Genomic DNA, 44080 nt, shown 5'->3' with positions numbered 1-44080 from the left:
GGATAAAAGAGTACACTATTAAAATCAAGGGGAAGGACAGGTAAAAGGGAAGGTTAAAAAAACAAAGACGCTAAGAAGGAAAGAAAGAAAACTGAAAATTAGGTATGGGAAAAAGAGGGAGCTAAAGAGAAAAACATATCAGAAGGAAAGAAAGACAGGAAGATACTTAGACTATGTTTAAGTTTGCCTCTTAAAAGTTTTATCAGCTTCTTTTGGACAATATTTAAACTGGCTCTTAATATATAAGAGAAAGAAATTTGATGGAAAGGAAACAATAGGGATACAAAGCCGAAAGGCTTGATGCTAAAACATTTATTATTACATAAAATAAAGAGAGAAAGGAATATCAAAAAAAGAAGATGTCACACATTAGAAACACAAGAAGAAAGACTCTACGAAAAAGCATCAGAACCTCGTAGAGAAATCTATAGAATCTCGTAGAGAAACGAATCGATTCTCTACGAGGAAAAAGGGCAAAATACAGCATGTTGATATTCAGCAAATTAAGAAAGGAAACAAATGTATTCATTTTTCAGTATAAAAATGACAATTTTCTCTGAAAAAAGCGGCAGATACAACAATCAATAATAGAAAAAAAGCAAACATCTTCTTAAACATGGATGAACAATAGATAATGAGAAATACACTTTTACCAGAAACATAGACAAAAGAACAAGCATAATAAATATCAAATTATTGAATTAACAAGTAAAGATCAAAAAACTTAAAAAAGAAAAGGAGACCGAAGAATTTTACAAAGAACAAAGAGTAGGGAATAAGTATTATATATCAAACACATATTTCACCCCAAAGGGTGGCAAGCAAAAGAGTACTTTGCTTCATAAAAGCACCGATTACCAAAAACAATCAAAACAAATTTCATACAATACTTTGTCCTCATCATAGCAACGATAACGACTTCATCTTACTTAATTCAAAAAAGCATCAATAAATGCAGGCAATATTCCCCCCAAGATGTAATATCTCTCCATTTTTTTCGTATTTTTGTCCCAATATGCACGTTTTCGAACGGAAATAAAAAATTGCAAGAAATAAATGAGAGTTATAGACCTGATACATAGCAACGAGAAAACAGCTTTCTCTTTCGAAATTCTTCCCCCACTAAAGGGTACAGGAATTGAAAAACTATGCCGAGACATCGATACCCTGCGCGAGTTCGATCCCAAATATATCAACATTACCACGCATCGAAGCGAATACGTATACAAAGATTTGGGCAACGGACTGTTTCAACGCAACAGGTTAAGAAGACGACCGGGAACCGTAGCCGTAGCGGCCGCCCTTCAGAATAAATACAATATCACGGTTGTGCCGCATATCTTATGCAGCGGCTTCACCCGGGAAGAGACAGAGTATGTATTGCTCGACTTGCAGTTTCTGGGAATCACCGATTTACTGGTTCTTCGTGGAGACAAAGCTAAGCATGAGTCGATATTTACTCCCGAAGGAGACGGATATCACCACGCCATCGAGTTGCAAGAACAGATTAATAACTTCAACAAAGGAATATTCGTGGACGGCTCGGAAATGAAGGTTACCAATACCCCGTTTTCTTACGGTGTGGCCTGCTACCCCGAAAAACATGAGGAAGCCCCCAACATAGACTCGGACATCTATTGGCTAAAGAAGAAAGTAGAAGCCGGAGCGGAATATGCAGTAACCCAACTCTTTTATGACAATCAGAGATATTTCGAATTTGTGGAAAGAGTCAGAAAAGAAGGCATCGATATCCCCATCATCCCGGGCATCAAGCCTTTCAAAAAAGCTTCTCAGCTAAGCATGATACCGAAAACATTCAAAGTAGACCTACCGGATGATCTGGTGAAAGAAACACTGAAGTGCAAAAATGATGCCGAAGTACAGCAAGTAGGTGTAGAATGGTGTATCAAACAGTGCCGTGAACTGATGGCACACGGCGTACCGAGCATCCATTTCTACTCTATTGGTGCCGTAGACAGTATTAAAGAAGTGGCAAAAGAGATTTATTGATTTATAAATGATGATTTATGAGTTATAATCTATGGATGATGGTTAATGAATAATGATTGATAATTAATGGAAACCAATAAAATTAGAATATAGAATCGTGTTTTTTAAAGATGTAATCGGACAAGAAGAGACTAAGCAGCGACTTATTCAAGAAGTGAATGAAGGACGTATTCCGCATGCGCAGCTTATCTGTGGCCCTGAGGGAGTAGGAAAATTTCCTTTGGCCTTGGCCTATGCACGTTACATCAGTTGCACCAATCGCGGCACAACCGATGCTTGCGGTGTTTGTCCATCATGCGTAAAATTTAATAAGTTAGTACACCCGGATGTACATTTCGTATTTCCTGTTATAAAAACGGCACGAAGTGACGATTATATAGCCGAATGGCGCCGATTGGTACTGAATAACCCATATTTCAATCTCAATCATTGGCTGAACGAGATTCATGCAGAAAATTCACAAGCAGTAATCTACACCAAAGAAAGTGATGAAATCATGAAGAAGCTCAGCTTAAAATCAAGTGAGGGCGGATTCAAAATCACCATCATCTGGCTGCCTGAAAAAATGCAATTGCCCTGTGCCAATAAACTACTGAAGCTTCTGGAAGAACCACCCGAGAAAACTATTTTTCTACTGGTTTCCGAAGCTCCCGACATGATTCTTCCTACCATACTGAGTCGTACACAGCGTTTTAACATCCGCAAAATAGATGAAACGAGCATAGCAAACGCTCTTCAGGAAAAATATGGAGTACAACAAAGCAGTAGCATGACTATCGCCCATCTGGCCAACGGAAACTTTATCAAAGCACTTGAAACCATTCATCTCAATGAAGAGAATCAACTGTTTTTTGAGCTCTTTGTCAGTTTGATGCGGCTTTCTTATCAACGGAAAATCCGTGAAATGAAGCAGTGGAGCGAGCAAGTGGCAGGCATGGGGCGCGAACGCCAGAAAAACCTGCTCTCCTACTGTCAACGGATGATAAGGGAAAACTTTATCTACAACTTGCATCAGAAAGACCTGATTTATATGACACCGGATGAACAGAACTTTGCAACCCGATTTGCCCCGTTTGTCAATGAACGAAATGTAATGGGAATCATGGATGAACTAAGTGAAGCGCAACAGCATATCGAACAAAACGTAAATGCGAAAATGGTATTTTTCGATTTCTCATTGAAAATGATAGTGCTGCTGAAAAGCTAAAAGAAAAGGAAGAATGGAGATGGGAGAAGGAAAAGAAAAGAAAAAGAGAAATAAAGGCGGGGGAGAGGAAATTTTAATCGTTAAATTGTAAATCGTTAAATCGTAAATATATAGATGGACTTTAAATTACATAATGGGAGCGGCGGCCTTTGCTGCAAAAGTTGTTCCCGACAAGATAACAAATTAAATACTTACGATTGGCTGGCAGATATACCAGGCAATGCGGAAGAGAGTGATATGGTGGAGGTTCAATTCAAGAACACCCGCAAAGGATACTATCGTAACAGTAACAAAATAAAATTGGAAAAAGGAGATGTTGTGGCAGTTGAAGCGACACCGGGACACGATATCGGTGTGGTAACACTGACCGGACGCCTTGTTCCGCTGCAAATGCGGAAAGCGAACATCAAACCGGATGTGGAAATAAAACGTATCTACCGTAAAGCCAAACCCGTAGATATGGAGAAGTTCGACGAGGCGAAGGCCAAAGAACACGCCACAATGATACGTTCACGCCAGATTGCCGCCAATCTAAACTTGAACATGAAAATCGGAGATGTGGAATACCAGGGAGACGGTAACAAAGCTATTTTCTATTATATCGCAGACGAACGGGTGGATTTTCGCCAATTAATCAAAGTTCTGGCGGAGGCATTTCGGGTACGTATCGAGATGAAACAGATCGGTGCACGTCAGGAAGCCGGACGTATTGGCGGTATAGGCCCTTGTGGGCGGGAACTTTGTTGTGCCACTTGGATGACAAGTTTCGTATCTGTATCTACAAGTGCTGCCCGTTATCAGGATATATCGTTAAATCCTCAAAAGCTCGCCGGACAATGTGCAAAACTGAAATGTTGCTTAAACTACGAAGTAGACTGCTATGTAGAAGCACAGAAACGTCTGCCATCAAAAGAAATCGAACTGGAGACGAAGGACGGAACATTCTACTTCTTTAAAGCAGACATCCTAAGTAATCAAGTTTCCTACTCCACAGATAAAACATTTGCAGCCAATCTGGTTACCATCAGTGGCAAAAGGGCCTTTGAAGTAATCGGCTTAAACAAAAGAGGAATCAAACCGGATAGTTTATTGGAAGAAGAACATAAACAAGAACCCAAGAAACCGGTTGACCTTGTAGAGCAGGAAAGTCTGACCCGTTTTGACCGTGACCGCCGCCGAAAAGAGGGCAAAGAAGGAGGTGAAGGTGGAAACCGTAACAAGAAAAAGAAGAAAAACAACCGACCACAACAGGAAGGAGAAGGAAGAGTAAACCGACCGCAACAGGAGAATGGCAATCGCTCGCAACAAGAGAATGGAAACCGTCCACAACGGGAAGGTGGAAACCGTCCCGAACGTCCGCAACGAGAAAACGGCAATCGTCCGAATCGTCCGCAGCCCAATTCAGAAGGACAGCAATCTTCACAACCCGGTAACGGCAACGAACAACAACGTCCACGTAACGACCGTCCGAGAAACAATAACCGGCCGCCGCGGAACAACAATGACCGTCGCGGAGACAGGCCAAAAAATGAAGAAAGGTCTCAAAACAGCGAGAGACCACAAAACAATGAAAAGCCGGCTAAAGAAAGAAATGAAACCCCTGCACAGGAATAACATATGGCTTTTGTTTTTAACAGTAGTTTTTCTAACAACAGCCTGCGATAAGAAAACCGTGTATCACTCTTACCATGCCATCCCCACCGAAGGATGGAAAAAGAGTGATACACTCTTTTTCGATATCCCGATTAAAGATTCACTCACTCAGTTCAATCTCGCCGCAGAAATACGTAATAAGAGCAACTATGCTTATCGTAATCTGTATCTTGTAATCAGTCACAATTTAGAAGATAGCACAGTCTGGAAAACAGACACACTATTACTGATTCTGGCAGATAAAGAAGGGAAATGGAACGGTACAGGTTGGGGTAGTTTATTCCAATCCGAACTTCCCATCGGTACCATAGCCATACAGCATCCGGGAAACTATACCCTTAAAATTATCCATGGAATGCAGGACGAAATACTGAAAGGTATCAATGACATAGGGGTAAAAATAGATGGAAGAAGGGAGAATTGAAATGGGAGAGGTAGCTGCGCTATTATGCTGTATAGCACCTCTCCCTTCTCCATTCTCCCATTTTCCATTAAAGCCTTCTTCCGCGTCCCGCGTCAATTCTCAAGAAGATAAACAGTAGAATCGTAAAGCCCCATAAAGAAGATCCCCCATAACTAAAAAACGGTAGGGGGATACCAATGACAGGCGTCAATCCGAGCACCATACCGATATTAATAAAGACGTGGAACAGAAAGATACTAAGCACGGAATATCCATATACCCGCCCAAATGCCGACGGTTGACGTTCGGATACTACGATAAGCCGGAGAATCAATGCCAAAAACAACAACAAGACAATAGAAGAACCGACAAAGCCTTGCTCCTCACCTACCGTACAAAAAATGAAATCCGTATCCTGTTCCGGTACATATTTCAGTTTCGTCTGAGTACCATTCAAAAAGCCCTTCCCTGTAAGGCCACCAGAACCTACGGCTATTTTAGACTGATTTACATTATATCCGGCACCCGTCAAATCTTCTTCCAACCCCAATACCACTTTGATACGAATCTGTTGGTGTGGCTCGAGAATATTATCGAATACATAATCACTGGAATAAAGAAAACCGACAGAACCTATTAAAAAAAGTCCGATCAGCATATAAGACTTTTGACGCTCACTCAAAGAGAGAAATAACAAATAACCTACCACAACAACACATATCCCCCACTGTACCCACACCAAATTGAACGGGACAATAAATTCCGAGACAAGGAAAGCAATCAACATAATCAATAAGCTTCCGCCAAGAATATTCCGAACGGGTTCCCACTTTTTCCGGTATACCCATACCATTCCCCCGGCAAACAGCAGTATCATGGACAGAACCGAGAACTCTCCAATGGGAGTAGGTGTGTCGGCTATAAACACCTGATCGAAACGAATGCCGACAACAAAATAGACAACCGCACAAACACCGGAAAAAAGCACTACTCCCGGCATCCCTTCACGATAAAGCACCAGGAAGAAAGCCAGATACACCAATGCCGATCCTGTTTCTCTCTGCAAAATGATAAGCCCCATAGGGAGCAGGATAAAAGCAAGCAGAGCCAGAAAACATTTGCCTTTCTTTATATTAAAAGAATAAGAATTTATATATTTAGCCAAGACTAATGCCGTAGCAAATTTGGCGAATTCTGCCGGTTGTAAATTGACAGGCCCTAACTTTATCCACGAATTAGACCCCTTGATATCACTTCCTATAAATATAGTAGCAATCAGCAACAACATCATTCCTATATATATAATATAAGAAAACATATCGTACATCCTGTCCTCGAGCATCAACAGGATAAAACCCAGCCCAAACGAGCAGATAATCCACATAAATTGCTTACCGGCACGGGTAGAGAAATCCAGAAAATCCCGTTCCCCATAATCATAGCTGGCTCCGCAAACACTAAACCATCCGGCTATGATAAGGAGCAGGTAAATGGCAATTGTTACCCAATCCAGTGTCTTCCACAAACTATCGCTCCTCGTTACCATACATTATTATTCTATCACTAAACTCGGCTGCCTTTACTTCACTGGCAGGAGAAAGTTTCCCATTTAAATACTGTTCCATCATCAAAGCACCGATCGGTACTCCGTAAGTCGCACCGAATCCTCCATTTTCCACATAGACGGCAATCGCTATTTTGGGATTGTTCATCGGAGCAAAGCCCATAAAAACAGAGTGGTCGTGCCCACGATTTTGAGCTGTTCCGGTTTTACCACAGATTTCACCGTCCGGGAAAATATAGCCGGCCGTTCTACAAGTCCCTCCTGTCACAGCAGCACGCATTCCTTTCACAACCTCTTCATAATGAATCCGGTCGATAGTCGGTACACGTGGAGTACGATAAAGGCTGTCGATTTCATTATCCTGAATTTCTTTCACAATATGCGGAGTGATGAAATGTCCCCGATTGGCAATCGTTGCGCTCAGATTGGCAATCTGCAAAGGAGTAGCCAGAATTTCTCCTTGTCCGATAGCAATACTGATAACCGTCAATCCGTTCCATCGCCCTTTATAGGGTTTATCGTAGAAAGCAGCATTAGGGATAAGTCCCCGGCCCTCACCAGGCAGATCCACTCCCAACCTGTAACCGAAACCTTGGGAAACCATGTGGTCTTTCCACACCGTTATTGCATTCTGCGGAGAACCGTATTTACGATCACCAAACATCCGGTACAAGCCCCAACAGAAATAAGAGTTACATGAAGTAGCCAATGCCGGAACCAATGGCAATGGAGAAGCATGACCATGACATCCCACTTTTAAACTTCCATGTATAAAGCCGTGATAGCACGGAAACATCGGAGTATTTTCCTGAATAATTCCTTCTTGCAGAAAAGTCAGTGCCTGGGCAGCCTTAAAAGTAGATCCCGGAGGATAAGCACCCATCAATGCCCGATTCAGCAAAGGTTTTTGCTTATCACGTTGAAGCATCAGATGATTCTTACCGCGTTGGCGGCCAATCATCAGATGAGGATCAAAATCCGGAGAAGAGACCAGACACAATATCTCTCCTGTCGCCGGTTCAATAGCAACAATGCTACCGATTTTATTCTTTAGCAGTCGCTCCCCTAACATTTGTAAGTCGATATCCAATCCCAAAGTCAGATTTTTGCCGGGAACGGAAGGACGATCGAATTGCCCATCCATATAATGCCCCTGAATACGTCCATGCGCATCCCGAAGCAATATCTCAACACCTTTCTCACCACGGAGATACTTCTCGTAGGATTTCTCAACCCCCTGCTTTCCTATATAGTCGCCACGGATATAATAGTCATCATTTTCAATATCCCGCATCGAAACTTCTCCAATATCCCCCAAAGCATGAGCAGCCGAGTTATAAGTATACTGCCGGATCGTGCGTCTCTGAATATAAAAACCGGGGAACTTAAACAACTTTTCCTGAAATACGCCACACTCTTCTGCCGACAGTTGCGACATAAACAACTGATTGGTATATCTCGAGTATCCCGGATTCCTCCGACGGTCTTTCATATCAGCCATGATTTTCAAAAACTGCTCCCGAGTGATATTCAATGCCTGGCATAAATCGAGTGTATCCAACTCCTCCACTTCTTTAGGTACAACCGTTATGTCGTATGCCGGCTGATTAAACACAAGCAGTTTCCCATTACGGTCGTACATTGCACCACGTGAAGGGTATTGTATCTTATTCAAAAAAGCGTTACTATCGGCATTTTTTTTATAATCATCCGTAGATATCTGCAAAAAGAAAAGCCGCATCATGTAGATAAGAACAATGCAGACAGCTACTCCTCCAATGACAAATTTTCGTTTCTCTAATACATAATCTTTTGCCATGTCTATCTCCTTATTCCTTCAATAGCCATAATACAGGTTACGGTCAGCAGAGTACATGCAACTACTCTTAACAACAACAACGGTATGTTGGAAAATGAAAAGAACTCGATACCGAGCAAAACCAAATGATGCACAAAAACGCTTGTCACCGCAAATTTCAGAAAAGAGGAAATCCCCATCGTCCGGATAGAAGGGATGATACTATCCAATGTGTCACGAGGTGTAAACAAACGCAGAAAAGTGGGACGCACAAAAGCTAAAAACACAGTCGCCGCCGCATTCATCCCCGGAGTATCAGAAAATATATCGACCGTAAGTCCCAGAAAGAAAGCCCAAAGCATCAATTCGTTACGAGAAGTGCCGGAAGCGAATTTTAAGATGAAATAGACATATAGAAAGGGAGTAGCATATCCTGCTATATGAACATTATTCAGGATCAGCACTTGCAAAAGAACCAATCCCACAAACCATCCCATTCTATGTATATAGCTTGTCATCATTATTTTGTACTCATATTTTCAAGTTCCCTCTGTTCTCCCTGTCCACTTCGGGAAATCACTCTGACATTACCTAATTTACCAAAATCAGTAGCTAATTTTATTTTCAGCAAATAGGAAAGTCCATCATTAGAATCGGACATATCGTCTACCGTGCCTACCATCACCCCTGCCGGAAAAACAGTAGAATAACCGCTTGTTACCACCGTATCCCCAAGATTGAACTCCGCATGGCGGGGCAGATCCTTTAAATAAGCATACCGAGAATCACCATATTCCCACTTCAAATAACCAAAATATTCACTGCCGATAATTTTACAACTGATACTCGACTTACTGTTTAAAACCGAGATAACCAGTGAATAAGAAGGGGATGTCTTATAAACAATACCAACCACACCGTTGCCATCTACCACTCCCATTTCGGGACGGATACCGGACGAAGAGCCCTTATCCAATGTGATATAATTATCGGCTTGATTCAAACTATTCCGAATGACATGCGCCTTGAATATCTTATAATCGGCCTGTTCCAGATATCGAATACTATTCATGGTTATAGAATCTATCCGATAATCTTTCAATCTGTTTTCCAAATTAGTTATTTGCTGTTCGAGAGCCATATTACGATCCAGCAAATCCTCATTTACCGATTTTAGATGGAAATAAGAAGAAATACCGCCTGAAACCTCATAAACCTTTCCGGCAACGACATTAGCGGATGTAAAAAAAACACTCTGCTGATAATTATTAAAACGGAATAACAGCACAAAACAGATCACCTCCAATAATATGAAGAGAAGCCAGTAATTGTACTTAAGAAGAAAATTCAGTAAATTCCGCATGATTAATAATTATTCAATGTGCCAATATGCCAATGTGCCAATTATAAGCACCCATATACTAATTACTCTTCAGCATAACAGCGCAGCCAATTGGCACATTGGCACATTGACATATTGGCACATTATTTAATTGGCACATTATTTATCTCATCAAGAATGAGAAGCGATCTATGTTCTTTAATGCCACACCTGTTCCCTTTGCTACAGCGTGAAGCGGATCTTCCGCAATGTGGAAAGGTATATTAATCTTATCCGTCAGACGTTTATCGAGTCCACGAAGCAAGGCACCACCGCCCGCCAGATAAATGCCATTATGAACTATATCGGCATACAACTCAGGAGGTGTATTTTCCAATGCACTCAATACGGCCGTTTCAATCTTGGAAATTGACTTTTCCAGACAATGAGCCACTTCCTGATAACATACGGGAACTTCCATCGGAAGCGCAGTGATACGATTCGGACCGTGAACAATATAATCTTCAGGGGCATCATCGCCCAACTCGGTAAGCGCAGCACCTACATTGATCTTAATACGCTCCGCCATACGCTCGCTGACTTTCACATTGTGCTGACGACTCATATACTCCTGAATATCGGCAGTAAGATCGTCACCAGCAATACGGATAGAATTATTGGAAACAATACCACCCAATGAAATAACAGCAATTTCGGTAGAACCACCACCTATATCGACAATCATATTGCCTTCCGGCGCCTCTACATCGATACCGATGCCGATAGCAGCAGCCATAGGTTCAAATACCAAATATACATCACGACCACCGGCATGCTCGGCAGAGTCACGAACTGCACGAAGTTCAACTTCCGTACTACCCGAAGGCACTCCGATCACCATGCGAAGTGAAGGAGAGAATAAATGGCTACGGGTATTCACCTGTTTGATGAGTCCGCGCATCATCTGTTCACAAGCATAGAAATCGGCTATTACACCGTCGCGAAGCGGGCGGATGGTACGTATATTTTCGTGGGTCTTTTCGTGCATCATCTTTGCCTTCTCACCCACGGCGATCATCTTATCAGTACGACGGTCCAAAGCCACCACCGACGGTTCGTCTACCACAATCTTACCATTGGTAATGATGATGGTATTGGCGGTTCCCAAGTCCATCGCTATTTCTTGTGTAAAAGAGAATAATCCCATGTATATTTACGATTTAACTATTTACGATTTACGATTCAAATATCTTTCTCTCACGATTCAACCATTTACGATTTACAAAGAAACGAACTTTCATCATAAATCGTAAATTGTCAAATCGTAAATCTGTTTTAGTGTTTAAAATGGCGAATACCCGTCGTCACCATTGCAATGCCATGTTCATTACAATATTCGAATGTCAATTCATCCTTTACAGATCCACCCGGCTGAATAACGGCTGTTACTCCCTCGTTACCTGCAATTTCCACACAGTCGGGGAAAGGGAAGAAAGCATCCGAAGCCATCACAGCCCCATTCAAATCGAATCCGAATGTTTTCGCTTTCTCTATTGCCTGTTTCAAGGCATCTACGCGGGAGGTTTGCCCTACACCACTTGCCAGCAATTGTTTATTTTTAGCAAGTACGATTGCGTTCGATTTACTGTTCTTCACAATTTTGTTGGCGAACAACATATCCTCTACCTCTTCGGGTGTAGGAGCTTTATCGGTCACGGCCTTTAAATCAGCCACAGTTTCGATATTCAAGTCTCTTTCCTGTACCAACACACCGTTCAATAATGAACGGAATTGCTTTTTCGGCAACTTAACTTCTTTGCGGACAAGTATGATACGGTTTTTCTTTTGTCCCAGAATTTCCAATGCATCTACATCATAGTCGGGAGCAATCACCACTTCAAAGAATATCTTATTGATCTCTTCTGCTGTTTCCTTGTCAATGACAGCATTGGTTATCAACACACCACCGAATGCAGAAACCGGATCACCGGCCAACGCGTCTTTCCATGCTTCAAGTACCGTAGAACGGGAAGCCAAGCCGCAAGCATTGTTGTGTTTCAGAATAGCAAAAGTAACATCCTCGAATTCATCAATCAGTTCAACTGCCGCATTGATATCCAATAAGTTGTTATATGAAATTTCTTTTCCATGAATTTGATCGAACATTGCTTCCAAATTTCCATAGAAAAATCCTTTTTGATGGGGATTCTCACCATAGCGAAGCATTTTCTGATCATTGGCAGATTGACGGAAAGCCGAACCTTCTTCGGCATCAAAGTAGTTGAAAATAGCCGAATCATAATGTGAAGATACGGCAAAAGCTTCTTTAGCCATCCAACGGCGTTCTTCCAATGAAGAGTTGGCACCATGCTCCATCAACATATCGAGCAATGGTTTATATTGAGCCTGAGAAGCGACAATCACCACATCATTGTAATTTTTTGCAGCAGCACGAATCAACGAGATTCCACCTATATCGATTTTCTCAATGATAGCCGCCTCATCAGCACCTGATGCCACGGTTGCTTCAAATGGATAAAGATCTACAATCACGAGATCTATTTCCGGGATTTCATACTTCTCAATCTGCTGAATATCCTGTTCCAGTCCACGACGACAAAGGATACCTCCGAAGATTTTCGGATGCAATGTCTTCACACGGCCACCTAAAATAGAAGGATATGACGTCAAGTCTTCTACAGCCTTACAGGGATATCCCAATGATTCTATAAACTGACGAGTTCCACCCGTTGACAAAAACTCAACTCCTTCTTCATGCAATTTGGTGATAATTTCATCCAAACCTTCCTTATGATAAACCGACACTAAAGCGGTTTTTATTCTTTTTGACTCAGACATGGGTTTGCTTATTAAGTATTTGATGTGCAAAGTTACGAAATATTGTTTATCGCACGTAATAAATAAGGTGTGAATTAATAATAAAAAAGCGTCGACTCAAAATATTATGAGTCAACGCTTTGATATATGTACAATTGTTTATACAAAACTATTACCAGATAGACACCCGTTTGTCAACCGGCAGGAACATCGGATCGTCCTCTGTTACATCAAAAGCCTCGTACCATGCACCGATTTGCGGTAACGCACCATTGACACGCCATTTTCCCAATGAATGCACATCCAATTTAGTAAGACGAAGGATCTCTTCCGGACGGATATTGCCTGCCCACACATTCGCGTAAGCCAGGAAGAAACGTTGTTCGGGTGTAAAGCCGTTTTCGTCTTTTAGCGGAGCCTGCACCGTTGCATTTTTAAATGCCTGATAGGAAACCTGCAAACCACCGTGATCGGCAATATTCTCACCCAGAGTCAACTGTCCATTAGCATGGACACCCGGTGCCACTTCGATGCTATCGAAGAAATTAACCATCACTTGCGCACGCTCTTCAAAGTTTTTCGCATCTTCTTCCGTCCACCAGTCTTTCAAATTACCGTCTTTATCATATTGACGTCCCTGGTCGTCAAATCCGTGTGTCATTTCATGGCCGATCACCACACCGATAGCACCGTAATTGAAAGCATCGTCAGCATTCATATCGAAAAACGGATACTGAAGAATACCTGCCGGGAAACAGATTTCATTGGTAGTAGGATTGTAATATGCATTTACCGTCTGCGGAGTCATCAACCACTCATCCTTATCTACCGGTTTACCCGCTTTCGCAATCATTTCGGCATGTTCCCATTGATTGGCACGTTCTATATTTGCCCAATAGGAATCGTCCTTGATTTCAAGTGACGAATAATCTTTCCATTTATCGGGATAACCGATTTTCACATGGAAAGTGGCCAGTTTCTCAAGTGCTTTCTCTTTGGTCGCATCACTCATCCAAGCCAAATTCTTAATGCGTTCTCCCAGAGATGTCTGCAAATTCTTCACCAATCCTACCATACGTTCTTTGGCAGCAGCCGGGAAATATTTTTCCACGTACATCTGCCCTACGGCTTCTCCCAAAGAACCGTCAACCGTGCTCACAGCACGTTTCCAACGCGGCTTCATCTCCTGTTTTCCAGACATGACTTTACCATAAAATTCAAAGTCCTGCGCCACAAAATCATCACTCAGGCAACCTGCTGCGTTATTAATAAGATTCCACTGCAAATAAGCTTTCTGATCTTCAAGCGCTACATTATTTACGATATCGTTCACCTCCTTTATGGAATTCGGCTGACCTACATTTACTTCCGCCAAATCATTCAAACCGAGAGTAGAAAAGAACACATCCCATGCAAAAGGAGCATATTCCTTCTTCATCTCTTCCATTGTTTTCTTATTATAGTTGGCATGCGGATCACGCAATTCCACCATAGAACGGGCCGATGTAGCCAGACGGGTTTCAATCTTCATAACAGCCTCCATTGCTTTTCGGGCAACCGCCTCGTCATATCCGGCAAGCCGGAACATCTTCACAATATGGTTTTTATAAGCCTCACGAATTTCTTTTGTCTTATCATCATTTTCTAAATAATAATCGCGCTCACCCATTCCCAAACCGGCTTGATAAGTATGCACCGTGTTCACAGAACTGTTCATATCATCAGCAGCTACATAAACAGCAAAATAAGGATGCATTCCGTTCTTATGCATTTCTGCTATCATGGTATAAATTTCGGACTTATCTTTCAATCCGGCAATCTTCTCTAATTCTGCTTTGATAGGAGTTGCACCGTCTTTATTCAACTTCACACTATCCATCGCCATGTTATAAAGATCGCCTACTTTCTGAGCAACGCTACCGGCTTCGTGGGGAGCGGAAGCTAATTCTTCAATAAGTCCGCGAAGTTGTTCCCGATTGTTTTCGGCCAACATATCGAAAGAACCGAAACGTGAATACTCGTCTGTGAGAGGATGATTCTTCATCCAACCGCCACAGGCATACTGATAAAAATCAGCTCCCGGAAGAGCCAATGTGTCAAGGTTAGCAAGATCAATACCGGAAGTAAGGGTCTGCTGCTTGCTGCTGTTGCATCCTGTTGTCATCATGCAAATTGCAAGAATTGGTAAATACTTGATTACTTTCATATATCTAAAGTTATTAATTACTCATCATTGTTTCAGTTCTTCCAGTTCAATCGAAACCTTCTCCCACTCTTCTACGGTCCGGTCGAGCTGTTGTTTCAGTTTTTGATGCTGTTCGTAAAGCGTCATGTCCGAAGCCCCTTCCGGAGTAGCCATTTTCTCTTCCAGAATAGCAATAGCAGACTCCGTCTGCTCAATCTCCGTTTCACAATCGGCCACCTGACGTTCCAGCTTTTTCAGTTTCTTGTTAAGTTCTTTTTGAGCTTCATAAGAAAGCTTACTTTCCGATTGAGAAATCCCTTCCGTTGCTGTTTCCTTTTTAGTATCGACAGGAGATGCGGAAAGCGCAGGAGCCTTTTGCAGTTCATTCAGGCTTTCGATCTTTTTTTTCTGCAGAAAATCATAAATACCACCGATATGTTCTTTCACCTGCCCGCCACCAAACTCATAGACTTTAGTCGCAAGTCCGTCAAGAAAATCACGATCATGACTAACGATTATCACCGTACCGTCAAACTCGCGTATCGCCTCTTTCAGCACATCTTTCGAACGCATATCCAGATGGTTGGTCGGCTCGTCGAGAATAAGGAAATTCACCGGTTCGAGCAGAAGCTTTATCATTGCCAAGCGAGTACGCTCACCACCGGAAAGAACTTTTACTTTCTTATCCGAAGCCTCCCCGCCAAACATGAAAGCTCCAAGAATGTCACGGATCTTAAGACGGATATCTCCCGCCGCTACCCGATCGATTGTATCAAATACGGTAAGACTTTCGTTCAGCATCTGTGCCTGATTTTGGGCAAAATAACCGATCTGCACATTATGCCCGATTGTCAGTTTGCCTTGATAATCGGTGATTTCTCCCATGATACATTTTACCAATGTAGATTTACCCTCACCGTTTTTTCCGACAAAGGCTACCTTCTCGCCACGATTAATCGTAAGATTTACATTCTGGAAGACAACATGCGAACCGTATGCCTTTCTCACATCTTCGCAAATCACCGGATAATTCCCACTGCGGCTGGAACAGACAAATTTCAAACGCAAGGCCGAATTATCCTCTTCATCCACCTCAATGCGGTCTATCTTTTCCAACTGCTTGATACGACTCTGCACCTGCACCGCCTTTGTTGCCTTGTAACGGAAACGCTCGATGAAATCCTCCGTATCCTGTATCTGTTTCTGTTGATTTTCATAGGCACGAAGCTGCTGTTCGCGGCGCTCTTTACGAAGCACAACGAACTCATCATATTTCACTTTATAATCGTATATCTGCCCGCAAGTAATTTCAATGGTACGCGTCGTTACGTTATTGAGAAAAGCACGGTCGTGACTGACCAACACCACGGCATTGGCACGCGTGGAAAGGAAATTCTCCAACCACTGGATACTCTCGATATCCAAATGGTTCGTAGGCTCATCCAAAAGCAGTACATCGGGACGACGCAACAGCAGTTTCGCCAGTTCGATACGCATACGCCAACCACCGGAGAATTCGGAAGTAGGGCGATCAAAATCTTCCCGTCTGAAACCTAATCCAAGAAGCGTACGTTCTATTTCCGCACGGAAATTAGTCCCGCCCATCATCAAAAAACGGTCGTTCTCATGCGTAAAGCGGTCGATAAGCTTATGGTATTCTTCCGATTCATAATCGGTACGGTCCGCCAACTCCCGGTTCATCCTCTCCAAATCGGCCTGCAACTGAAAGATATGCTCGAAAGCCTGCTCGGCCTCCTCCATCACAGTATGCGCATCAGAGAGTATCATCACCTGCGGCAAATAGCCGATAGTTACCTCTTTGGGAATGGCAATTACACCCGCTGTCGGGCTCTGCAAACCGGCCAGAATTTTAAGCATGGTCGATTTACCGGCTCCGTTCTTACCCACCAGGGCAATACGGTCTTTCTTGTTAATAACGTAAGACACGTCCGAAAATAAGGGCGTGGCATTAAATTCTACGATAAGTCCTTCAACTGATATCACTTTGCTAACGAATAATTGATATTGGGTTGCAAAGATAGCAATTTATCCCTTAACCGATAAAGCTTCAAGTGGTTAATTACTTACATTTGTCAATTTTCGTTCAGTCAATGATCCATTCACCCAAATTCCGCTCTTCGGAATCGAAAGAGATGCCTATTTTAACAAGCTTACGACCGTCTGCCATATAAGGGATAAGAAACTCTGTATCCCTATCGGGAGTTTGCGAAACGGAGCAGTAGAAAGAATATTCATCACAACACGGATTTAGCAATTGATATTTGCAAGGATAACATATTCCCGACAGATAATATGCGCAAGAAGAAAAATATCAGAAAGGCACCTGCACACCGTTCGTCGCTTTCCTGTCCAGAGAGCAATAACCGGGCATTAGCTTCAAACCGGAAGAACGGGTAAACCCGGTAACAGGAGGCTTCACTCCGTTACGTATCCAATATATAGCGGCTTTCAACAGCACATCATTCTCCTTATCCCCCAGTTCCACATGATTCACTATCGGACGATAATCGCTATTCGGCTCATCCGGTTCCCAGTCTGAAGAAAAGCCGTCTTTGTATTCCGATTGATCCTGCACATTGAAAATCCGGCAGACAATGGGATGCAGTTCGTAATCGTATTTGTCATTGGTGAGTGTAATAGAACCTACATTCTTGCCTTCGGTCTGTTCGCCCAGCAAATATACATCGTAGTAGGGGCGCAATCCGTTAATCACCGCTTCCGAAGCCGAAGCCGTGCGGTTGCTGGTCAACACGAACAGACGAGGCAGATTGAGATTCTGTTCCGCCCCCTCTAATTTATAGGTAACCGTTTTAGACTGTATATCATTGTATTGCAAATAACAGAACGTGTTTCCCAAGGCAGATTCCGGCGCCAACAATTCGGCAAGTATCTGCGCAGAGGTCACAAGGCCACCGCCGTTGTAGCGAAGATCCAGCACAAACTCCTCGACCCCCTCTGCCTTAAATGCACCAAACTGTTGGCGAAGCTCGTTATTATACGTCTCATCCTTATCCCCGTCGGGGCCGGAGGTGAAGTGATTATACACCATATAACCCACCTTTTTATGTCCGGTAGACTCGTCTTGAAATGTTTTTGTCAGAAAAATAGGATCATCCTCTACCATGGCCGGAACCAACTCCACCGAATGTGTATCGTAATTGGAATAATGATCCGAAACATCCAACACAACCGTTTTCCCACTCAACAGATCAGACACGTTTCCATCACTTACATTCGCACCATTTATTTTATGAATCCAGTCACCACGCCGCAAACCTTTTTTCTCAGCAGGTGAGCCCGGCAATACATATAGAACACTGACCGCACGATATCCCGCACCGTTTATTATCCAAGTCTGAAACTCAAAACCAAGCGTTGGTTCTTCTCCCATGTTCGACCGTGTGGCTACAGATTTCTTTTTCTTAATTGTAGAATAATAATAACGGGTCTTATTTTTGGTTTTTCCGTCTTCCGACGCTAACAGTGAGTAGAAAAAATCTTCCGGATCAGCATTAAAATTCAGCTCCTTTTTATCAGGAATCTCTTCATACCATAAATAATAACTACGCATCGCACTCTCAATCCATTGGTTCGTAGTTTTATCACTCTTATCATCATCGTCATCCTTACAGGCGGAAAAAGAGAATACAAACCCTAACACAAGACACATACGGCCATATATGGAAAACTTCATCATAACTATCTTTCTTTTAGTTCGATATATGCGGACAAAGATACGAAAAAAGGGAAAGCCGATGCCTTCCCTTTCCCTTTTTATATTGTCCTTTAACGATCAGAACAATTTTGCCGGATACTCACCGGCATCCACCAATGCCTGTATCTTATCCACTACTCCCTGACGGTCGGCAGCGTATGTCACGCCAAACCACTTACTGGTAGTATCAAGCACTTTCACACGGGCAGTTCCGTCATTAATCAGTTTATTTACCATCAACGGAATGAAATATTCGGCTTTCAAGTTGTCCATATTGGCCTTAAGGAATTCTTTGAAGTATTCTTCGGAATATTCAAAATAATCGGGAGTAAAGCCCCACATATTCATTGAAACCGGAGTATTGTCGGCAATACTCTGCATCACACCGTTCTCATCTTTGAAAGATACCTTACCGTCAATACGTTCGATGGCCGTACGTTCAACCACAGTTGTCAAATAACCTTCCGCATTCGTTTCGCATACGCCACGAGCAACCGAACCGCTTTCGCTCAATGTATTACCTACACGATAACCTACCATGCAATAGTCATTCTTTTTCCCGTCCATCTCGCTCAGTGCAGCACCCAACACGGCAAAGCTGTCACGACCGTAGAAGTCGTCTGCATTGATAACGGCAAACGGCTCTTTGATAACGTCTTTACCCATCAATACGGCATGATTCGTTCCCCAAGGTTTTACACGGTCAGCAGGACAAGTAAAGCCTTCGGGCAGGTTATCCAGTGCCTGGAATACCAATTCCACCGGGATATGGTTTTCGTATTTACTCAATATTTTTTCACGGAAGTCTTTCTCGAAGTCCTTGCGGATAACGAAAACAACTTTGCCGAACCCACCGCGAATCGCATCATAGATAGAATAATCCATAATAGTTTCGCCATTCGGACCCAGTCCGTCAAGTTGTTTCAAGCCTCCATAACGGCTGCCCATACCGGCAGCAAGTACAAATAAAGTTGGTTTCATAACTGTGTAATATTAAAAGGTTAGTGATGTCAATGTTCCGACAACGGTGCAAATGTACAAAATTATATGGACGCAGAATGACACATTTCGTTCAAAGTTTACCTTTTTTAATTCAATTGTAAGCTTAGAAGGGATAACCAATGGCAAAGTGTATACCTAATTGTTTCCAAAATGCCCCCCTCACATTATAGTATCCCGACTTCCCCGTTTCATACGGATCATGCAAAGGCACTCCGCAATCGAGCCGGAAGACAAGAAAATCGAGGTCATAACGCAACCCGACACCGGTACCGAGAGCGATTTGTTTGGCAAATGTTTTCAACCGGAGTTGCGCATCAGGGCGGTCGGAGTCATAACGCATCAGCCAGACGTTTCCCGCATCCAAAAAGACCGCTCCATGAAGATCTTTATAAATGCGGAAACGATATTCGATGTTTGCTTCCAAACGAATATCACCAGTCTGATCAAGATAAGAAAATTCACTCTTTTCCGGATGATAGCCACCGGGACCGATACTACGTACCGTAAAGGCGCGGATACTATTGGCACCACCGACATAAAATTGCTCGCTATAAGGAGCAACATGTGAATTACCATAGGTCCATATCACCCCACCGGCTATCCGGGCAGCAACGGAATTATTACGATCTATCTTCCATAAATAACGATAGTCGGTATTCAATTTAAGAAATTGCGCAAACGGTGCCCCCAACAGATTTTTCTCTTTTTCACTGAACGGCTTGCCGAAAATACGGTAAATACAAGAAGTCAAATTACCGGCAGAAGTAAAAGTAGTCTGCCACCAACTGGAGTTACGCACTCCACGGACAGTCGAATTATCATAGGTATAAGTATATTCCATAGCCGGAATAAACTGGTTCTGCAAACTGAGCAACAATGCCCTGTTGTCTTTGGCGATAGAATCGAATGCACTCGTGCGGTGCTGCAACACATTAAAAGTCAAACGAAAAGGCGTCAATGAATGCCTGCTGGTACGTGTCGGTTGAAAATCATACGTCGCATTTCCACCAAAAGAGAGTAATTTATAGTATTTGGCACGATTCATTTGGTCTACATACAAACGAAAAGTGGTAGAAGCAGGAAAATCATATTCACGATCTCCGAACTGAGGAAATACCACCCGTGGAAACATAAGAGAAGTAGAAGCCCCCATCTCCCAACTGTTCAACAAAGAAGAATTCTTACCACCACCGGTCTGCCATTCATAAGAACCTTTCAACTTCACATTCCAGGTTTCGCCACCGCCAAACACGTTATTGCGGGTGACGGAGAAAGAAGCGCCGGGACCGGTCTGGTCATTACTCTTGGTGGTAACATTCAATTCGAGCTCCGCATCGAGCGGCTTGTCAAAAGTAGCCTGCAGGGTGACATCGAGCGTATCGCACGCGGCAGTCGTATCACGCGGTGTATATTGCATATCCATATAACGGAAAATTCCCAATTGAGCCAGTTTTTCCTGAACACGTTGCTGACGATACTGACTGTAAAGACGGCTACGCTGTGAATTGCGTAATGAGTCACTCTTCACATATGCCTGATAGTTTAACCAGCGATAAAGCATATTAGGGCGTACCTGCATCTTATTATAGAAATGTATGTCCATCCCTTTATAGTTCATGCTGTCATTGGGCTGCTCGCCATTCTTGCCGATCAGATAAACAGTCTTGTTCCCTACATAATACCGTCGTTGTGCCGCTGCCGGCAGGCCTGCTACGGGGATAAGCCGTAAACTGACGTGCCCTCCGGGTATAAGAGTCGTATCAGCCTGATAAGTCATATAATCGGGGCGGAAGTAGAAGTACCCCACATTGCGCAGCAAAGTACTGAGACGGTTACGTTCTTCGTCCAGATCACTCACATTAAACTGTTCGCCCGGAGTCAGTAATGACCATCGGCGTCCCCGTTCCATGATACGAAGTGTTTGCGGAGTGAAACGGTCATAATATACCGTATCGATAAAGTAAGGATTACGCATCTCGACTGTATACTCTACCCGTGCTTTCAAGCTGTCTTTCGGATTAACGATTGTCTGCTGACTCACTTTCCCATTAAAATAGCCATAATCATGCAACAGGTTCGTAGCCACTTTTACACGCAATTCCGGATTAACAGTAGAAATAAATACAGGTTTCGCCGCAAAACGATTGAATACCCACTTACCGAATCCTTTCTCATACTTTACAAAATCATTGTACACCCACATCCCAAAAGGGATAGGCAAAACACCAAATAATTTGGTTGACGGGCTTTTATCCAATGCCGCCTTTACCTCGCCGATAGCTGTCTCGCCGACAGAAGTTTTGGACGGGTCTTTGAAAATGTCTTTATTGCCGGTATACAACACTTCACCCTCCGGCAAATGTTTTGTAGTCGAACAACCAAACAATAATATGCCAATAAGAGAATATATCAATATGCCAATGAAAGGTAACCGTATCCTCTGCCCACAGATTGCTTTTACTCTTTTCATCCTCATTTCTTTTTCTTTTTAAATATAAACAATTCACTCAGGCGGTCCATTTTCTTGCGGAGCACCAAACCGACACCGGTCTCAGTAATTTCACCTTCAAAAACACTTTCATAGTTCTTGTTATGGAACAGGCGGATGTAACGTGTACCGGACTGATCCAACCGGTATTCCAACGAAATATTATCGATAAACGATTCTACGTCATTAGTAGCATTGGCACCGGTAGAAACTTTACCTCCCAACACTATCTGAAAACGATCGTTAAAGAAACGCTGGGAATAGCGGAAACTGTAGTCCGTCCGCTTACCACCGGCATCCGAATCATCATGATCTTCTACTCCGAACGAAAGGCTGGCATTCTTCATGTTTCCTGTCAGAGCATTAATCTGGCTGGCAAGCACGGAGTTAAGCGCCGCTCCCATATTCAAATTCATACCGCTTCCCCCTCCCGAATCGGCAAGATATATACCGGTAGCCAGCATAGCCACAGCTTGTTTGCTACGCTCGTCCGGCCCCATACCCGCCAATTGGTTCTGTACGGAAGCATCATCCGGTGCATCGATTTCAAAAGCCAATGAAAGGTTATCGAGACGATTCTTTACCACAATCGAAATATCAAAATTCACCATACGTGATGTACCGTCTTCCTGTGTCACAGAAGCACGCACACGTTCTGTCGCCTTGAAGTTCAGCATCGGATCCATCAGATTACCGGTCCAGTCTACATAACTTCCATTTTGTATCTGGAACTCTTTCAACGGGATCACCGGCAAGGCATATTTCATCATCCCCCCCGACAAAGTATACCGGCCGGTAAGAGTAAGATCACCTTGCGGCGTATACTGTAAAGAGAGATCGCCTCCACCTTCCAATTCCACCCGGCTACTGCGGTCGGCACTCAGATCCGCTTTCAAACGAACGGCAGGATCAATGTGTATTGTCATTATCATGTCCAATCCCCCCAGAGAAAGAGTAGACTCTTCTTCCTTATTCAGAGAAGTGGTATCTGCAAAAGAGGTGAAAGTCACCAGATCACTCAAGCGATCCTGTACCGTAAGCGGTGAATCGGTAAGCACATAAGTAACATCGGTATTACCCAACAGGTTTACATTACCACGCATCATAAGCCCGTCCAACGGTCCGCGCACCGTAGCATCAAGATCGACAAACACCTTACCATAAACCATACTCTCCTTAGTCCGTTTGGCATTAAGCAACGTATAGTTTTCCGCAAACAGTTTAAGATTCGCCATCGGCCGGCCCATATCCCGAAAATCGACATAACCATCGATACTGAACGGGTTCTGACTGGTAGTATAAATCGCAAACTTATCAAATACAATCCGATTGTTCTGTACCTGTATCGGCCGATTGTCAAATATAAACCGGGCATCGGCCTGCCGTGCATAAACGGAAACACTATCCAATGACAATCCGCCATTAATCAACGGACTGTCGGTATATCCCGTAATATGCAAGTCGCCGTCCATATCGCCGGAAAGAGTCACCATCTGATCGGGTACAAAAACATTGGCTATGCTGAGAGGAAAATGTTCGAGTGTAGAGTTCACTACAATGCTGTCCTTGCCCGAAACTGCCGGATACAACGCACCATCAGCAACCATAATTTCAGTACCCTCATGCGTAAGATAAGTATTGACGTACTGCTTACCTTTCTCTCCCGGAAGCCAGGTAGCTCCCAAAGCCACATCACCGATACGCTGCCGTTCATAAGTCAGTTCATCGATACTTGCTTCCGCAGATAATTCCAACGATTTCTCCGTCTGTATATAGTGGGCCTCTGCCGAAAGCAATCCGGTAATCTGCGGCATATAAGGTAGAATGCTGAACACTTCCTCCAACCGGATACGCCGTAATTCGACATCCATATTCTGCAACGAAACGGTATCGCTCGGCAAAGATTGCATACGGATTCCCATACCTTCATTATCCTGCATATCGACATTGGCATAAACGCGCATATTCTTATGAAGATAAATCCAGTTGTGATGTTCCTCAAAACGGAATTTGTGGAAAGCAATGACAGGTTCCTCCGGCACTAATGTCAATGCAAGCCCGTTACCTTTTCCGAGCCCGCCATAGAGCGGTTTGGCATTCACTCCGAAGAGCAGGCCCGTTTTTCCTTTATCATTTATATATTGTGCCACCAGTTCCGCATCTTTATCACGAATCTCTCCGGTCAGTATGGATGTAAAGGATATCTGTGGATTTTTTGGCCCGTTGATTACTCCGCCACGCAGGTTAATACGACTCGTATCCTGCTTCAAAGTAAAGAAAATAGTATCCAGTTGCAACGTATCAATCTTCAAGGTATGGAGAGCGACCTTACCGTTAATTCCCCAATCCGGTGCACACCCCAATTTGGCAGAAGCATCATGATAAGATATATTCTGCGTAGCGAGATACCAGGCCATCGGGTTATCCTGTCCGGCAGAGAAAGAGAAAACTGCTGTCGGCAACGCTTTACGCAATTCTGCGTGGTTTAATTCTTTCGCTTCCAACTGCTTTGTCAAAACATCGGCAAAGTGAGTGGATTGACGAATTAATAATTCCAACCCGGCGCGGGCGCTGAGGTTCAGTTTAAGGTCACCTGCTGTAAGATGAGTAAATACACGTTCTTTACGTACTTCACCGGTAAGTTGCAGATCCAACGGCTTGCCGGAATTCTTACCAAGACTGACACCGAAAAGTTTTTCCGTATCGATGCCAGTTACATTCAGCCCGACTTTTCCATCCGGATAATGATGTGCAAGATGGTACTCCGCATTTGCCGTCATCTTCAACAGAGGATTATCACTGGTCAGTTGTGCATTCGCAACTGCATTCTTGACCGTCCCTGTAAGACCGATGCCCGAAATTTTATAATCCCCGTAATGCAATTTATCAATCGTCGCCTTAAGAGCCGCCGCAGTCTTATAAGAAGTAAAGTCGAACCCGCGCCCGTGTGCCGCAAGAGAAGCACTGAACTCATAAATGGAATCTTTCGGCAAGAAATGATTTATCTGAAGATCCTCTATATGCAAATCGGCAGTATAAGCTTCGGTAGTACTGTTAAGGGCAGCAGTAAGTCCCAATCGGCCTTCTCCTTCTTTCAACAACAGGCGGGCGTCGTATTTCGACCCTTCCATCCCCAAACGAGCGTCAAGAAGCATACTATCCGGGATAACCAACGGTGCTCCCGGCGTCATCCCCCCCAATGCCGTCAGGAAATTAAGATTTCCTGTCTGCATTTTCAAGTCAAGAGCAGCCGAGCGTGTGGTACTATCTGTCAGATTATACAATTCGCCGCCACCCTCCAAAGAGAAAGCACCGGGCAGATTTACTTTAAAACGGGAAATCTGCATCGATTTCAAGTTGCCTTCCGTACCCGCCTGTACTACTAATGGACGGAAAGGATAAGCCCCCTTGAAAGCCTCGGGCAAACCGCCGGCAAACAACATTACATCCTGTTTACCGATAAGCGCGTTGAAACGGGCGGTCAACCGTCCGGTAGTAGGAATATTCACCAATTCCCAATAAGTCTGGGCAGTAAGATTCATTTCCGAATGCGGAGTAAGCAAACGGAAATCCGGTATACGGATAACCGTACTGTCGGCAAAAACACGTCCGGTCAAAGATGTCACGCTTAACCCGGAACGTTCGTTCATTGAAAACTCACGAATAACAGCGTTCATATTGCGCCCCCGGTAAAGTACCGAATCAATTCCGATACGAATATCTCTCAAAGCAATGTGCGAAGGATCAAAACCTTCCACTGGTTGGGTATTACCCGTATCGTAATTAACCGAAGTGCCCGTCAGCAAAAAGGATCTCAATCCGTAGAACTGGTGTTTTAAATCAGCGGATACATCTTTAATGCTTGCCTCGCTCACACGGGCAGCCATACGCATCGTATCCGCAGGAAGTTGCATACTGAAAGAAACGTTTTTCAAACTTAGTGCATGAAGGTCTACTTTCCAATTGATGGGAACCGAAGCCGTATCCGTTTTTTCGGTAGTTGCAGTGTCATTCAATACAAGACCGATGTGTGTGTCGGAGAGTTCGACATGATTAATCACCGCTGTTTCATCCGTAAGATCGACACCGTGACTTTCAAGAAAAAAACGCCCCAATACCCCACGGATTTTCATGCCTTCTATGAGATCGGCCGAATTGACAGTCACCTGCTGGAGAGTAATATCGTCTACTTCTATTTTTCCTTTAAACAAAGGCATAGCTTGTACATGCACATTGAGACTCCCCAGTGTGAGCAATGTATCCGGAACCTGAATCACTTCGACATCCCGAACCAACAGGTTCAACGGAAAGCGAAGATCGATACGTCCGACATTAATTTGCATACCGGTAGCTTCAGATGCATATGAAGTGGCCCGCTTCCGTAAAAAATTCTGTACGGGGGGTACATAAAGCAATACCATCAGTACCACAAAGAGCAATATAGGAGTAAGTAATATCCAACTCACCCATTTTATCCATTTTCGTTTCATCAAGCGTGTTTCAATACATTAACGGAAATACAAAGTAAACAAATAATTCTATAAAAAAGATTTAGAAGGCGGAGAAATACTTTCTTGCCTCATCTACCACCTGTCGTAACAACGGTAATACCTCTTTTGTTTTTTGTTTCACTTCATCAGAAAACTTTTCGTTTCGCCTACTTTCCAACCACGACAGCAATGGAAGAATCTCCATCACCTTGATCATAGTTAAAAGCGGAAGCAACTTATGCGCCATACCGGCAATCCGATCCGTATCTTCTTCTTTTAAACCGGCTTCCATCTGGTCAATGTTCTTCTCCGTTTCCTCTACAAATGAGGACAGGATGGAACGAGCAGCCTCAGGATCATCTTCGGAAAAGGCGGTGAGAGCACGGAAATCAAGATTTAGTTGAAAATTGAAAGTTGAAAGTTGAAAGTTGGCTGCGCAATCTTCTTGCATAGTGACTTTTGGCTCTCCACTTTCTGTTTTCAACTCTTCAGAAACTTTCAACTTTCCACTTTCACCTTTCAACTGTTTAGGGGCTTTCAACTGTATTAGGAGTTCGGCTACCGTAAAAGGCTTGTGCAGGCAGCCGGAGAAACCATGTTCAATAAATTCGGCCGCATCCATATCGCTACGGGCTGTAACGGCAATAACGGGAATTGTTTTCGCCTGAGGAATATTGGATGCACGCAATAATTTCAACAAATCGAAGCCGTTGATGGCAGGCATCTGTACATCGGTCAGCAACACATCAAACCGGCGCTCACGGAGATGTTCGGTCAGTTCATCAAGTTGCTCACAACATGTGGCATGAATTCCTTGCTGCTCAAGCATGGCAGCAGTCAAAGTCAGTTGTATCCTATCATCATCAATGAGAAGAATATTCATCGGAGAGTTCACCATTTGCTCCCGGTCGATATGATCTGCTTCAGTAACCGAAGGAGACTGATTCTTTTTCCTGTCTTTATCAAAACCGACAGCTTTGCCTACCGGAAACAGCGGTAGGATTACCGTAAACGTACTTCCCTCTCCCAACGTGCTCTGCACGTCGATAGTACCTTCAAGCAGCACGACAAGCTTGTGCACAATAGAGAGTCCCAGACCAAATCCCTCTTCACCTTGTGCACCGGGCAGGCGGGTAAACTCCTGGAAAATACGTTCTCGGTCTTCTGCTGCCATTCCCTTTCCGGTATCGGTCACAGCTACGCGCAAACGGGAAGAAGAATAACTTACCGCAAGCGTTATACCCCCTTTTGAGGTAAATTTCACCGCATTAGACAATAAATTATTCACAATCTGTCGGATGCGAAGCGGATCACTTATGAAACGCCCGTCCAGTTCGGACTCTATTTTATATTCAAGAACAAGTCCTTTAGCTGCCGTTAACGGTTCAAAACTTGTACGTATCTCTTCAAAAAGCTGGGAGGGATTAAAAGTGACACGGTTCACTTCTGCCTTATTCAAGTCAAGACGATGGAAATCGAGCAGGTCACTCACTAATTTCAGAAGATGCTGCGAAGAACTTTTCATGTTATCGAGATAAAAACGCTGCCGTTCATCGTTCGTAAGGCGTGCCAGCAGATCGGTATATCCCATAATAGAGCCAAGTGGTGCTTTAAAATCATGTGTGATGGCAAGCATCAATTTTTCACGGGCATTCAGTAGTTCTTCGGCACGGCGGTTCGCCTCTTCTAATTCCCTACGGTATCGGTTACTACGGGTGATATCCCGCCAGATAATAATAAGGAAAAAGATGGAAAGCAGAACGGCTCCCACAGCAATGCCACCGATAATGCGGGCAGAACGTTGACGAACATATTGCTCTTTCTCCGCATCCATCTGCGCACGTTGCATCACATTCAGTTCATACTCTTTAACCAAACTGTCGATCCGGGCTGTCAGTTGTGTATCCAACCGCCGGAACTGCACATTCCTGCGCCGTATAGTCGTTTTCTTCTGAGCACGTTTTTGTTCACTGGCCATACGAATTTTCTGATGCAGTGAATCGGTCGGGTTATACGCTTCAAGGATGGTATCGGTAGCAACCTCCAACGAAGTATTTACCAATACTGCCGTATCCTGTTTGGAAGGAACGAAGGCCTCTGCCAAACGTTTGAAGAATCCTTTTTTCTTGGGCTTTGTAATGAGAGAATCACGCGTTGTGATTATGCGGTGCTGTACACGTTGCTGGGTAACCACCGAATCCTGTTCAGCTATAATCTCTTCAATTTCCCTGGCCGAAAGCAAGCTGTCATTCGCTTCACTTAATACCCGAAGCATCTGAATCGTATTCTTATCTTTCTCACGTAAAAGAACCAACAAACTGTCTGTCATCAGACTCTGCTGGTCATCCGATGCAGAAAGTGTCTCCATCTCACGATGAACAAACACCAGAGAAAAGAGTAATATCGCCAATAAAAGAGAATACCCTATAGCTATTTTTACTTTGGTAAAACGCGAAGGTGCCATAATATTAATAATTTAGCAATGTGTCAATATGCCAATGTGCCAATTGGCTGCGCTATTATGCCGCATGGCAATTGGCACATTGGCATATTGACACATTATTTTGTTTTATAGCGGAAACGCAGCCACAACATGATGCCGGCACTGGTCAGTCCGAACGGAAAAGCCATCCATACACCGACAGTCCCCCAATCGAGAACGAAGCCGCAGAAATAACCTACCGGCAAAGATATCATAAAATAAGCAATAAAAGCAATCAGCATCATCGGTTTCACATCCGAAATACCTCGCAAGGCGTTTGCAAAGTTGATCTGTAATCCATCACCGAATTGATAAACCAGCATCGGGATAATCAGCATCGCCACTAATGCGGAAACCTCTTCATTATCCGTAAACCACCCTCCCAGATAATTACGGAACAGGAATACAATGCCTCCCAACACCACTGCCATCGCCATAATCAAATGAAAACCGGCATAAGCCGAACGGCGTACATTGACCGTGTCCTCTTGACCTTTGAAGTTACTGACGCGCACAGCAACTGCTGCTCCCATACCGTAAAACATCATAAATGTAAATTGGGATATGGCACACATGATCTGATGCGAAGCTAAGGCAATAGTACCTAACCAACCTATCATCACAGCACTCAAACTGAAAGAAGCCGTTTCCATCCCCATCTGAAAAGCAACCGGCCATCCCAAGCCATTGAGACGCATAAACATTTGTCTCGACCATCCCAAACGGAAAAAGCCGAGTTTATACCGTATAAAACGACGGCTACTAAAAAAGATCACAGCGAACACAATCACCATTACAATACGTGAGAAAAGGGTACTGATACCTGCCCCTAACAACCCTAACTCCGGAAAGCCGAATTTTCCGTTAATAAGAATATAATTCCCGATAATATTCAGCACATTCCCCCCCAACAATATCCACATGGCTGTTTTGGTATCGGTAATTCCATCTGTAAACTGCTTAAAACCATTAAACAACAGAACAAACACAAGCGAAATAAGCAAAACAATGTAATAAGGCTTAATCAAGGGAAGGAGTTCTTCCGGTTGTCCCAACCTCTCCACATTCAGATAAAGGATACCCATTATCAGTGTCAGCAATAAACCGACAAACAGATTTGCCAACAAACTACAACGCAATGCCTGCCCAATAGGCGCAAACTGCTTATTACCATACAGACTCCCTACAATCGGGGTAAGCCCGTAAGAAAAACCGGTACTGAAAATAATCGCCAGATTGAATACATTGTTTACAAAGGAAGCAGCTCCCAATTCACTGGTACTGTGATGTCCGATCATCAATGTATCGGCAAAACCCAAAATAATAACTCCTACTTGTCCGATAACAATGGGCAATCCCAAAAGGAATAACGCTTTGTAATGCCCCTTATAAGTTTCATAGTAATTTTTCATATTCATAGAGTCTCTCTCCACCCCTCTCCACAGGAGAGGAAGAAAAGAAACTATTGCTATTAATCAGTTATCAATCTAACTTCACTCCCTCCCTTACGGAGACAGCCGGGGAGAGGCCCTTATAATACAGCACCACCCCATTTCTCTTGTCAAAGGATGTCTGTGCTACCGCTTGCAATTGTCCGGCAGTAACGGAACGATAACGTTCTACCTCCTTTTCCATATCTTCTGCCGCACCGTTCAGTTCAAACCAAGCGAGATTGGTAGCCACATTCAAATAGTTGATATTGCCGAAAATCTGGGTAGATTCAAATTTATTCTTTACCTTCTCCAGTTCCTGCACGGTAACTGCTTCGTTCTGCAACCTATTCAACTCTTCGCATACGGCAGTTTCTGCTTCTTCGAGTGATACACCGGCAGCCGGTTTACCGGAGATATGAAACAAACCGGCATCCACCGTGCCGGAGATATAAGCATCGATACTTGAAAACAATTGCTTTTCTTGTACCAGATGCCGGTTCAAACGGCTGGACTTTCCATTACTGAGAATATCCGACAATATGTCAAAAGCATAGTAATCGGGATGCGCACGTTCGCACATATGATAAGCCATAAAAAGAGAATCGACCGGCACATTACGCTCCACTACCAAACGGCGTTCTTCCGTCTGTGCAGGTTCTTGCGGCAATTGACGTACCGGAACATCCCTCTTAGGGATAGAAGCAAACCATTTCTCCGTCAAAGCTACCGTTTCCTCAAACGATATATTCCCCGTGACAGCAAGCACTGCATTATTGGGCGCATAAAAACGGAAAAAGAAATCTTTTACTTCATCCAACGTGGCATTGGCTATGTGCGACAGTTCTTTGCCGATAGTAGGCCACTGATAAGGATGCACCTTGTAAGCAAGAGGGCGCAACAGATGGCCCACGTCGCCATAAGGCTGATTGAGACAACGCTGTTTGAACTCTTCCATTACCACCCCCCGTTGCACATCCAGACTCCGTTCATTGAAATCAAGACTCAACATACGGTCAGACTCCAACCAGAATCCAATCTCCACATTTTGCCGGGGAACGGTCAAATAATAATTCGTAATATCGTTATTTGTCCAGGCATTATTCTCGCCACCGGCCAATTGGAGAGGAGCATCGTAATCGGGGATATTCACGGAGCCTCCAAACATCAAATGCTCAAAAAGATGAGCAAAGCCCGTATGATCGGGATGTTCGTCCCGGGCCCCCACATTATATACTATATTAAGAGCCACCATTTGCGTGCTTTCATCCTGTGAATGCACCAATCGCAAACCATTGGCCAGAACATGCCTGCTGATCTTTATCATCTTAATCCAATAAAGATACCTTAACAATCTTCACATCCTCTTCGGGGCGGTCGCTACGGTCTGTTTTCACATTCTGGATCTTATCTACGATATCCATGCCCTCGACTACTTCGCCAAACACCGTATATTCCCCATCCAGATGCGGAGTACCGCCTACAGTGGTATAAGCCTCCACCTGCTCTTTCGTGAAATGGAAATCCGGCCCTTTGGCAGCCTCTTCCTGAGCCTGTGCAAACAACTTCTCCTGCAAGTCATACAATCCGTCTTCATCATTCGCCTTACGCATCTTATAAATTTCCTTCATATGTTTCTGCGCCAACGAATTAAAAATTGTAGTCAATTTGTTTTCATTCATCTGCTGCTCCATACCGATCAGCGTAGAGTCATTGAAAACCTTTCCGGTGACAATGTAAAACTGACAACCCGATGACTCCTTATTCGGATTCACATTATCGCCTTGGCGGGCAGCCGATAAAGCACCTTTCTTATGAAAGTATTTCGGATAGACAATTTCGGCAGGAATGGTATACCCCACGTCACCGGTTCCTAACATCTTACCTTTCGGAGCATTCTTAGATTCCGGATCTCCCGCCTGCACCATGAAATCCTTTATCACACGGTGAAACAAAGTACCGTTATATGTACCTTCTTTGGCTAGTTTGATAAAGTTATCCCGATGTTTCGGAGTTTCATTATAAAGTTTTACTTTAATATCCCCAAGAGTCGTTTCGATTTTCAACATTGTTTCTTTCTGATTTTCCATATCTGAGTTATTCTTTTGTCCTGGTTTACAAGAGGCTATCGCTCCGACTACCAAAACAGTTAATAATATCACTAAATTCCTTTTCATAACACTTTCATTTAATTTAAGTTTGCAAATATACGATTTTCGTCTAAAACCTCTTACCTTTGTAACCTACAAAATGGCTAAAGCTGATATCATGAGATCCATATTAATAGTTGAAGATGATATAACTTTCGGCATGATGCTGAAAACATGGTTAGGAAAAAAAGGATTTGAAGTAACTTCGGTTAGTAACATTGCCCGTGCAAAAAAGCATATCGAAGTTCAAACACCCGATCTTATCCTTTCCGATCTCCGTCTGCCCGATCAGGACGGCATCCATCTGCTGATGTGGATGAACGAACAAGACTTGGATATCCCTTTGATCATTATGACAGGATATGCAGATATACAAACGGCCGTACAAGCTATCAAGTTAGGTGCCCGAGACTATATAGCCAAACCGGTAAATCCCGATGAACTCCTCAAAAAAATGTCGGAAGCGTTGGAAGATAAGGAAGAAGATGCTCACGTTTCGGGTAAAGCTACATCCGACAAGACTACAACCGGCTCCAAAGGCAAAACATCGAGTTCTAAAACAGAAGCACACGCCTATCTGGAAGGTGAAAGTGATGCAGCCAAGCAATTATATAATTACGTAGGTTTGGTTGCCCCTACCAATATGTCCGTACTCATTAACGGTGCCAGTGGCACAGGGAAAGAATACGTTGCCCATCGCATTCACCAACTGAGCAAACGGACAGGCAAACCATTTATCGCAATAGATTGCGGTTCCATTCCCAAAGAGTTGGCCGCCTCTGAATTTTTCGGTCATGTCAAAGGTTCGTTCACCGGCGCACTGACCGATAAGACAGGAGCATTTGTTGCAGCCAACGGAGGTACCATCTTTCTCGATGAGATAGGAAATCTGAGTTATGAAGTACAAATACAATTACTTCGCGCCCTGCAAGAGCGTAAAATACGGCCGGTAGGTTCCAATCTGGAAATCACCGTTGACATACGCCTTGTCTCTGCCACCAATGAAAATCTGGAACAAGCCATCGAAAAAGGTACATTCCGCGAAGATCTATACCATCGTATCAATGAATTCACGTTGAGAATGCCAACCTTGAAAGAACGGAGAGAAGACATCCTCTTATTTGCCAATTTCTTTTTAGACCAAGCCAACAAGGAACTGGATAAACAATTAATCGGTTTTGATGCCAAAGCATCACAAGCACTGCTCGACTATCATTGGCCGGGCAATTTACGCCAGATGAAGAACATCGTTAAACGGGCTACACTACTTGCACAAGGCAGTCTCATCACCCCCATGGAATTAGGAACAGAAATACTTGAAACTCCCATTTCCTATCATAGTTCCAATATCGCCTTGAAAGACGAAGAAACGGAAAAGCAACATATCCTTGAAGCGTTGAGACAAACCGGAAACAACAAAAGCCGCGCTGCACAATTGCTGAATATCGATAGAAAAACACTATACAATAAACTGAAATTATACGGAATAGAATTATAACACTGTCTCAAGCCGCCAATATACAATATTGGTTATCCCCAAACGGAAGGTGACTTATCTTCATTATACGCCCCTTTTTACGGCCTGCTCATATTTCTTCTGAATATCCCTACTGTATTACTCCTGTCCGGTACAAACATAAAAAAAATGTCCGACTCACACCTATCGTCTCTTGTTCTTATATTCAAGCTACACACCCATATACCTGTGTGGAATAATTCCACACCATCACTCTACATCTTCTACACATTTCCACAATCACCCTAACACAACAGGCAAAAGTTCCCACTGTTAATCAATACCTTACATATTCAATTTTGTTTTGGCACGTTCTTTGATCCTATTCTAACATCAGCGTCAGCAGTAATGCCCAACAATGCGATAAATCAAAAAAACATATAATCATGAGAAAATTAGTAGTAGCAATGTTTATGTTTGTTTGTGGTGGTTCAGCCTTTGCAATGGCCCAGGATCCTGTTAAGCCCCAACCTGCAACTGAAAAAACAGAAAGCACAGAGGAAACAACAACTTCTGAGCCTGCAAAGGAAGAACCTAAAACCAAAGAGCCCAAGGCAGATGCCTCAACCCAAGAAGCTCCGCCAACAGAAACTCCTGCTGCTGAATAAGATATAAAACCTGTCTACCTTAACCAGAGAGAATTGAAATCTATTGTTTATTATTTTAAAGCAAATGAAATTATGAAAAAGTTAGTATTAGTAGTAGCAATGTTTATGTTTGTTTGTGGTGGTGCAACCTTTGCAATGGCTCAGGATCCTGTTAAGACTCAGCCTGCAACTGAAAAAACAGAAAGCACAGAGAAAACAACAACTTCTGAGCCTGCAAAGGAAGAACCGAAAGCTGAAAAACCGGCACAAAATGCCCCGGCTAATGATGCTCCCGCTTCAACAAAAACTCCTGCTCAGTCTGCCGAATAAGAGTAAGCATACTATCCTAAAAAGCCATCCCCACTTATGTCTATTCAAGGGATGGCTTTTTTGTTATACTCTGTTTCAAAATATCTCGAACCCGTTCCACAAATTTCCTATCGGAACAGGTGCATCCAATTCTATCACTTCTTTGGATACCGGATGAATGAAACGCACACGACGTGCATGCAGACAGATACTGCCATCCGGATTGGAACGGGGAGAACCATATTTCAAATCTCCTTTAATAGGGCATCCCATTTTAGCCAACTGGCAACGTATCTGATGGTGACGGCCGGTTTTAAGATCGACCTCTAAAAGATAATAATTTTGCGAACGCCCGATGAGACGATAATACAAAATGGCTTTTTTGCTGCCGGGTACTTCCTTTTCATAGGCATAACTCTTATTCTGCTTTTCGTTACGTACCAGAAAATGCACCAATTCACCTTCAGGTTCTTTGGGTATCTCTTTCACAATCGCCCAATAAGTTTTCTTCACCTCACTGTTTTTGAACATCTCGTTCAAGCGGGACAAAGCCTTACTGGTCTTTGCAAAAATAACAAGACCGCTTACGGGGCGGTCCAGCCGGTGAGTTACACCGATGAAGACATTACCGGGTTTCGCATACTTCTCCTTTATATACTGTTTCACAGTTTCGGAAAGAGGCGTATCCCCCGTTTTATCTCCCTGAACAATCTCGGAAGCGGTCTTATTGACTACAATTATATGATTGTCTTCGTATATGACGGTCATGGGAGGTGTTCCTACATATTCATACCACCATCTACCTGAATCACCTGACCAGATACATAAGCAGACATATCAGAAGCCAGGAATGTTGCAACATCAGCAACGTCTTCGGGTGTTCCTCCACGACGCAAAGGTATTTTCTTCGCCCATTCCGTTTTTACTTCTTCGGACAAAGCAGCAGTCATATCCGTAATGATAAAGCCCGGAGCAATAGCATTGGCACGAATTCCACGAGAACCCAACTCCTGCGCAATGGACTTAGCCAAACCAATCATACCAGCCTTCGAAGCTGAATAATTAGCCTGTCCGGCATTTCCGTGAACACCTACCACAGAAGCCATATTAATGATGCTTCCGGCTTTCTGGCGCATCATGATCGGTGTACAAGCGTGAATAAAATTGAAAGCAGATTTCAGATTCACATTGATCACCATATCCCATTGCTGTTCACTCATACGCATCATCAGCCCGTCACGCGTGATACCGGCATTATTTACCAATATATCAATACGACCAAAATCTTTATGGATTTCTGCTACTACCTTTTCGGTATCTTCAAAATTGGCTGCATTCGAAGCGTATCCCTTAGCTTTTACGCCCATTGCTTCTATTTCTTTAGCTGTATTTTCCGCATTTTCGTCAATCACGAGGTCAGTGAATGCAATGTTAGCTCCTTCTGAAGCGAATTTCAAAGCGATAGCCTTGCCAATACCGCGAGCGGCACCAGTCACAATAGCTGTCTTTCCATCTAATAATCCCATACTAAAATTGATTTTAATTAAATTTCTGTTCTATGAAGTGCACCAAATACAATATTGGCTACATATCTTTTCCGAGTTTCCATATCCAGATTGGCTCCTATATGACCGCGAATATAAGGAACTTCTATACCCTTCACACAATAATGCACCAATGAGGCTGTCATATCCACATCGTCAATACAGAACACTCCCTTGTCTTTTCCTTCCTGCAACACTCCCTTAAAAAGCACCATCTCCTTGGCATCAAACTTTTTACGGACTTTCTCAACTCTCCATATATCGCGGAAAAAATTTGCACGCAAGGTACCATTACGATATACTACCTCTTTTACTGCATCCAGACGTGTATAAATCATCTCAATGATCTTCTTATCCGGTGAAATGTCCTTATCCGCTACCCGTTTCATCATGTCCGAAAGTATATCCAATTCAGACTCGACAACTGCCAAATAGATCTCATCCTTGCTTTTGAAATAGGTATAGAGAGTTCTCCTACCTTTTTTGGAAGCGAGGGCAATATCATTCATTGTGGTATTCTCCACTCCCATCTTTGCAAACAACTGACGGGCGACATCTACTAATCTGGCTTTTGTTTTTGATACGGTCATAGGTTATAAATTGCACATTGCTGAATAATTTGAGCAAAAGTAATTCTTTTCTTTCTACCACACAAGAAAAATACGAGATTATTAACAATTGTATATTAATATATGCGAATAAAAATATTCTATTATACCTTATTCATTATCAATACAATAAAGTATCATCGATCTTTTTTTAGAAAAATAATCAAGAAATAATTTGCTTATTAAATCAAAAGCTGTACCTTTGCACTCACAAAACATCGCGGAGTGGAGCAGTTGGTAGCTCGTTGGGCTCATAACCCAAAGGTCATTCGTTCGAGTCGGATCTCCGCAACTATTTAAAAGAGAAGTAATTACTTCTCTTTTTTTTATTTCCAGAGAAACCATAAAGAGGTGGCTCAGTTTGGCTTAGTCTGAAAATTTTGGGTATTTGGTTAAAATGCCTACTTTTGTATTATGGTCTCCTTTTTGAATCTGAACCCAACCTATCATTGAACCATAGTAAGGACTTTTTTATACCTTTATTCGTGAAACTCTCCCTCTACAGAAGCGGATATACTAAAAGAGAGGAGCTAAGATCACTCTCCACTCCTCCCACACGACAAACAACTAAAATTATTACTATTTGATGCCATCCAATGCTCTTTTGGCAGTAGCATTAGCGGGGTCTATAGCCAGAATTTTGTTCCAGTATTCTTTGGATTCAGGCAGCTTGTTGGCCACCAGATAATAATAGCCCAAATAACTGTAACATTCAACAAGTGCGGAATTATAACGGGGATCATTCTTGTTCACCAATAATGCAGCCACCTCTTCATAATAAGGTTTGGCAAGTCCCTGTGTCGTTTCCGGATCCAAGGCAGAGTTGGCACGCGCACGCCAGAAGTTACCTAAATAACTATCTGGAGCCGCTTGTGCAATCACCGCAAAAACCGAATCGGCAGAAACAAGTGCCGCTTTCCGCTCATCAAGGCTGACAGTCAGCGTATCGCTTTGTGTCCCTTTCCCATAATAAAGCTTACCTATCTGAAATTGTAGATCAGCAGTCTGCTCGTCAGCAGGTAAGGCCTCATAATATTTCTGATAGGCAGCAATTGCATCCGTGTAATCATTCTTTTGCTCATAAGCATTAGAAATTTCACGCCATAGCTCAGTTTTGGACGTATCCAGTTCAATCGCTTTCTGGTATTGCATGACAGCTTCATCATATTTCTTCAAAGCATTGAGCAGATGTCCGTAATACATATAATCCAAGTAGGAATAATCGGCTTTATCTGCAGCATTGAAAAAAGCGTCAGCTGCTTTTTGTGCATCATCGTAACGTTTCATATCCGTATAATTGTACATTGCCAAGCGATTGAAAGCAGCATGACGCGCATTACGCTTTAAACCCAAGTTGGCAACTTCAAGAGATTTCTCAAAATCATGATTCAAGAAAAGAGCAAAAGCATATTTCACCAAATCATCTTCAGTAGTTTCAGACGAATGGATAAAACGGGCATATGCCTCGGATGCTTTATCAAAACGGTTATTCATATAATATACTTCAGCCAGTTTCTTGTCTGCAAGAACACTGGATGGAACCACCGACTTCAACTGTTCCAATTTTTCAATAGCCTGTTGCGGATTGGCTCCTTTATAAATATCAGCCAGTTTCAAATATGCCTGTTCATTCTTTGAATCGAAATAAATGGCTTGTTCATACATTTGGCAGGCTTTACCAGCATCTTTTTGGACAACAGCAATGTCACCTTCCAATACAGAAACAGCAGCAGATTTATTGTCCGCCTTTTTAGCCAAAGCCAAATATTCTTCAGCTTCAGATAGCTTCCCGGCATCGAGAAAAGCACGTGCAACGGCTACTACCAATTCCGGGTTCTTTTTATTCTTTCCTTTTAATAACTGCCCGGCTTCATCCGAAGCTTGTGCCGGATTAACCTGAATAAGTTCTTTCATTTTGGCAAGCCCCGCTTGCCATTCGGCATTATCCGATTGCGCAAACAGCGAACCGGTTGCTATAAATGCCCCTGCTAACAAGATTTGAAATCGTTTCATTGTAATCAAATTTTAGTTATTATTCGTCCTTTACATCCACTACGCGTACAGGTTGAGTGGCCGGAACCAGTCCGGATTTCAATATGATCCGTTGCCCTCTGTCGGAAGTTAAAAAAGAGGCAAATCCCCAGGGCAATGCATTACGGGGATCATTAAGTAAAACATAAATGGGTCGTGCCAATGGATAATCACCATAATACAGATAAGCCTGATAGGGTTTATAACTATTCTCCGGTGTAGCCACATCTTCTGCACTGACAGCCATTACTCTAATTTCATTGCGAAAAGACAAGTTGGTCGTATCACTCCGGTTTCCCAACCAATTGACTCCGATTACCCCAATCGCATCAGGAGTTTGAGCTACATAGTCAATCACTTGCTGATTGGTCCGTAAAGCTTTTACCTCTGTTGTAGAGAACGGTTTTCCTCCACAGATAGAATCGGTAGCAAAACGTACGGTACTTGAATTCCGATTATCGAATACTACTCGGATATCCTTCAATGAAGAACCCGGATATACTTCTTTCCAACTTTTCACTTCCCCAGTCAATATCCGGCGAATATCGCGCACACTAATCAGGGAGTCCGGATTCTGACGATTCACAATCAAAGCCAATCCGTCCGTCGCCAACTTTATCTCTCGCGGATAAAATTTACGGCTATGAAACGAATTCATTTCTTCCTCAGTCAATGTCCGCGTTGCAATGGCCAGACGCACACTGTCTTTAAGAAGCAAATTGATTGCTTCCACCTCTGTCGTATAGCGAGGAACAATTCCGGCTAAAGGGTAAACTCCCTCAAACACATCAATCTCCTCTTGGACGATAGGTTGGAAACTTTCATCAGCGGCAATTGCTATTACCCCTGATGTATACGTGTCAGTCAGTCCGTCTTTAGGTTTACGGTTACAAGCTGCCAATATCCCTAAAATGCATATACCGATTAGCCAAAATTGTTTCTTCATCATTTTATTTTACTGTAATCTAAACATTACCGGAACTGTATATTTCACTCTCACAGCTTTTCCGTTCTGCTTCCCGGGAATCCATCGGGGCATAGATTGAATTACGCGGAGTGCTTCTTTGTCCAAGTAAGGATCAACACCACGAGCCACACGTGCATCGGCAATCGAACCGTCTTTCTCTACTACGAACTGCACAATTACACGCCCTTGTGTCCCATTCTCCTGAGCAATCGTCGGATATTTGATGTTTTTCGCAAGGAATGCCATCAACTCCGCATTTCCTCCGGGATATGTCGGCATCTGTTCTACCATGTCAAACACTTTTTCCGGCTCCGGTTCCGCTTGGGTAACCACCTGTTTCAAGTCAGCAATGTCCTTACCATTCTCTTCATCATTACCTTTCACATCGGCTATGGAGATAGCTACCTTCGTTTCCGTCAGTTCTTGCTGGCTCTTAATCTCATCATCTTCATGCACTTCCTCGTCTTTTTTGATGACGGGTGCAGTAAATTTGATAGAACTCTTCAGTGCAGGAGGCGGAGGTGCCACCGGTTCTACCCGCTTCATTTCTTCCTGCTTAATCTCGGGTTCTTCCAGTTGTGACAAAGTAGTCACTTCCGTCATCACCTCTTTCTGCTTCGGTGTAGCAATCTTGATAAGTGTCGGTATACTAAATCCGACCAAAGCAATCACCAGCACAATCACCATCGCCAAATTGTGACGTTTAGGAGATTCCGAACGCATTTTAAAAGCGCCGTATGCCTTATTCTTGCCTTTGAATATCAGTTCACACCATTCAGGGGAGGTCAAATCTATTTTTGCCATTTCATTTTCTTTTTAGGTGTTACTTTATCATTCGGCAAGATTTTGTGAAAGCTCGCCTTTCGAGTCATAATTCTTTATCAAGAATTGGTCGGCTTCAGCAATATCCGTAATCACATACTTACCAATATTACATATCTGCATTTCATCGAGAGCATCAATCAGATTTCTATACGAAGCTTCATCTGTGGCTTTTATAATAACCGTCGGCGTATTCTTTCCGCTTTTTATTTCAGAAAGTTGCTTTCTGAAATCGTCCTCTGATATCTTAAGATCCAATTTTTGTTGCTTCAATTCGTTCACTTGACGAACAGCAGCAGCATTTTTCTTTAATAGAACAGCCCGCAAACCATCCGGTTTATAAGACGTCTCTTTCAACGAGGTATAATCCTTATAGTTAGGTTCACCTTCATAATAATATAGCTTGTTGTCACTTCCCAACAAAAGAGTAATAGCTTGTGAAGCCTTCACCTTACTTTGCTGTTCTTCCGTGATACTTTTGTCGTTACTCGGCATGCTTATCTCCATCGTTTGAGGTTTGCTCAAAGAGGTACAAAGCATAAAGAATGTAATCAGCAACATATTCATATCTACCATCGGCGTAAAATCAACGCGTACGGTCATCTTCTTCTGTTTACTGCCCTTCTTTTTATTGCCGCTTTCTTGTACTTCAGCACTCATAATTTTTTCGTTTTAGTTTTCAGAAGTTGTTTTCAGAGAAGTGATCAGATTATACCTGTTTTCTCTGAGGTCCTGAAGGGAGTTCATAACTTTCTTAATTACAGCATACGGAGTAGCCTGGTCTGCTTTGATTGCAATACGCAAATCCGAATTTACCGCACGTGCATTACGCACCCACGCTTTAAACTGGTTATCAATGCTGTCACAGGGGATACCTTCGTTTTTCAAGATAGCATCTTGTTTCTCGGACGGAAGATCCAGAAAAGTTTTCATACTCTTCATCGGTACTCCGAAAGTAGATGAGAGTGCAAATGTCTTTTCCTGTTCCGGCGTGAAGGTTACTCCATATTCTTCACCCATTTTTTCAAGCACGGCTTTCAGATCCGATTGCTTATCCATACTCATGAATATCTTACCATCGGGATCAACCAATATTGAAAGAATATTCTTTTCCGGAATTTTAATTTCAGAGACTGAGGCCGGAGTCGTCACCTGTACCGGTTCTTTTTTTACGAACGTAGACGTCAGCATAAAAAAAGTAAGTAACAGTACTGTAACGTCACTCATCGCCGTCATGTCGATGAACGTACTTTTCTTCTTAATCTTTGCTCTACCCATGATCTTAGAATTTTATAGGGTTAGCACGTTTATTTATGAGTTGCAGCAAATGTCTGCACAATAGAGAATCCGACCTCGTCGAGACTGTAAGTCAACTTATCAATTTTATTTGTATAGTAGTTATAAGAAATAACAGCTAAAGCACCGGTAAGAATACCAAAAGCCGTATTAATCAAGGCTTCGGAAATACCTTGTGACAAAGCCATTGAATCGGCAGAACCACCCGCAGCCAATGCAGCAAATGAACGGATCATACCGATTACTGTTCCAAGCAATCCCATCAACGTACCCAACGTGGTAATAGTACCGATAATCGGAAGATTCTGCTCCATCATAGGAAGTTCAAGTGCAGTAGCTTCCTCCAATTCTTTTTGGATGGCAAGCAACTTCTGATCCTTAGATAAAGTGGCATCCTTTTCCATTTCATCGTATTTCTTCAAAGTAGCCGTTACCACATTAGCTACAGAACCTTTCTGGTTGTCACAAATTTCTTGTGCTTTCTGCAAATTTCCAGCAGCCAGGGCAGCCTTAATATTAGTAACGAACTTCACCAAAGAGCCCTTACCAAAAGCAGAACGAAGAGCAAAATAGCGCTCAATACTTAGTGCAAGCACTGTCAACAGTAAAGTCTGAATAACCGGTACAATAATTCCACCTTTGTAGATTGTCCCCAAAAAGTTACCGGGAAGCGGATGATTGTTAGGGTCATTGTTCATAAAGTTGGAAGGATTCCCTAACAAGAAATGATAAATACAAATTGCTATCACAAAGCAACATACAATAACCCATCCAGCAGATTTGATACCTTTAAAAGAGGTAGATTTTTTTTGAGTAGTTTCCATAATTAGTTTTTTTTGTTTTTAAAGAATTTGTTATTTGATTGAAATTAAAATTTCAGAAATGGTTGGACGCAATGCACCTCAAGCCCTACAACTCCGGTTTCTAACGAAGCTGCATAGCAAACATGCACCACAAGTAAAATGTAGAATTAAATAAGGATACGTCTTAGTGCGAATATATGATATTCACAGCTTGATTGAGCATAAATCGGATCCTTATCGGAATGGAAGGATTTACTCTTGTCCAAGAACAACAAATTCTCTCTCAAACACAATTTCTGCAGGATATCGCGTAAGAAGTCTACAACTTCAATTCCACGACGCAGACGCTGGTTATGGGAAGAGGAATACAATTCAGATATCGGTTTATTTCCCAATTCGACATCTGAAACAGATAAAGCTTGAAGATGATTGTGATAAGAAATATCTCCATTCAAACTGGTCTTTGTACGGTTTGTGGATGAAGATTCTGAAATACAACAAGTAGAAGCAGAAAAACCTTTTGTACAGTTCAAAGCATTGCCGCTCATGCTAAATGATAGCATCAGCAAAACAAAGGTTAATATGAACTTTACAGAGGTTTTCATTGTTTGTCTTATTATCGAAAATTGACCTTTTATAGAAATCGGGTGTAAAAGTAATAACAAAAAGCATATGATCTGCCAAATTCACATCTTTTAATCATACAATTTCCTATCCTATATTAAGAACACTTCTAAAAGCATTTTTGTTTTAACAAATTAAATAATAATTTGCTAATCGTGAATAAAAGAATTAATGAAATGTAGATATGGAAACGCGAAAATCCCCTTGCCCCCGTAT

33 protein-coding genes and 1 tRNA gene are annotated in these 44080 nt (G+C 42.8%); 8 read left to right on the top strand and 26 right to left on the bottom strand.

Annotation, left to right across the window (positions count from 1 at the left end):
* Positions 1-1056: 1056 nt before the first annotated feature.
* The 4 genes from metF (at position 1057) to QVP90_RS14625 (ending at position 5294) form a co-directional block, all read left to right on the top strand.
* Entirely contained in the window at positions 1057-2010 is a 954-nt protein-coding gene (gene metF / locus QVP90_RS14640) for a methylenetetrahydrofolate reductase [NAD(P)H] (protein ID WP_021936843.1), read from the top strand.
* Between the two features lie 97 nt (positions 2011-2107).
* Positions 2108-3217 (top strand): DNA polymerase III subunit, encoded by a 1110-nt coding sequence (locus tag QVP90_RS14635; protein ID WP_005934551.1) that lies wholly within the window; start codon positions 2108-2110, stop codon positions 3215-3217.
* Positions 3218-3331: 114 nt separating this feature from the next.
* Positions 3332-4831: a PSP1 domain-containing protein gene (gene ricT / locus QVP90_RS14630; RefSeq protein WP_005934554.1), complete on the top strand. Its 1500-nt coding sequence runs from the start codon at positions 3332-3334 to the stop codon at positions 4829-4831.
* Positions 4809-5294 carry a gliding motility lipoprotein GldH gene (locus QVP90_RS14625; RefSeq protein ID WP_264381127.1) on the top strand — a complete coding sequence of 162 codons (486 nt, stop codon included), beginning with the start codon at positions 4809-4811 and terminating at the stop codon, positions 5292-5294. Before ricT ends, QVP90_RS14625 begins: the two co-directional genes overlap by 23 nt.
* Before the next feature lie 67 nt (positions 5295-5361).
* On the opposite strand, the gene rodA is transcribed toward QVP90_RS14625, so the two are convergent.
* The 16 genes from rodA to QVP90_RS14545 form a co-directional block, all read right to left on the bottom strand.
* Positions 5362-6819 (bottom strand): rod shape-determining protein RodA, encoded by a 1458-nt coding sequence (gene rodA / locus QVP90_RS14620; protein ID WP_021936841.1) that lies wholly within the window; start codon positions 6817-6819, stop codon positions 5362-5364.
* Positions 6800-8656, bottom strand: coding sequence for a penicillin-binding transpeptidase domain-containing protein (locus tag QVP90_RS14615; RefSeq protein ID WP_005934563.1), 1857 nt, complete (start codon positions 8654-8656; stop codon positions 6800-6802). Before QVP90_RS14615 ends, rodA begins: the two co-directional genes overlap by 20 nt.
* Before the next feature lie 2 nt (positions 8657-8658).
* Positions 8659-9156 (bottom strand): rod shape-determining protein MreD, encoded by a 498-nt coding sequence (gene mreD, locus QVP90_RS14610; RefSeq protein WP_021936840.1) that lies wholly within the window; start codon positions 9154-9156, stop codon positions 8659-8661.
* On the bottom strand, positions 9156-9998 hold the full coding sequence (gene mreC, locus QVP90_RS14605; RefSeq protein WP_007480168.1) for a rod shape-determining protein MreC: 843 nt from the start codon (positions 9996-9998) through the stop codon (positions 9156-9158). Before mreC ends, mreD begins: the two co-directional genes overlap by 1 nt.
* Positions 9999-10140: 142 nt before the next feature.
* Entirely contained in the window at positions 10141-11163 is a 1023-nt protein-coding gene (locus tag QVP90_RS14600) for a rod shape-determining protein (protein WP_002562696.1), read from the bottom strand.
* Between the two features lie 128 nt (positions 11164-11291).
* On the bottom strand, positions 11292-12815 hold the full coding sequence (gene purH / locus QVP90_RS14595) for a bifunctional phosphoribosylaminoimidazolecarboxamide formyltransferase/IMP cyclohydrolase (protein ID WP_005934570.1): 1524 nt from the start codon (positions 12813-12815) through the stop codon (positions 11292-11294).
* Between the two features lie 151 nt (positions 12816-12966).
* Positions 12967-15000: a M13 family metallopeptidase gene (locus QVP90_RS14590; protein WP_005934596.1), complete on the bottom strand. Its 2034-nt coding sequence runs from the start codon at positions 14998-15000 to the stop codon at positions 12967-12969.
* Between the two features lie 24 nt (positions 15001-15024).
* The gene (locus QVP90_RS14585; protein WP_021936839.1) at positions 15025-16983 is read right to left on the bottom strand and encodes an ABC-F family ATP-binding cassette domain-containing protein; all 1959 of its coding nucleotides are present in this window, start codon (positions 16981-16983) and stop codon (positions 15025-15027) included.
* A 328-nt stretch (positions 16984-17311) separates the two neighbouring features.
* A complete protein-coding gene (locus QVP90_RS14580) occupies positions 17312-18697 on the bottom strand; it encodes a S41 family peptidase (RefSeq protein WP_005934601.1) in 1386 nt (461 codons plus the stop codon).
* Positions 18698-18793: 96 nt separating this feature from the next.
* On the bottom strand, positions 18794-19696 hold the full coding sequence (locus tag QVP90_RS14575; RefSeq protein ID WP_005934604.1) for a nucleotidyltransferase: 903 nt from the start codon (positions 19694-19696) through the stop codon (positions 18794-18796).
* Between the two features lie 124 nt (positions 19697-19820).
* Positions 19821-22187 carry a translocation and assembly module lipoprotein TamL gene (gene tamL / locus QVP90_RS14570; RefSeq protein WP_044093724.1) on the bottom strand — a complete coding sequence of 789 codons (2367 nt, stop codon included), beginning with the start codon at positions 22185-22187 and terminating at the stop codon, positions 19821-19823.
* A 2-nt stretch (positions 22188-22189) separates the two neighbouring features.
* Positions 22190-26695, bottom strand: a complete 4506-nt coding sequence (locus tag QVP90_RS14565; protein ID WP_021936838.1) for a translocation/assembly module TamB domain-containing protein — start codon at positions 26693-26695, stop codon at positions 22190-22192.
* A gap of 61 nt (positions 26696-26756) precedes the next feature.
* Positions 26757-29159: a hybrid sensor histidine kinase/response regulator gene (locus tag QVP90_RS14560; protein WP_021936837.1), complete on the bottom strand. Its 2403-nt coding sequence runs from the start codon at positions 29157-29159 to the stop codon at positions 26757-26759.
* A gap of 95 nt (positions 29160-29254) precedes the next feature.
* The gene (locus QVP90_RS14555; protein ID WP_264380721.1) at positions 29255-30589 is read right to left on the bottom strand and encodes an MATE family efflux transporter; all 1335 of its coding nucleotides are present in this window, start codon (positions 30587-30589) and stop codon (positions 29255-29257) included.
* A gap of 70 nt (positions 30590-30659) precedes the next feature.
* Positions 30660-31934, bottom strand: a complete 1275-nt coding sequence (locus QVP90_RS14550; RefSeq protein WP_021936835.1) for a M16 family metallopeptidase — start codon at positions 31932-31934, stop codon at positions 30660-30662.
* 1 nt (position 31935) lies between these two features.
* Positions 31936-32784 (bottom strand): peptidylprolyl isomerase, encoded by an 849-nt coding sequence (locus tag QVP90_RS14545; protein WP_005934617.1) that lies wholly within the window; start codon positions 32782-32784, stop codon positions 31936-31938.
* An 88-nt stretch (positions 32785-32872) separates the two neighbouring features.
* On the opposite strand from QVP90_RS14545, the gene QVP90_RS14540 reads away from it, so the two are divergent.
* The 3 genes from QVP90_RS14540 to QVP90_RS14530 all read left to right on the top strand — a co-directional run bounded on the left by QVP90_RS14540 (position 32873) and on the right by QVP90_RS14530 (position 35190).
* Positions 32873-34255, top strand: coding sequence for a sigma-54-dependent transcriptional regulator (locus QVP90_RS14540; protein ID WP_264381128.1), 1383 nt, complete (start codon positions 32873-32875; stop codon positions 34253-34255).
* Between the two features lie 404 nt (positions 34256-34659).
* Positions 34660-34881 (top strand): hypothetical protein, encoded by a 222-nt coding sequence (locus tag QVP90_RS14535; protein WP_005934621.1) that lies wholly within the window; start codon positions 34660-34662, stop codon positions 34879-34881.
* Between the two features lie 72 nt (positions 34882-34953).
* On the top strand, positions 34954-35190 hold the full coding sequence (locus QVP90_RS14530) for a hypothetical protein (protein ID WP_005934622.1): 237 nt from the start codon (positions 34954-34956) through the stop codon (positions 35188-35190).
* Between the two features lie 75 nt (positions 35191-35265).
* On the opposite strand, the gene QVP90_RS14525 is transcribed toward QVP90_RS14530, so the two are convergent.
* From QVP90_RS14525 to QVP90_RS14515, 3 genes are read right to left on the bottom strand one after another with little or no spacing between them, the layout of a single operon-like run.
* A complete protein-coding gene (locus tag QVP90_RS14525; RefSeq protein ID WP_021936833.1) occupies positions 35266-35937 on the bottom strand; it encodes an RluA family pseudouridine synthase in 672 nt (223 codons plus the stop codon).
* A gap of 11 nt (positions 35938-35948) precedes the next feature.
* Entirely contained in the window at positions 35949-36695 is a 747-nt protein-coding gene (gene fabG / locus QVP90_RS14520; protein ID WP_005934626.1) for a 3-oxoacyl-[acyl-carrier-protein] reductase, read from the bottom strand.
* 17 nt (positions 36696-36712) lie between these two features.
* Positions 36713-37303 (bottom strand): TetR/AcrR family transcriptional regulator, encoded by a 591-nt coding sequence (locus QVP90_RS14515; RefSeq protein WP_005934629.1) that lies wholly within the window; start codon positions 37301-37303, stop codon positions 36713-36715.
* A gap of 237 nt (positions 37304-37540) precedes the next feature.
* On the opposite strand from QVP90_RS14515, the gene QVP90_RS14510 reads away from it, so the two are divergent.
* Positions 37541-37613 (top strand) — tRNA-Met (locus QVP90_RS14510).
* 287 nt (positions 37614-37900) lie between these two features.
* On the opposite strand, the gene QVP90_RS14505 is transcribed toward QVP90_RS14510, so the two are convergent.
* The 7 genes from QVP90_RS14505 to QVP90_RS14475 form a co-directional block, all read right to left on the bottom strand.
* Positions 37901-39334, bottom strand: a complete 1434-nt coding sequence (locus QVP90_RS14505) for a tetratricopeptide repeat protein (RefSeq protein ID WP_021936832.1) — start codon at positions 39332-39334, stop codon at positions 37901-37903.
* Positions 39335-39353: 19 nt separating this feature from the next.
* On the bottom strand, positions 39354-40301 hold the full coding sequence (locus tag QVP90_RS14500; RefSeq protein ID WP_021936831.1) for a PstS family phosphate ABC transporter substrate-binding protein: 948 nt from the start codon (positions 40299-40301) through the stop codon (positions 39354-39356).
* A 6-nt stretch (positions 40302-40307) separates the two neighbouring features.
* The gene (locus QVP90_RS14495) at positions 40308-41123 is read right to left on the bottom strand and encodes an energy transducer TonB (protein ID WP_005934636.1); all 816 of its coding nucleotides are present in this window, start codon (positions 41121-41123) and stop codon (positions 40308-40310) included.
* A gap of 27 nt (positions 41124-41150) precedes the next feature.
* On the bottom strand, positions 41151-41801 hold the full coding sequence (locus QVP90_RS14490) for an ExbD/TolR family protein (protein ID WP_005934638.1): 651 nt from the start codon (positions 41799-41801) through the stop codon (positions 41151-41153).
* A 12-nt stretch (positions 41802-41813) separates the two neighbouring features.
* Positions 41814-42419, bottom strand: coding sequence for an ExbD/TolR family protein (locus QVP90_RS14485; RefSeq protein WP_005934640.1), 606 nt, complete (start codon positions 42417-42419; stop codon positions 41814-41816).
* A 29-nt stretch (positions 42420-42448) separates the two neighbouring features.
* Positions 42449-43261 (bottom strand): MotA/TolQ/ExbB proton channel family protein, encoded by an 813-nt coding sequence (locus QVP90_RS14480; protein WP_005934642.1) that lies wholly within the window; start codon positions 43259-43261, stop codon positions 42449-42451.
* Between the two features lie 146 nt (positions 43262-43407).
* Positions 43408-43845: a hypothetical protein gene (locus QVP90_RS14475; RefSeq protein ID WP_005934644.1), complete on the bottom strand. Its 438-nt coding sequence runs from the start codon at positions 43843-43845 to the stop codon at positions 43408-43410.
* Positions 43846-44080: the final 235 nt, after the last annotated feature.

It is taken from the genome of Bacteroides sp. CAG:189, from assembly GCF_000432295.1.
In the GTDB taxonomy this organism is placed as follows: Bacteria; Bacteroidota; Bacteroidia; order Bacteroidales; family Bacteroidaceae; genus Bacteroides; species Bacteroides salyersiae.
Note: the sequence above shows the minus strand (reverse complement) of the source record. Positions and strands in the feature narration are given on the sequence as shown.

Bases quoted from the DNA above. Each gene is read 5' to 3' on its own strand.
- mreC (WP_007480168.1), bottom strand. From the start codon at position 9,998: ATGCGGAATTTACTGAATTTTCTTCTTAAGTACAATTACTGGCTTCTC.
- QVP90_RS14615 (WP_005934563.1), bottom strand. From the start codon at position 8,656: ATGGCAAAAGATTATGTATTAGAGAAACGAAAATTTGTCATTGGAGGA.
- QVP90_RS14625 (WP_264381127.1), top strand. From the start codon at position 4,809: ATGAAACCCCTGCACAGGAATAACATATGGCTTTTGTTTTTAACAGTA.
- fabG (WP_005934626.1), bottom strand. From the start codon at position 36,695: ATGGGATTATTAGATGGAAAGACAGCTATTGTGACTGGTGCCGCTCGC.
- QVP90_RS14495 (WP_005934636.1), bottom strand. From the start codon at position 41,123: ATGGCAAAAATAGATTTGACCTCCCCTGAATGGTGTGAACTGATATTC.
- QVP90_RS14485 (WP_005934640.1), bottom strand. From the start codon at position 42,419: ATGGGTAGAGCAAAGATTAAGAAGAAAAGTACGTTCATCGACATGACG.
- QVP90_RS14590 (WP_005934596.1), bottom strand. From the start codon at position 15,000: ATGAAAGTAATCAAGTATTTACCAATTCTTGCAATTTGCATGATGACA.
- QVP90_RS14600 (WP_002562696.1), bottom strand. From the start codon at position 11,163: ATGGGATTATTCTCTTTTACACAAGAAATAGCGATGGACTTGGGAACC.
- QVP90_RS14500 (WP_021936831.1), bottom strand. From the start codon at position 40,301: ATGATGAAGAAACAATTTTGGCTAATCGGTATATGCATTTTAGGGATA.
- mreD (WP_021936840.1), bottom strand. From the start codon at position 9,156: ATGATGACAAGCTATATACATAGAATGGGATGGTTTGTGGGATTGGTT.
- QVP90_RS14545 (WP_005934617.1), bottom strand. From the start codon at position 32,784: ATGAAAAGGAATTTAGTGATATTATTAACTGTTTTGGTAGTCGGAGCG.
- rodA (WP_021936841.1), bottom strand. From the start codon at position 6,819: ATGGTAACGAGGAGCGATAGTTTGTGGAAGACACTGGATTGGGTAACA.
- QVP90_RS14530 (WP_005934622.1), top strand. From the start codon at position 34,954: ATGAAAAAGTTAGTATTAGTAGTAGCAATGTTTATGTTTGTTTGTGGT.
- QVP90_RS14535 (WP_005934621.1), top strand. From the start codon at position 34,660: ATGAGAAAATTAGTAGTAGCAATGTTTATGTTTGTTTGTGGTGGTTCA.
- QVP90_RS14490 (WP_005934638.1), bottom strand. From the start codon at position 41,801: ATGAGTGCTGAAGTACAAGAAAGCGGCAATAAAAAGAAGGGCAGTAAA.
- QVP90_RS14565 (WP_021936838.1), bottom strand. From the start codon at position 26,695: ATGAAACGAAAATGGATAAAATGGGTGAGTTGGATATTACTTACTCCT.
- QVP90_RS14580 (WP_005934601.1), bottom strand. From the start codon at position 18,697: ATGATGAAGTTTTCCATATATGGCCGTATGTGTCTTGTGTTAGGGTTT.
- QVP90_RS14560 (WP_021936837.1), bottom strand. From the start codon at position 29,159: ATGGCACCTTCGCGTTTTACCAAAGTAAAAATAGCTATAGGGTATTCT.
- metF (WP_021936843.1), top strand. From the start codon at position 1,057: ATGAGAGTTATAGACCTGATACATAGCAACGAGAAAACAGCTTTCTCT.
- QVP90_RS14555 (WP_264380721.1), bottom strand. From the start codon at position 30,589: ATGAAAAATTACTATGAAACTTATAAGGGGCATTACAAAGCGTTATTC.
- QVP90_RS14550 (WP_021936835.1), bottom strand. From the start codon at position 31,934: ATGATAAAGATCAGCAGGCATGTTCTGGCCAATGGTTTGCGATTGGTG.
- QVP90_RS14475 (WP_005934644.1), bottom strand. From the start codon at position 43,845: ATGAAAACCTCTGTAAAGTTCATATTAACCTTTGTTTTGCTGATGCTA.
- ricT (WP_005934554.1), top strand. From the start codon at position 3,332: ATGGACTTTAAATTACATAATGGGAGCGGCGGCCTTTGCTGCAAAAGT.
- QVP90_RS14525 (WP_021936833.1), bottom strand. From the start codon at position 35,937: ATGACCGTCATATACGAAGACAATCATATAATTGTAGTCAATAAGACC.
- tamL (WP_044093724.1), bottom strand. From the start codon at position 22,187: ATGAAAAGAGTAAAAGCAATCTGTGGGCAGAGGATACGGTTACCTTTC.
- QVP90_RS14480 (WP_005934642.1), bottom strand. From the start codon at position 43,261: ATGGAAACTACTCAAAAAAAATCTACCTCTTTTAAAGGTATCAAATCT.
- QVP90_RS14575 (WP_005934604.1), bottom strand. From the start codon at position 19,696: ATGAAACCAACTTTATTTGTACTTGCTGCCGGTATGGGCAGCCGTTAT.
- purH (WP_005934570.1), bottom strand. From the start codon at position 12,815: ATGTCTGAGTCAAAAAGAATAAAAACCGCTTTAGTGTCGGTTTATCAT.
- QVP90_RS14515 (WP_005934629.1), bottom strand. From the start codon at position 37,303: ATGACCGTATCAAAAACAAAAGCCAGATTAGTAGATGTCGCCCGTCAG.
- QVP90_RS14505 (WP_021936832.1), bottom strand. From the start codon at position 39,334: ATGAAACGATTTCAAATCTTGTTAGCAGGGGCATTTATAGCAACCGGT.